Below are 41,818 nucleotides of genomic sequence, written 5' to 3'. Positions count from 1 at the left end.
GCAGTGGGTTGGCCTTATGGGATGGCATCCGGGTTAATCCCGCTGAAACGGAGTGGAAGCGGCCCTTGTGGCGGATTGCGCAGGGTTCTTGTTCAGTCTTTCCAGCGATTTAAAACCTTTCAGTTGGTCTCAAAGCCAATTGCAAGGTTTTTTTATATGGGATTAGGTTACTTTCTTAATAAAATCGATTTGTAACAAGAAATGATTAAATTGCACTGCAAAATCCAATTACCATGAAATCGAAAATACAAATTATCCTTTTTTTGTTTGCTCTGATTGCACCTGTTACTGCACAGACCCTTGATGAGATTGTTGCCCGCCACGTCGAAGCCCTTGGTGGAAAAGATGCCATGTCGAAGGTAACCTCCATGACGGTGGAACAAACAATTGAAGTTATGGGAACCGAAGCCCCATCGGTAACCACTGTACTTTTTGGCAAGGGAGCCAGAACCGAAATGGAAGTGATGGGGAATAAAATCATTCAGGTTATTACTGATAAAGAGGGCTGGACTGTTAATCCTATGATGGGAGGTTCAGACCCTCAGCCCATGCCGGAAGACCAGTACAAAATGAACCGCGATCAGATCTTTCCCGGTGATGCTCTTGTTGACTACCAGCAGAAGGGAAACAAGCTGGAACTTGTTGGCAGGGAGCAGGTCGGATCAGTGAATGCTTACAAACTTAAGCTCACAGATCCTTCCAACCGCGAAATGTTCCTTTTCATCGACCCCAGCTCCTGGCAGATAATTCAAACCGTGATGAAGGGAGATATGATGGGTCAGAGCGTCGACATCACCATCACAATGAGTGATTTCAGAAAAACGGATGCCGGTCTCACAATGCCGTTCAACACCTTTATGGATTTTGGCGGACAGTTCAGCATGGCGCAGAAAGTTGCAAAAGTGGCCTTTAATCAACCTGTTGATACTACAATTTTTAAGGTTAAATAGGTTATCATTTTATCTGAATTCTTATAAAGCGTTCTGTTTGCAGGACGCTTTTTTGTTCAGGAAACGTCCGCGAAAACATTAATGAATAGAGATCTGTATCAATTAATTGATTTAGTTATTTCCAGAGATTTCAAAAATCGAATTTCTGTGACATTCATTCTATATGATTATATTACAAAGATGATCAGAAGGTTTTTCTGATGCTTATTGACGCTTATGACATTATGGCGTAAACGCTGAAATTTTTTCCGGTTTTTTTTGATGGTTTTGTTTTTGAATGGGTTGCCTTGTTTGTCAGTGTTTGATACCCAAAAAATGGCTTATCATGGAAGAGAAAAGGGAAAGCAACATAGTGCTTGTATCGGAGATCTATCCCGACAATATTGTGGTTCTTCCCATCCAGAACCGTCCTTTGTTTCCAGGGATAGCTGTCCCTCTGAATTATGCAGGCCGGGAATTGGTTCAGGCAATTAAATCGGTACTTGACAGGAACGACCGCTTTCTGGGGGTTTCTTTCGTCAGGCAGATAAACGAGGAAGAGTTCTATCGTTCCGAAGTATATCGAACAGGAACCCTGGTAAGAGTCCTTAAGGTGCTGGAGCAGGATGATGAGCACATCAATTTTGTGGCCCAGGGTGTAATACGCTTTACAATGATCCGGCGTATCGGGAAAGAGGAAGAACTGCGCTGGAATGTGCACTATCATTATGAGGAAAAAGCGATACTTACTGACGAACTGAAGGCTTATTCCATGGCCATTATCAATAGTGTCAAAGATTTGATGAAGCTGAACCCGATGTTTGTCGAGCAGTTGAAAATGTCGCTTAATCAGATTGGCATGGAAAAGCCCGGCCTTATGATGGATGTAATTGCCTCCATGCTGAGTACTGATCCACACCGGTTGCAGGAATTGCTGGAAACCACGGATCTGTATGCACGGGCCGAAAAGCTTCTTCTGATACTCAAGGAGGAGATCCAATTGCATCAGCTTCAGGAAAAAATACAAAAACAGATCAATGAGCGGATATCGAAACAGCAGAAGGAATTTTTCCTGCGCGAAGAGCTCAAGGTGATCAAGAAGGAACTGGGACTCGAAAAAGATGAAAAAACCACGGAAATTGAACGGATTGAGAAGCGGATCAGGAAGCTGAAGTTAAGCGACGAGGCCAGGGAAGTTGTGGAGGAAGAGCTGGGCAAGCTGAAGATGCTCGACCCCAATTCTCCTGAATACCACGTTTCGCGTACTTATCTGACATGGATTACCGATTTGCCCTGGGGCATCTTCAGCAAAGGCAATCTGGATATCAAAAAAGCCCGGCATATACTCGACAGGGACCATTACGGACTTACGGATGTAAAGCAGCGCATTCTGGAGTTTATCAGCACGATTATAAAGAGAGGCAAGGTTTCAGGGTCCATCATTTGCCTGGTAGGGCCTCCGGGTGTCGGAAAAACTTCTGTGGGGAAGTCTATTGCTGATGCGCTTGGCCGCAAGTTTTACCGTTTTTCGGTGGGAGGCATGAGGGATGAAGCGGAAATCAAAGGCCACCGCCGTACCTACATCGGTGCTATGCCGGGAAAGTTTATTCAGAGCCTGAAGCGCACCGGTGTGGCCAATCCGGTTATCATGCTCGATGAAATTGACAAAATCGGGGCAAGCTTTCAGGGGGATCCGGCGGCGGCACTTCTGGAAGTGCTCGATCCGGAACAAAACAAGGACTTTCTGGACCATTACCTTGATGTGCGGTTTGACCTTTCCAATATCCTGTTCATTACCACGGCCAATCAGCTGGATACCATTCCCCAGCCCTTGCTCGACCGCATGGAAGTAATCAAACTTCCAGGCTACATTCTGGAAGAGAAACTGGAAATTGCCAAACGGTATCTGATTCCCAGGGAAAGGAAGGAACACGGATTGAAAGCTTCCGAAATCCAGATTACCGGTAAGGCTTTGCGAAAAATAATAGACGGGTATGCACGCGAAGCAGGGGTGCGCAGTCTGGAACAGCAAATCCGCAAAATTATGCGCAAAGCCACTCTGATGCTGGCCGAGAATAAAGCGACGCGGATAAAGGTAACGGAGGAAAACCTGAAGGACTTTCTTGGAAATCCTGTTTTTACTACCGAGGAGCTTTACAAGCGCCGTATTCCCGGTGTGGTGCTGGGCCTTGCCTGGACAGCATACGGTGGAGATACCCTGTACATCGAAGCCAATGCGGTGGCCGGCAAAGGAGGAGGTTTTAAGCAAACCGGCCAACTGGGCAAGGTGATGCAGGAATCATCGGAAATAGCCTATTCGTATGTGAAGTCCATCCTTTCCCGCCACAATAAGCACAAGAACTTTTTTTCGACCCACTTTATTCATCTGCACGTTCCGGCAGGGGCTACTCCGAAAGATGGTCCATCAGCCGGCATTACCATGGCCCTGGCTCTGCATTCGCTGGCAACCGATACCCCCGTAAAAGAAGGCATTGCCATGACGGGCGAACTGACCCTGACAGGAAAAGTGCTTCCGATCGGAGGAATACGGGAAAAAACCATCGCGGCCAGAAGGGTCGGTATCAGGGAACTGATAATTCCTTCCGCCAACCGGAAAGATTTTGAAGAACTTCCCGAATACCTTCGGGAGGGAATGACCATCCATTATGCTGACTATTTCGAGGACGTGCTGAAAGTGGCTTATCCGGATTCACGGAAAAACAGCAAAAGCAGGAAATAAATCTCCCATGAAGCATCCTTTGGAGTCCTCCCGGCAAAATAATTCAGGGTTCATAATTATCGGGCAATCCGAGCGATTTTTTCAGATTCCGGTTGTACGTATCGGTTAGTTGGATAGCTTCCTCAAGTGTTAAGTAATGGGAAGGATAAGGAACAGGGTTTGATAGCTGAAGATCAGCCATTCCGATAACTCCCACCAAAAGTCCCCCGGCCAATAGCGACGCTGCCACTGTATCGTTCAGGAAATTATCCAGAAGCACATCAGCCAGGCCGACAAGAACACTGACTGTACCCGTCAGTAACATGATTCCACCCGTATTCATGCGCTTCATGATCCGGGCGTTCTTTTTGTCAATCTGGTCATTTACCTGTTCAATCCGTTTAACGGCATCCTGGTTATCTGCCAGCCGGGCAAGCTCCATCTCGGTAATTTTTACTTTTCCTCCCCGGGCTATAAACCAGTCTGTTTCCTGTTCGGTGGTCGATGAAGAATTGCTGAAGGTGGTGCCGGTAACAACATAGTAGCCGGGGAAATACATACTGTTGGAAACACCCGAAGTACTGGTAACATATTTGGAACTCAGCATCACCTCGAGCCTGTTGTTCTTGAATTTCTGAATTTCTTCGTACTTACTTTCGAGCATTTTTTCCTGAACATCCTTTGTGTTTTTAATCAGGACCGTGGCGACGGCATTCTGATTCACCGTAATCAGATCACTAAATATGATCACATTATCTTTTACGGCTTTCAGGTAATGGGTTCCCACAGTTACCGAATCGAGCAGGGTAACATCGGTTCCCTGCAAAACCTCGTCAAGAAAAAGCTGAACGCCTTTGATTTCGCTGAATACTTTAACCGTTCCTTTCTGTGCCTGCGCGGCAGAAGAAATTAACACCAGCAAAATGAACATACAGGAGAAAAGTCTTTTCATACAGAGAAGTTTTAAATTGAAAAACAGCGCTCTAATAGGCATCCGAAAATGCAATTTAAAGATGCCGTAAAATAGGAAAAAAGATGATAGGTTGTAAATGCTATCTGGTGATTATACCTGAAAAGATCGGATGTATATAACTTTCAGATTCTGTGTTTTTTATTTCTGGCTCAGAACAATTTTTTCGAAGTACATGGCGAAGGAACGATACAAAAAATGGGTCCATTTGCCAAAAGGAACTATAATCAAAGCCCACTGAGCCAGAATGATCAGGTGGCAAATATAGATCCAGAAATTCTTCTCCAGAAGATTCAGGTCGATGAACAAACGTACCACGAAAGCGCTCAGCCCCATCAAAAAGAGCCAGATTACAAAAAACCAGTCAGAAGGTTTTGAAAACCGGCTTACTTCTTTTGATTTTTTTATACGTGCCAGCACGAAATCAAACGTAATAACAAATAAAGCGGCACTCACCAGATAGCCCATTAAAACAATACCTGTGCTGGAGGTTGAGAACCAGTTAAGAAAGACTGTGGTAAAAAGAAGGGTCAGGTAACCGATAACCAGAAGAAAATGTTCCAGCCACCGGAATGTATTGTTTTCACAGGAAAGGGCACGCTTCTGGGTAAACATGTGCACCACGAGATCCTGTAACGATTGGATATAGATTTTTACCGGGACTTTGATACCTGGCTTCAGAATGGTGAAGTACCACATGCGGATAATGTTGGGCAGCAAAATCAGAGTAAATACTCCTGCAATAGCAATCATTTCAAATAAATGGCCCGCATGCATGATTTTTTCGGTGTTGAAATGGTTCAGAATCCCAAACAGAATTACGGCCGCTCCAACAAAAACGAAGAGGAATACATTCAGGAATACGGATTTATATAGTAATCCTGATAGTCCAGTCCAGTCATATTGAGCAGTTAACCATCTGCGGAGAGTCATCATGAGTTCTCCCGGGTAAGCTTTCTGGGGGCAGTGTGTTGAACATTCTCCGCAATAATAACAGAGCCAGGGTTTTAATGATGAGGTAATTTCCTGTTCCGCACCCAGTACGCTGTAACGGACCATATTACGGGGAAAGGATTCCTGCTCATTGGTCAGAGAACAGATGGCAGTGCAGGTGCCGCAATTGTAACAGGCGGAGAAGTCAAATGTTCCGTATTTTTTTAATTCCTTTGTTAAACCGGGATTAATTGTTGCCATTATTCCTTAATCTTATAAGTATAATACTCATCCATATCATCAATACTGCCCAACTGAATAAGTCCGTATTTCATAAGGGTCATCAGATAGTAAACAACTTCTTCACGGGGCATGGAAAGTTTTTCCGAAAGCTCGGCAATGGTCATTTCCTTCTCTCTGAGATTTTCAAGGATGGATTTTTTGATGCGGGTAAATTGTTTGAGTTGCTCCTTTGCTTTGTCGGATACCGGATGTTTTTCGCGTAAATATTTATATGTCTGTCCTTTAATTGGCTCCATAGCTTTTTTTGTTAGTTAATCTGCAGCAAGCATGTCGATCATATCTTCAATTTCCTTGTTGGAGTACGTGACGAGTTCGATAGCATCAGTGGGGCATACCGGGAGGCACATTCCGCAACCTTTGCAAACCGAATTATTGATAACTGCAATTGATTTGCCCTCAGCGTCCACCTTTCTGATGGCATCAAACGGACAGGCCTCAGCACATTTATTGCACCAGGTGCATTGGTCCTTGTTGATTTCGGCAATAACGGGTTCAATTTCAATTTCTCCCTTCCTGACATAGGAAAAAGCTTTGGTTGCCGCTGAAAGAGCAGAATTGACTGACTCGGTAATATTCATAGGTCCCTGGCAGGTGCCGGCAATGGTAATTCCGTCAATTACTGTTTCAACAGGACGAAGCTTGGGATGAATTTCCTTCAGAAAGTTGTCTCTGCCCCTGGGTATTTTGAAGAGGGTCTCGGTGTGCAAATGATCCCGCATTACCATTGACGTGACAAGCACTATCAGATCGGGTTCAAGTTCTATGGTTTTTTGTTCGGTGAGGATATCATTTATTCTGACAATGGTTTTTCCGTTGCTTGTATCCACCTGCGGAAGTTCATCATCAGCTGACTGAAGAAAAACATCGCCATTGCGGAGAGCTTCTGCGTATATAATTTCCTGTTTGCCGTATGTTCTGACACCCCGTGTAAAGTGAAAATTCAGAATTCCGGGGAACTTCTCACGGGCCGTGCTGGCGGCATGAATAGCGGCCGTGCAGCAATACCGCGAGCAGTATTTATTTTCTCCTTCGGGCTGGCGGCTTCCGACACAATAAATATAGGCTATTTTCTGTACGGGCTTTCCGTTATAAATAAGTTCCTTTTCCGACAGGCTGACAAGTCTTTTAAACGCTGGCAGGGTAATGACATTGCCTGCAATTCCGATTCCATATTCACCGGCTTTAGGGGTATAGGGATCAAAGCCATTGGCGAAGACGACAGCCCCTGCCTGGAGTTTTATCATCTGAGGTTCCTTCTTCAGATGAATTGCTGAACAAACTTCGGCGCATTTGCCGCAGCAATTGCACGCCTGTTTATCGATGGCAACTTTTTCAGGAAATTGCCCCGGGTGGTTGAAATAGATGGCTTTTCTGCTCGTCAGGCCGAAATTGAAGGGATCGGGAACCGAAACAGGGCATACTTCTATTGCTTTTTTAATCTCATTGTTATCAGCATTTTCATCAATGAATGCCGGAGCAAGTTCAATGGTTAATGTGAAGTTTCCGATGCTGCCGGATGATTCCCACAGCCTGGCCCCTGTATATAATGTAATACTGGGATGCTCTCTTATCTGATCATACAGTGCTTTAACCAATTCGGGGCCTTTTTCGCCGGAAGTGAAAAGCTCGTCCCATTGAGCCGTTCTCCCTCCAACAAAATGATCCTGTTCAATGAGGAAAACCTTAGTTCCCATCCTGGCCAGAGAAAGGGCAGCTTTCATGCCGGCCACCCCTGCTCCAATGACGGCAACGCTTTTGCTGGAGTCAACCTTGATAGGTTCAAGGGCTTTGGCATTGCGTACTTTGGCTATTGCCGCCTTTACAAGATGAATAGCTTTTTCTGTAGCTCCCTGCTTATTATCAGAATGTGCCCATGAATCCTGTTCCCGTATATTGGCATGAACATATTCAAATTTGTTCAGGCCTGCCCGTTGGGTAACGGAGCGGAATGTAACCAGATGAAGTTTCGGAGAGCAGGAGGCTACAATAACTCCATCCAGTCCTTGTTCATGAATATCCTGTTCCATTTGTTTCTGATTGGCATCAGAACAGGCAAACATGGTGGTTTTCGCCAGAGCTACGCCTTCATCGTGTTCAACAGCCTGTCGGACTTTTTCCACGTCCACATAATCGGATATATTGCCTCCGCAATGGCAGATATAAACACCTATTTTGTTTTTCATTTTTTCTCGCTTATGTAACTGATTGCTTCAGCAGAAGCTGAGCCTGCAGAGAGGATGGAATCAGGTATGTCCATTGGCCCCGATGCAGTTCCTGCTACAAATACCCCGGGGATGGAGGTGACAGAGGGCGATGCCAGGGGATCCATCTGCCTGACAAAATGAAAGTTGTCCGACTGAAGGCTTGCATCGGGAAAATATTTCAGAGGTTCCTGGTTCGGTAAAACTCCGACAGAGAGAACAACCAGATCATGCTCTGCTTCACGCACAGTTCCGCTGAGAATGTCTTCGTACCGCAGTAAAAGATTTCCATTGTCTTTTTCAACGATTTTGGCCACCTTTCCTTTGACAAAATTTACGCCCATTCCCTGTGCCTGTTGATAGAATTCGTTGAATCCTTTACCGAAGGCTCTGATGTCGATGTAATAAATGGTGACATCGGCCATAGGTAAAGCACCCATCAGGAGCTGAGCCTGTTTAACAGAATACATGCAGCAGATCTGAGAACAGACCGGATTGCCGATGGTCGCATCGCGGCTCCCCGTGCACAGAACGTACGCCACTTTATCGGGTACTTTGCCGTCTCCCGGCCTGAGAATAGTGTGAAATGGTCTTGTGGGAGCAAGTTGCCGTTCCATCTGCATGGAGGTGATGACATTTTTATAAAGGCCAAAGCCATAACGGGGTATGCGAAGAGGATCGAAGAGAGTAAAACCGGTGGCAATAATTACCGTTTTTACCTCCACGTTCAGGTACTCTTCGGTTTGTGTAAAATCGATGCATTTTGTTGGGCAGACTTTCTCGCATGCTCCGCACAGGGTACAGTTTTCCATATCGATGGCTGCAACCCGCGGGCTGGCAATGCTGAAAGGAATGAATGCGGCTTTTCGGCCAACCAGGTTCATCTGATATTCATCGGTAGTAATAACGGGGCAGGCCTGTTCGCACAGCTGGCAACCCGTACAGTCTTCGGCAATGACATACCGCGGTTTTTTCCGTATGCTGGCTGTAAAAACCTTGTCTCCTGATTTTTCCACCGATTGAACTTCAGCCGAAGTGAAAATGGTTATTCCGGGATGCCTCGAAACTTCCGAGACTTTGGGCGTGGTAATGCAGGCCGCACAGTCGAGTGTGGGGAATACTTTACTGAGCAGGATCATTTTTCCGCCGATGGAAAGATCCTTTTCGACCAGTAATACTTTAAATCCGTTGTTGGCAATATTCAGGGCTGTTTCGATTCCTGCAATTCCCCCGCCGACAACCAGTGCATCATAGGATGCCTCTCTCCGGTTGTTCTCCATAATTATTGTCTAGTTTTACTCAGATATTCGCTAAATGATTTTATTTGTCTGACAAAAGCTTCACTGCAAACGGAGCAGATAGCTGCCATCCGCAATCGCGCCGGATCAATCTGCTGCTCTTTCATCAATTCCTGCGTTGCAGCAACTATGTTCCCAGTCTTTTCAGTACAGGATTCATCATAGGGACAGTCACTTCCGTCGGCGGCAATAAATACACCGTCAAATCCTTTTGCATAAGCGTGCAGAATCCAGCGGGGTTTAATGCTGCTGGAACACGGTACCGAGATGGTATAAACCGTTGACGGATAGTGCAACTTAAGCAATCCGGCCATATCGATGGCCGGATCGGATATTTTTTCTGTTGAAAAAACCAGTATTTTGGCTTTTCCACTGGCTACTGGCATATTCTTTATTTTTTTCTCAGAAAAATACGGTAATACCCGCTCTCATCAATGGTGCCAAGGTATTCGTGTCCCTGTTTAGTGCACCATTTTGGTATGTCTACTTTAGTTCCTTCATCGGCCGAGAGGACTTCCATGATGTCGCCCGGTTTAATGGTGCCAATAGCTTTTTTTGCTTCAAGGAGTGGGCCGGGACATGCGGTGCCACGGGCATCAACGGTTCTTGCCGGTTGGAGGTTTTTTAATTCATCAGTTGTCATACTAATTGTTTTTTAATGGTGGATATTCAAATAAATAATTGCATGGTGCTTTCGTTTGCTTCGCTGACAAATGTTGCCGCTCCGGCAAAGCGGAGATGTTTGTAATCAATAAGTTCTTCTTTTTTAAAACCCATCAGGTTCATTGACATTTCGCACACGGTAATTTCAATCCCAAGCTCTTCAGCCTGCCGAAACATTTCATCCAGCGACAGAACATTCTGTTTCTTCATCAGGTATTTGATCATTGCAGGCCCCATGCCTGCCATATTCATTCGCGAAAGAGGAAGCTTATTTTTGCCCTTTGGAAGCATTACACCAAACATTTTGGAAATAAAATCTTTATTTTTTGCTTTTTTTTGTGGATCGCGCAATGCCGCCAGCGACCAGAAGGAAAAGAACAGCTTCACCTTTGTGTCCATCGCAGCAGCTGCGAGGGCGATGATCATTGTGGCCAGAATGCGGTCAAGGTCTCCGGAAATAACAGCGATAGAAAGGCAATCTTTCCTTGAATTTTCGAGAAAGGCAATTCTTGCTTTCAACTCCTCAATCTGGGCCTGAATGTTCGTAATACCTGTTTCCATGAAGTTAATGGAGTTAAATAAATAAGTTTACATCTGCTTCTTCAGCCGCCTGTATGTATGCCCCAATACCAACAATATCATCGGCCAGTTCAATAAAATCGTCCAGTTTTTCAGCGCCCCATATTTTCCCTGCCGTCCCGCAAATGTGAATTTTAACGTTGGCAAGGGCTTTAGCTTCTTTAAAAAATTCAACCCAGGTCTTTACGTTGAGCTTCTTTAATGAAGCCAGAAATTCTTCCTTAAGTTCAGCATTTTCAGCCATGTTCAGTTTGTCGGCATTGTCGCCGATGTCTTTTCTGAAAGCCCTGGCTGCCTGAAGAAGGACATAGATGTCAACTTCCATATCGTTGGCAACTGCGCCACTAAGTATAATTCCCGCAGCGGTCAGTTTATCAACGCTGCCTGTGTAAAGTCCAATGCATAACTTTTTGTTTTTCATAGTATTAGGTTTTTTTGTGATTAAAATAACAGTATTGTTATTTGGCTAACAAAAGAAGGCAAATCCGGCCTGAGTTTTACAGTTTCTGTTGTAAAGTAGTTTAAAAAGAAATGTGATGTATATCACAAAAAGGTTACTTTTGGGCTCTGAAAAGTTTATTAATTAAATGCGTTAATGATGTATTAAGTATCTGATAATCAGTTATATACATTCAATACTCTGGTACAAAAAACTCACTTTTCCATGGAACTTTCCTGCAAAAATTGTTCGATCAAATCCCGTGCTGCTGCCCGGCTTCGGGATTCGGAGATTGAACAGCTTTCCTTCAATTGCATTACGGCATCATTTAACAGGGGGGACTCGATTATCAGGCAGGGAGTGTTTTCGACAAATGTTGCCTATTTGCGCAGCGGGCTTGTCAAAGTGCATATTAACGGGCCGCATCACGATCAGATTGTCCGTATCGTTAAGGCTCCCGGTTACCTTGGCTTACCGACGACTTTCGGCGATAAAATAAACCAGTATTCTGTAACAGCCATTGAACGTTCGGAAGTATGTTTTATTGATATGGGCACTTTTAAACAACTTCTGAAAAGTAATTCAGATTTTGCATACGAAATTATGATTGAACTATGCCGTAACGAGCTGGAGGTGTTTTACCGGTGTGCCAATCGTACGCAGAAACAGATACGAGGTAAAATTGCCGATGTTCTGCTTGAATTTTCAGAACGGATTTTTAACGCAGATTCGTTCAGCATTCCTCTTACACAGGAAGAACTCGGGAATCTTGTCGATGCTACCCGTGAGAGTGTAAGCAGGGTAATAGCTGAGTTTGAGAATGATGGCATAATACAACTGGAAGGGAAAAAAGTACAGTTAAAAAACAAGGAGATTCTGAAGGAGATAAGTTCCAAAGGATGAACCGTAAGATAAGGATGAGCCGGTTGGTATTGTTTTTACCAGCCGGCTCATCACTTTTCCCGGGAATATGTCATTTTTTATTTTGCCGGGATATTTTTCAGGGTCTCAACGAGAAATTTCCAAAACTTCTCCACGCTGGGTATGTGTACCTTTTCATCCGGTGAATGCGGATGGCGGATGGTTGGGCCGCAGGAGATCATATCCATATTGGGATAAATGCCTCCGATGAGTCCGCACTCAAGGCCCGCATGGACTGCCTTAACCTCGGGTTCTTTTCCAAACATGTTTTTGTACACGTTTTTCATGGTTTTAAGTATAGCCGAGTCGGGATTTGGTTTCCATCCCGGGTAGCCTCCTTCGAGTTTTACTTCAGCCCCGGCCAGTTCAAAGACGCTTCTGATCATCTGCCCCACGTCTTCCTTAGCTGAATCGACAGAACTTCTCAGGAGGCACTGGACTATGGCTCCTCCTTTTTCAGTTCTTACAACAGCAAGGTTGGTGGATGTTTCCACCAGTCCGGGCACGCTGTCGCTCATGCGTATTACTCCGTTCGGGCATCCGTAGACCGATTTGATCAGCCTGGTTTGCCCTGAGGGGTTTAGTATGCGTTCAGGTTTTTCCGTTTTTTCTGCAGAGAACTTAAGATCCGGTTCCGTCTGGTTATATTCTGCCTGGAAGATTTTTTCATATTTTTTAACTGCTTCAAGAAATGCCTGCTGACGGTCTTCCGGTACCATAACCACGGCAAAGGCTTCCCTGGGGATGGCATTGCGCAGGGTTCCGCCGTTAACGGAAGCAATGTGGATGTCGAGTTCATCATTCCCGAAGTTCAGGAAGCGGAACAGCAGCTTATTTGCATTGGCACGGCCCAGGTTTATATCGAGGCCTGAATGCCCGCCTTTTAGCCCGGTGAGTGAGAGTTTGTAGGGTATATGTTCTTCGGGAACAGGAATTTCAAGGTAAGGAATCTGAATAACAGCATCCATACCGCCGGCACAGCCAATGTACAGTTCGCCCTCGTCTTCCGAATCGAGGTTGATGAGGATATCGCCTTTCAGGAGTCCGGGTTTAAGGGCAAACGCTCCGGTCATGCCCGTTTCTTCGTCCACTGTAAACAGGGCTTCGATGGGGCCATGCGGAATGTCTTTCGATTCGAGGATAGCAAGGGCCGCAGCAACACCCATCCCGTTATCGGAGCCGAGGGTTGTGCCCTTTGCCTTTACCCATTCGCCGTCAACATACGGGGTGATAGGATCCTTTTCGAAGTCATGCTGTGTTCCCTCATTTTTCTGGGGAACCATGTCGAGATGGCACTGCAGGGTAACCATTTTCCTGTTTTCCATACCGGGGGTGGCCGGTTTCCTGATCACCACATTACCCACCTCATCTACATGTGTTTCCAGGCCAAGCTGCCGGCCAAAGTCCTTTACAAACTGAACAGCTTTTCCTTCCTTTTTTGAAGGACGCGGAATCTGGGTAAGGCTGTAGAAGTGCTTCCACACATTCCGCGGTTCGAGATTCAGTATTTCATTGCTCATAATGTTAGGCATTTAAGGTTAATATTTTAATCCTGAAGTTGTCGGAACGTTATGTATCCGTTGGCATAAAGCCGTGAGCAATAATCCCCGGTACGGGTCAGGGCATTTTCTCCCAGCACATCCTTCAGTTCTTCAGCAATCTGTTCAAGGGTCTTGTTTCCGTCGATCCGTTGCCATACAGCTGATCCTCGTACATCGAGGTGCAGGGTAATATAAGGCGATTTTCCCGCAGGAAGAAACCAGCGGGCAAATTTTTCATTCCGGAAGCGGGGAATTTTCAGGTCAATTTTTATTCCCCCGGGCGTGGATATTTCTTCCCAGCGGGTAACAATGCGCACCGGTACCAGGTCGTGCAAACTGGTACTTTTCAAAATCCGCCTCCGTTTGAAGAAGTTCATGGGTTAAATTTCAACTTTTACATCATGGCTGACGGAGGAGCTGGTTCATCAGGTCTTCCGGCGTTACGCAGGGGAACGCGCACGAGCAGGTAACCGATCAGGAGTATAATGACAAGCCCGATCAGCACATGGGGTTCATACCATTTCTGGCTCAGGTCAATGCCGGCAATCCGGAAGGGGGCGAAAGCAAGGCCTGTAAGTGCTTCTCCGGCAATAAGCCCCGAAGCCAGCAGGATGCCTACGTTTTCTACACGGGCTTTCTGAGCAGGGTTCAGCTGTCGTTTTTCCACCATAAGGTCAACAATCCCTCTCACAAGGCCTCCGATGAAAATGGCGAAGGTGGTTTCCAGAGGGAGGTACATACCCACAGCAACCAGCATGGGGCTTTTTACCTGCATCAGGATGAGGCCGAAGCCGAAGAACATGCCGAAAATAACGAGGGGCCAGGTCATATCTCCTCCCACGATTCCACGGGAGAGCATAGCCATCAGACCTGCCTGGGGGGCTGAAAGGTTGCGGCTTCCGAAGCCTCCTACATAGTTCTGCTGCATGCCCTGGGCAATATCAGCCCTGTTCAGAAAGTCGAGCACGATAAACATAACAGCGCCTGCCAGCACTACGCCAATGATGTCGCCCACCTGCATTTTCCAGGGGGTCCCTCCGAGGATATGTCCGGCTTTAAGGTCCTGCAGCATTTCGCCGGCAACGGCTGCCGAAACGCAAACAATGGCTGCCACACCAAGCACAGCTGCCACCCCACCTGTCTGGGCATTCACGCCAATGGCCACAAGGATCAATGCTGTAACCAGCAGTGCCGTCAGGGTAAGCCCGCTGATGGGGTTGTTGCTCGAACCCATAATACCAACAAGGTATCCGGATATGGCGGCAAAGAAAAATGCCAGGATGATCAAAACCGTGGCAGCCACAATGGCAGGAAATAATGCAGTTTTGAAAACAAAATAGGTGATCAGGAAGGTGGTAATTGCTACCAGGGCTATACCAGCCATGATCCATGAGAACTTAATATCCTGTTCCGTGCGGAGGGAAGTTGTAGTTCCGGTAGCTGCTTTCTTAACGTCGGAGATGGAACGGGAAATTCCGGCAAACAGACTTTTTCGCATGCGGTAAAGGGTGTACATGGCCGCCATCAGCATGCCTCCGATGGCCACAGGACGTACGATCAGAAGCCAGATACGAGAAATCTGGTAGGTGGGAGAGGAAACCATCTTTATGGCTTCGTCCATGGAGTATTTCGGATAGGCAGCAATAAAATTGGACGCCCATTCGCTGAGGTATTCAGGAGTGATGTACGGGGAAATAAAGAAATAGACCAGAGGGGCAAGCAACCCCCATGCTACGAGGCCGCCGCTGAAGTTGAGTGCACCGAGCCGGGGTCCGATAATATACCCAACCCCCATATAGGCCGGGCTGACACCCGGGGTGCTGATCAGGGCGCCTCCCTTTACTTTGATGGCGGTACTATTAATAACCTGGCTTTTAAAGGTGATAAACTTGTCATAGGTGATTTTGAAAAAGTTGGTTTGTCCCAGAGCCTGAATTAGTGCTCCGATACCCATGGCACTGAAAAGGAATTTTGAACCACCTCCGCTTGAACGGCCGCTCTTGTGGATTTCAGCGGCTGCAACACTCTCGGGAAAGGGAAGTTCGGCATCCTCAACCATTACCCGGCGCAGAAGGGCCACAAACATGATTCCCAGCAAGCCTCCTGCGATCAGAATAACCGTGGAAGTCAGATAATGTCCTGGTGTGAAGAAGGGATCCCAGATTCCGGCGATGAAAAAGGCCGGAAGAGTGAAAATGGCTCCCGCAGCAACCGATTCGCCAATGGAACCCACCGTACGGGCAAAGTTTTCTTCCAGCACCGATCCCCGGACAGCCTTCAGAATGGCCATCCCTATCACCGCAGCCGGGTAGGTGGCTGCAATCGTCATCCCTGCTTTCAGTCCAAGGTATGCATTGGCGGCACCCAGCACCACAGCCAGCACCAGTCCGATCAGCAATGCCCTCAGGGTAAATTCGGCCATCCTTGTTTCGGCCGACACAAACGGAATAAACTTTTTCTGTTCTGACATACAAAATAGATTAGTTGTTTTCAGTTTCGCAAGATTCAAAAATAATACGAATTTCGGATTATAAAAGAACCTGTTGTGCAGCAAGAATTAAAGGACGGAAAACGAAATCAAAACTGTGAACTTCCCGGACTGAAAATTGTTGAAAACATATTATCTTCGCTTACATTATTACGGATACGGAATGCATAAATATCTTATAATCAGCCTTATAGTATTTTCTTTCTTTTTTCCCGGCCTTCTGAGGGCACAGACTACCGAAGGGAAAATCAACTGGCTTACTTTTGAGCAGGCGGTTGAACTGGCAAAAAAGAATCCCAGGAAAATCCTTATTGATGTTTACACCGACTGGTGCGGATGGTGCAAGAAAATGGATGCGGAAACTTTCAGTCATCCCGTGATTGTGCGGTATGTCAATGAGAACTTTTATGCCGTAAAGTTCAATGCTGAACAACGCGAGGATGTGGTCTTTCAGAATCATACGTTCAAATTTATCAGCAATGGCGGAAGAGGGTACCATGAACTGGCGGCAGCTCTGCTGAACAACCAGCTGTCCTATCCTTCCATGGCCTATCTGGATGAAAACCTTCAGCTGCTAGGTGCTATTCCCGGATTTCGTCAGGCAAAAGACCTGGAACCAATTCTGAAATATATCAGGGAAGACCTGTACAAAAAAATGGCCTACGATAAATTTCTTCAGACTTTCCAGGGGCAGGTCAGATAAGACAGGATGGCAGATATCAGTTATTTCGTGTTACCGGCAGAAAATATTCTGATGAACCTTAGCGCCGGTTAGGGTTCCCATCTGATAAACGGATGTGCCCGTCTGGAAAATCAGATCAGGCCCGAGGAACAAGCGGATTTCTGAAGGAAGCGGCAAACGGTAATAGATGGTATTTTCTCCGTCTTTCTTTTTCTTTTCCTTTTCGGACACTGTTCCAGGAAGATTTCTTTCTGAGGGCACCATGACTATTCTCAGCGGAAGCGCATCGTCAGCTTTTTCTTCAGCCCAGCCCGAAGCGGATGAAAATCTTGCCAGGACGGTTTCCAGAGGCTGGTCTTTGGAAGGCGTGTACAGGAAAGTTTTTACATACTTCCGTGAGATCGTTTTACCGGTAAACAACGAAAGGTACATTTCTTCGGTGCGGTTGAGTTCGTCAAAGGCTGCCTTCATTGCTTCTCCCTGGGGAAGGACATTATAATCGGCCGCGGCGATTTTGAACCGGCGTTTTCGCAATTTATGAATCAGATGGGCTGCTTCCGAAGCCTTCTCTTCCAGGTTTTTTTGCTGAACATGCTTGCGGAATACCGGCATTTTGACAAATACCGAGTCCTGAAAGATGGTTTTGTACAGGGTATCTGTTTTTTCGACAAAATAGTCGGTGTATGACACATCAGAAAATACCGGTTGCAGAAGGGCGATGTCTCCGGATGCCTTGGGGAGAAAAGCCGTAATGTTGTTTTTCCCCGGCGAATCAAGAATCATCCCCTGCTCTGCAAGCTGTCTGTAAAGAGCCGGCAGGGGGCACCTTGTGTTCCATTTCAGAAAGTACCACTGAGAAGGATCGGAAGTAACGGCAGTTTCAAATTGCACGTTGGTGATTTTCCAGTTTTCCAGGAAATCTGTCCGGGCATCTTTTATGCCAAGGTATTTTTCGGCATAAGCGGCATAAGGCCCGGGAATGAAAAGGGTTTGTTCCGTTTCAACCCGAATAACAAATGTTGTAAAGGGCAGGGAATAGTAAATTCCGGATGCAGCGGGTATTGCTTCCTGCGCCGGCACGGAAGAAATCCTGGTTGTCTGGTAACAGGATGTTGCTGTTGCCAGGATGATAATTACTGCAAAGGGAAAAATGGTACGTATTGTCATAGTTAATTAGCAGGAAGGCAAAGGTAGAATTTTTTTCTTGTTGTCTACTTTTCTTTTTCCAGCAGGAGAAATGCTTCTCCCAGGTGGTTCACAATGTCTCCGGCAAGTAAGGCATGCTGTCCTGTTTTGCGGGCGGCAAGGTCTCCGGCAAGTCCGTGAACGAATACACCCAGCCGGGCTGCATCCGGTGGCGGATATTCTTGTGCCAGGAGCCCGGCAATGATACCGGTAAGTACGTCTCCGCTTCCTCCGGTGGCCATGCCCGGATTTCCGGTACTGTTGAACCAGACGGTTTGGTCGGGACAGACAATGGCAGTATAGGCGCCTTTCATTACCAGAATAATACGGTACCGGGAAGCAATTTCCCGGGCTTTTTGCAGACGTTCCCATGGATTTTCCCACAGGCCGAACAACCTGACAAATTCCTTGGGGTGGGGCGTCAGAATGCTGTTTTCGGGTACAAGCTCCAGGAGGGAAGCGTCGGCTGCCAGCATATTCAGTGCATCTGCATCAAGTACCATCGGCCTGCGCCATGCAGAGAGCAGGGAAACGAAGGCTTCTTTTGTTTCTTTGCGGGTGCCCAGGCCCGGGCCTATAGCTACTGCAGTATATTTGCCAATTTCGGGCACGCGGGAAAACACTTCTTTCGACGGGTCAATGCTGATAATAACTTCGGGGGCTGAAACCTGCATGATCATTTCAGATGATGCGGGCAGGTGGGAGGTAACCAGCCCCGCTCCGGCCCGTGCCGCCGACCGTGCCGCCAGCACAGCCGCTCCCATCATTCCATGGCTTCCGGCAATTATCAGGGCATGACCATAAGTGCCTTTGTGCGAAAAAGTACCCCGCGGCCTGACCCATGCCCTAACATCTGCTTGGGCTAGAAAGAAATAGGGGGTATCCGTATTCCGGATGGCGTCCTCATGAAGGCCTATGGGAATGATGTGCCATTTTCCCGTGAATTCATAGTTCTCGGCAAAAAAGAATGCCAGCTTCGGAAACTGGAAACTCAGGGTATGACAGGCTCTTATAATTGCTTCTCCGGGGTTGTTCCCATTGTCTTCCCCAAAAAGGCCCGAAGGAATATCAATAGCAACGGTGCAGGTGCTGTGACGGTTGATATGGTCTACCACCAGTGCAGCGAAACCGGAGAGGGGACGGGATAGCCCAGAACCAAACAGGGCATCAATAACTACCGTGCCGTTGCCGGGAACTGGAAGATCCTCTGCACGGGAAGGTTGAAGAATCTCAATGCGGGGAATTTTTTTCAGCCTCTCAAAATTCGCTTCAAAATCATCAGAATGCCTCAGACCCATTTCCGGAATGCAAACCGTAACCCTGCAACCTCTGTAGAACAACTGACGGGCTATTGCCAGACCGTCTCCACCGTTGTTTCCTGCACCGGAGAAAATAAGAAAAGAAGTTTCCGGGGGGAAATGGCTGGTGAGCCAGAGGGTACAGCCTGCTGCTGCTCTTTCCATGAGCTCAACGGATGCAATCGATTCATGGGCAATGGTAAAAGCATCCAGTTCCCGTATTTGTTGTACTGTAAAAACTTTCATTTCTCCGTAGCTTTGAAACAAAGGTAATGATAATCCCTGATTGCACATCAGGAGAGCAAGCGAACTGATGCGCAATGTGGGACAATAGCAATGCATGCGGCAGGATGAAACCTGAACCGCATGCATCTTACGTGGTATCATTTAAAATTCAAACCGGACACCTGCCAGAAAATGCCGCTCTGCCTGAGGGAAATAATAGGCCCATGTCTGCTCACGGCCATCAACATACCAGTTGCCTCCGTAGGCGTTGCTTTCGTAAAGTTCATTAAAGAGATTGACAATCTGAAACTGAAGAGCTATATTTTTCAGGGAACGCGGATGCAGGTTGTACGCAAGCCGCAGGTCGCTGACAAAATACGCGTCAATCATCCGTTCCCTGCTGGAAGTATTGTCGAAATACTGCGAACCAACATACCGGTTTGTCAAAGTGACGGAAGCGTTTTTCAGAAACTGAAATTCCAGGTTCGAAGCTCCTGTTATGGAAGGAGAATAGGAAATGTCGGTTTCGCCAAGGTCTTTGGGTTTGTTGCCCAGGTAGTTGTAATCGGCATCATAGTAATCGGCGTATTCGGTAAAGTTTCTGATTTTGTTCCTGCTTAGTGCCAGATTTCCCTGCCAGGTAACCCAGCCCGCCGGCCGTGCTGTAACTGCCATCTCAACTCCGGTGCGATAACTGCTGGGAACATTGGTCATGATGGGATACGCCACATCATTAAGTTTTCCGGTATAGACCAGTTGGTTACGGTAGTCCATGTAAAAGAGGTTGATATTTGCCTTCCATCTGGCACCGCTGATGTTGGCCCCGGTTTCGTAGTCGAACAGGAGTTCCGGTCTGGGTTTGACGGAGGATGGGGTGGCATCGAGGTAATTTTGCCGTGTGGGTTCCCTTTGGCCGGTGGAAAAGGTAAAATAGAAATCCTGACCCGGTGAAATTGTCCAGAAGATTCCGGCCTTCGGATTGATAAACCGGTAGTCATGGGTTTGTTGAATATCGACAGGCTGGCCATTGTTGTCCCGGTAGTCGTCGATTCCTTTCAGACGATAGGCAATGCCTCTGAACTGAAGATCGGCAAACAACGACAGGGAGGAATTGATCTGGTAATTTACTTTTACATAGGTATTGTAATCGAGTTTGTCTCCTTTGTTCCGGTACCATTCGTGGCGGATGGGGTTTTCACCGGCATACTGCGCCCAGATAACCTTTCCGAAGTGGTTGCCCAGATAATTGTTTATTCCTCCGCCGGCAATGGCTTCTATTTTGCCTGTGCGATAATGAAACGAGAGAACCGCTCCATAGAAATCGTTATCCATCCATTTTTGCTGGATGAGGTCGGAAATATCGAAAACCGTATCAGACGTCACGATTGGGGTCATCCCGTAATCGGGAAGGTAACGGTCTTTTTTGTACTGTTCGTAGTAACCTTTCCCGGCAGTGTAATGCAGGGCGGCATTCAGATAAAAATGCCGTGAAAATTCCCTTGACCAGATAAGCTGGTAATGTGTTTGCCGGTAATTGTCGGTTTCGTTGTCGTAGGTATAGGGATTATACCGGCGGTTGGTATCGAGGATGGATTTTTCCACTCCATACCATGCCTGATAAGTGCGTTCGTTCCCCGAAAAAACATTCAGTCTGATAATCTGGCCCTGGCCATACCATGCCCCGGATACAAACCAGGAGTCGAGGTTGCTGAAAGCCCGGTCGATGTAGCCGTCTGAATGAATTCTGGAAAGGCGGGCATCGAAGGTAAAATGTCTGTTGATAAGGCCACTGCCAAGTGACAATGAGGTGCGGCGTGTATTGTAGGAACCTCTTCCCAGATCGACGGTAGCATAAGCATCGGGCCGCAGGGTATTTGTCTGAAGGCTGATGGTCGCACCAAATGCTCCTGCTCCGTTGGTAGAAGGCCCTACACCCCGCTGAATATAAATGTTTTCGGTCGAGGCGGCAATGTCGGGAAGATCGATCCACCATACACCCTGTGACTCGGCATCATTGAGGGGAATGCCATTCACCGTCACGTTCATCCGGTATGCATCGGAACCCCGGATTCGGAAATTGGTGTATCCTATTCCGTTTCCGGCATCAGATGTCGGAACCAGCGAAGGAGTGAGCGAAAGCAGGAAGGGCATATCCTGGCCGATATTGTTTTGCTGAATTTCTTCCCTGCTGATGAGGGTTACTGCCGAAGGAGTTTTTCCTGCCATCCGTGTTGCCTTTACTACCACCTCATCGGCCAGAACCGGCGAAGGTTCCAGTACGAAGGACAGTTCTCCTTCATACGGAACCGTTACTTCCCTGATAGCTGTTGCGTAGCCAAGAAAGGACACCCGGAGGGAAACCGTTCCGGGCTTCAGTTTTTGAATTGTAAAAGAACCATCAGGACCTGCTGAGGTTCCGTGAAACGTCTGTTCAACAACGATGCTTGCCCCCGCCAGAGGATCTCCGTCAGTGCTTTTGACGGTTCCATGCAGAGCGAATTGTCCCCACGCCGAAATAACCATGGCATGGAAAAAGCCAAATAACCATGCTTTTTTCATGATGCACAAATTTTTGGTTAATACTGCGGGGCAATGTGTTCTTCATTGCCTCCAAATCCCTACGCCGGCATTACCCGGATCAGGTACTAAGGGTATGATCTCAGCCCGTACTATTAAGGCACCCCCTTAGAGAACATGGCAAATATAAACAAAAACGGGCAGAAAAACCATTCTGCCCGCAATGCGTTAATAATCAGCAAGAAATTATTCAACCTTCAGAACGTCTTTGATAGCCTTTTTAAAGGTTTCCTTGGGAAGGGCACCCATAGCCATCTGCGGCTGACCATCCTTAGGAACGAAAAGAAGGGACGGAATGCTCTGAATACCGAATACCATGGCCAGTTCCTGCTCCTTGTCGGTATCAACTTTGTATATGTTCAGTTTTCCGTCGTATTCCTTCGCCAGTTCCTCGAGTATGGGCGCTACCATACGGCACGGTCCGCACCAGTCGGCATAAAAATCAATCAGACAGGGTTTATCCCCTTCAAATTTCCATTCTTTGTTGACGTCGTAGTTGAATACTTTTTCCTTAAAAGTTTCTGTTGTTAAATGTTCCAGCATGTTGTTATTGTTTTATTTGTTTGTTTTTTTCAGTTCAAATATCGTTCCAGGGTGTATCTTTGTGCCAATATTTTTGAATGCCAATGCATTTTCTGTAATTTTGGCGCAAAGATACGACAAAATTTACATATGTACATATTTTAATATGAAAAATTTTCTTGATCATACGATTTTTCAGATAATAACGGAGGTTTGTGCGGAGGAGGACACGGAGGCCTATGTGGTGGGCGGTTTTGTGCGCGACCGTTTTCTGGGAAGGGATTCGAAGGATATTGATATTGTGGTGGTAGGTGACGGGATTGAGTTGGCGCAGAAAGTAGCAAAAAAAATACGTCCCGGATTAAAGGTGGTCAGTTACAGGAATTTTGGAACAGCCATGTTCCGGTTTCATGGGATGGAGATTGAGTTTGCGGCCTCACGTAAGGAATCGTACAAGGCAGATTCACGCAAGCCGAAGGTATTTAAGGCCACGCTGGAAGAAGACATGCAACGGCGTGATTTTACCATCAATGCCATGGCCATAGGGCTTCATCCGAAGAATCACGGACAGCTGATAGATCCGTTCAATGGTCAGGAAGATCTGAAGAAAAAGATCATACGTACTCCGCTGGATCCGGTACATACCTTTTCCGACGATCCTTTGCGCATGATACGGGCGATCCGGTTTGCCACCCGGCTGAATTTCCGCATTGAGGAGAGAACCCTTGAAGGAATCAGAGAAAATGCGGAGAGGCTCAAGATTATTTCGGCGGAACGTATTGCGGAAGAACTAACCAAAATATTGCAGTCTGAGAAGCCGTCGGTTGGATTCCGGTTACTCGACAGTACGGGTTTACTGCCTGTTTTTCTGCCCGAGCTCTCCAATCTGAAGGGAGTGGAAGCCATTGACGGGCGCATGCATAAGGATAATTTTCAGCACACTCTGATGGTACTGGACAATGTTGCCGGTGTTTCAGAAAATATCTGGCTTCGCTGGGCTGCCTTGCTTCATGATATTGCCAAGCCGCTTACAAAAAAATATATTCCGGAGCAGGGCTGGACATTTCATGGCCATGAATACCTCGGTGCCAAAATGGTTCCGGGAATATTCAGGAGGCTTCGTCTTCCGATGGGAGCCGAAATGCGTTTTGTACAGAAGATGGTCGCTCTTCATTTGCGCCCCATTGTGCTGGCTTCCGAAGATGTTACCGATTCGGCCGTGCGGCGCCTGCTTTTCGAAGCCGGAGACGATATTGATCAGCTGATGACCTTGTGCGAGGCCGATATTACTTCAAAAAACGACCGTTTGCGTGCCGTTTACAAGGCCAATTTTGCCCTGGTACGGAAAAAACTGAAAGAGATTGAGGAAAAAGATGCTGTCCGCAATTTTCAGCCCCCCGTAACCGGAGAAGACATTATGAAATTTTTTGGCATTCCTCCCTGCAAGGAAGTGGGAATTATCAAAAATGCCATCAAGGAAGCCATCCTCGACGGGGTCATAAGAAACAACAGGGAGGAAGCATGGAAGTTTATGCTGGAAAAAGGGAAAGAACTTGGACTTACGCCCGGAACTCCAGAAGCCGGGTAAAGGATTTCCGATTAATGTGTTCCGTTTTTCATAGCGTGATCTCCTTCAGGAAATTTTCAGTAATTTTTGATTTGTGCATTGTGATTTAACCGTATTGCGTTTAAAATCAAGAATTTAGAATCACAAATCACAACTCTTCTATGCGTGAATAAAGTTGACAGGATTTTATTTTCACAGCATATTCCCGAATGGGAAATAGGAAATGGGAAATAGGAAATTTTCAGTGATTTGTAAATTGTGATTTGACCTGATTGCGTTCAAATGTTTCAGTGATTGATAATAGATTATTTCCTGACCAGTTTTATGATTACAGGAAGATGGTCGGAGTACCCTCCCTGATATTGCATTCCGTTATAAGTCCTGAACGGTTTGTATCCCATCCAGCGATCGTCTTTTTCGAGAAGAAAATCGGGTGCAAAAACTGACAGCTTTGATGCGTCGGTACAGATGTGTTTTCCTTTTTGCAGAAGGCTGCCCGAAACGATCACCTGATCGAGTATGGCCCATTTTCCCTCATATTTATGTGTGCCTCTGATTTTTCCGTTGAGGGAAAGCAGGGCGGAAAGATTGTATAAACCGTTGCTTTGGGCTCCGGCGGTATCTGTTTTAGCCCCGAGGCAGCGGATAAGGCTTTCATCAGTGGGCTCATCGTTAAAATCGCCGGTAATCAGGACAAAGGCTTTTGGATTACGGCGCAGAAGCGAGTCGGTTTTGCTTTTCAATGTCAGGGCCACGTGGCATCGTTTCAATTCACTGTCGTTTTTTCTGCCTGCACGGGAAGGCCAGTGATTAACAAAAATATGCAGGGTATCGTGCCCTGTAATACCGGCAACATAAAGGATTTCCCTGGTGCGTTCAATTTTCCCGCCGGCATTATAAACGGGAAAATACCGTTTATCAATCACGCGGAAACGGTCTTCGCGGTAAAGGAGAGCTACGTCGATGCCCCGCGGATCGGGCGAGTTCTTATGAACAATACGGTAATTGTATTTTGCCAGGGGGGTATTGGTTACCAGATCGTTCAGTACAAAACGGTTTTCCACTTCAGCAAGGCCTATTACATCAGGAGGGTCCCAGCCGCCAATAGCTGCAATTACCTGATAAATATGGTTGCGCTTGGTTTCGTATTTTTTAAAATTCCATGCTCGCAGGGCGCCGGGAAGAAATTCTTCATCGTTAACCGTGCTGTCGTTAAAGGGGTCAAAGAAATTTTCCGTGTTCCAGAACATCACCTGCAGAAGGGGTTTTTCCGCTGAAGAGGGCTGCTGACAATATGCCTCGTGGACGGCGAGAAAAAGAACAAGAAAAACCGTTGTCCAGGTTTTCATCTGCGGGAACTTTTACGCCGGGCGGTGTCACCGGGTATCCATTCAAAAGCACCCAGATCAGGCTTCCCGTCGGCCAGTCGGTTCTTCCCTCTTATATCCTGGGGTACCTGGCTGGCAATGAAAAGGGAGCCTTTGTTGTTGGAAAAGGAACTACTGTCAGGGATGAAATTCCACTGGTCGGCATCCCGGAATAAAGGAGCAGTGCTGTACCATACCGAATCAAAGTGCATGGTGTCTGTGACGGGCAGTTTGGAAGGGTCGAGCCGGAGGAGGCAGTTTTTGAAATGGTAGTTGGCTGCACCGGAAGACGGCTTGAATGCAAACGCCAGCTCATTTTCATAATTACCCCAGATGATGCAGTTGCCAAAAGAGGCCTGCGTCATGTCTCCTGCATATTCTTTTTTGTTCTGATCGGTAAAATAGTTGGAAAGAATAACCGAAGGAGCCGAGCGATTGTAAAACATAACGCCCTTATTAACAAGGGTACAGTGGTAAAAGCGATGTGTTCCGCCCCGGAAAAGTCCCAGAAGAAGGGTTCCGGCATCGGCAACTACCAGGTTTTCTGCCGTAATGGAAGCGCCGAAAGCATAAATGCCCGCAAAACTCATGTTGAAGATCTGACAGTTTCTGAGCGTAACGGGTACGCTCCGCGGGTCTTCCAGACGGCCGATCTGAAGAACCACTCCGTTCCGGATGTCGGTATATTCAAGTAAATTGCCGGTGCTGGAGGGACTGAACGCGAGGGCCAGCCACTGGCCGGGTATATTTTTATAATCTTCTTCAAGCCGGTCTCCCTGGATACGCACAGGCTGGTCGAGTGTTCCCTGAGCGCGGAGGGTGCCTCTGACTTCGATTACGGCATCCCGGTGCATGTAGATACGTGTTCCCGGTTCTATGGTTAACGTCTGTGCACTGTCAACAATCAGATAGTAGCGGACAAGATAAGGTTTGTCGGCTGGCCATTCGGTAGACGCATGAATTGTATCGGCCAGAATAAGATGCATATCCTGCCCCCAGGCAACAAGATCAACATCCTGAACAGAGCCGTTGGTGGTGAAGAGAATGGAATCGTGAACCAGCACCGGAGCGTTACTGTTTTTCGGATCAATGGTTACCTGAACAAATATATACAGGCTGTCTTTCGGGAGAATTTCAACATTGTTTTGCCTGAAACTGCTAATCCCGTCAATATTGATCCGGAAGGGGCTTGATTCTCCTCCTGCAAGCCTGATTTCCGAAATCCGGAGGGTTTTGTTATACCGGTTGTACACTTTAAGTTGCCGGGTTGTTGAGCCTATTGAAGTGAATATAGTGTCAAAACTGACGGTGTCTTTTGAAAAACTAAGGCGTGCTTCAGGGTCTTTCAATATTTCTTCCTGTTCGCATCCTCCGGCCACCAGCGCAATGAGGAATCCAGATGTTGCTAACCAATGTAACCAGCGTGTGCTCATAGCCGTAAAAATACATAAAGCAGGTCAATCCAAGAAACGGAAAAATCGGATGAAAATTACCGGAATCAGAAAAACATTTTACAGGATTGCCTTTAATTACTATAATGAATTTTGGAAAATATAAGAGAATGCCGCATAAATTTTTTTTCTGCAGGAAGGAGGATTTTTTTGTTATCTTTCACCAATTTTCGTTAGGTTAGTTGTGGGAGCATAAAATTTATGCACTTGTCTGATTGGCATATTTAATTGTATAGGTTTCTGGACAATATTTTCATAGTCAGGTATATGGATACAGAAACACTCCCGGCAATATCTGGAAGGATATCAATGAAATTTCCGGCAGTTATTCTCATTCTGTTTGCTGTTTTCCCTGCCGGAGCAAAGCTTTTTTCCCAGGATCTGTCAGGATTGAATTTCAAGCACATTGCTTACCGGGACGGACTCGGAGGTAACCGGGTGTTCTCCATTATCAGGGATGACAAGGGGTTTATGTGGTTTGGCACGGAAAACAGTCTGGCCCGGTTTGACGGGCAGACCCTCCGCACGTACCATTATGACATCAATGATTCTGCGAGTATCAAAGGCAATAATATAAATACTATGCTGATTGACCGCCATAATCAGCTTCTTATTGGTACTGACCTTGGTCTGGTGAGGTACAACAGAAATTGCGATCGTTTTACCACTATTCCGGAATCGGGTGTTAGGTTAAAGCGCAGGAATGTTATTGACCTGGATATGACTAAGGATGGAACCGTGTTAATTACTTATCCGTATCAGATTTTACAGCTTGCTGTTAGTCAGGCAATTATGGTTCCCTTCCTCGACCTTCCATCCGAAAAGGACCTTTTTACCGGGGACGATTATTTGTGCCAGACAGTTGTGACCGAATCAGACCAACAGATTCTGATATTTTCTTCACGGAAAATTGTACAGATGAATCTGTTTAAACATGTTGCGGCTCAGAGGGAACATAATTGCGGGTTAATTCATAGTGTTACTGTTGTTTCAGGAGGCAGATATCTGGTATCGGGCAGTAACGGTTTGTTTTTGCTCAGCCTGAAGGATTTTTCCATAGAACCTTTTTCCATTTTTTCCGGTTTTAGCGATTTTGCTAAGTATGAGTTCTGGGATGCCTTTGAAGATCCCTGGGGGAACATCTGGGCGGCAACTGATCATAACGGTATTCTGGTGTATACACCCGGCAGAAAAAAACTGATCTCCATCACGGCTGATCCTTATAATCCCAAATCAGTCAATGATGATTTTGTAAGGAAATTTTATCTTGACCGCGAAAACACATTGTGGATAGGATGTTACAGGAACGGAGTCAATTATGCCAGTTTAACCCCTGCAAAAAAGTTTGTGATTTATGATCATGTTCCGGGACAGAGCCGGTCCCTCAGTTCCAATTCGATTTTGTCCATCCTGGAAGATAAAAGGGGGAATATCTGGGTTGGTACCGACGGGGGAGGATTGAACTGCATCAGTGCGTCAGGAGGGGAAATCCGACATTTCTGGCATACAGAAAAACCCGGAATTCCCTCAGATGCTGTGCTGGCATTGATGGAAGACCGGTCGGGCAAAATCTGGGTGGGCGGATATATGGGAATAATTGCCTTGTATGATCCCGATAAGGATACGTGGAAAATGATCACACCGGAATGTTCATTTCCCGGTTGTACAGGGAAACACGATATCCGGCAGATTTTTGAAGATTCACGCGGGAAGGTGTGGATTGTAACCAACGGACATGGTCTCCTGAGGTTTGATACCGATAAGCAGACATGGGATTCATACACTACCCTGAACTCAGCATTGGTGGATAATTATGCACTGACTATACTGGAAGACGAAAATTACCATTTCTGGGTAGGTACTTATAACGGGGCATGTTTATTGGATCCGGAAACCCGGCAGGGGCGTTCATTTATTTACTCGGAGAAAAAGGCCGACGGACTCAGTCATAACTGGGTCTATTCTCTTTACCGCGACCGGAAAAAGCGTCTTTGGATCGGCACTGCCAATGGTCTGAATCGTTTTAAACCCGCCGATACGTCTTTTATACGTTATACCACTTCACAGGGACTACCGGGTAATGTTATCAATGCTATTACCGAAGACCGCAGGGGGAATTTATGGATCAGCACCAATAACGGGCTCTGCAGATTCAATCCCGATTCTTCATCTTTCTGGAATTTATACCAGGACGATGGTCTGCCCGGGAATTATTTCACCAGGGGAGCATGCTTCCAGTCAAAGTCCGGAGCTCTGATGTTCGGTACGGATCAGGGCATGGTGCGCTTCGACCCGGACGATATCAAACCGGATACCACCATATATCCGGTTTACATAAAAGATGTTCTTGTCAATTACAGAAGCTATTTGCATGAGGCAATGTGCTCAGAATCCCAGCATGCCGGTTATCCGGTCATTGTTCTTCCCTTTGGAAAGAGGTCAATTACCATTCAATTCGGAGCATTGAACTATCTGAATCAGAAAAACAACCGGTTTGAGTATTTGCTGTCAGGATATGAGGAAAATTGGATTTCAACCGGCACCAGAAGGGAGGTGACATTTACCAACCTTGAACCCGGCCGTTATACCTTCTGGGTGCGTGGATGCAATAACGACGGGTTCTGGGACAGGAAGGGAGACAAGCTGACCATTGTTATTCTTACCCCCTGGTACAGAACCTGGTTTTTCAGGGTTGTTCTTACTCTGATTGTTATAGGTATCATTCTGGCGTTTGTGTATCTGAGAAATCAGAGTATCCTGAAAAGAAATCGACTGCTTGAACAATTGGTCCATGAGCGGACGCATGAACTGGAAGTGGCCAATGAAGAATTGCTGGCTAATGCGGAAGCGCTTGATCGCAGCGTTAAAGAGCTTGAGTCGCAGAAAGCCTTGCTCCAGCAGCAGACGGAAGAACTTCGTACCACCAACGAACGGCTGCATGAACTCAACCGGATGAACGACAGGATATTCTCCATCATGGCCCATGATATAAAAAATCCGCTGGGAACCATTCAGGGATTTGTTGAACTGCTTACTTTGCATCATAGAAAATTAGACGAAAACAAACGGGAGGAATATCTTGAATACATCCGGCAGTCGGTGCAAAAACTCCTGTCCCTGATAGAAAATCTTCTTTTGTGGAGTTCAAGCCAGCTGAAGGGCAGGGGAGTCAGTCCGGTATCGTTTAACATGGCGGAGCCGGTTATGGAAAATATTGATTTATTGAGAGAACAGGCCGCAAGGAAGAACATCCGCATCAGCTTTTCTCCACAGGAAGAGTTCTTTGTGTTGGCCGACCGCCATATGATCAGCGCGGTGGTGAGAAATATTCTTTCCAATGCCGTTAAATTCTGCAAGCAGGGAGGAGAGGTCAGCATAGCCCTTCGAAAGGAGGATGGTTTTGTTGTGTGTTCTGTCTCTGACCAGGGTGCAGGAATGGATGAGGAAACCAAAGCGCTCCTGTTTGATTCGGACAGGAAAAAGATCAGAACCGGTACCGGGGGAGAAACGGGGTCAGGACTTGGTCTACTCATCTGCAAGGAATTTATTGAACAGAACCATGGCAGCATCTGGGCTGAAAGCACGCCCGGCGCCGGAACAACTTTCTTTTTCCGATTGCCGGCCGAAAAGCCTGAATAAGGAATGCAGAGGTTTTGGCAAATCAGAGTTTATCCTCATTGAATCATCAAAATTTATTGTATGAGAACATATTCAAAATGGATAAGGTTGATTTTTGTTTTTCTTGTATTCAGTTTTGTTTCCTCTCTTTCGCGTGGTCAGAATGTTAGTTATTCTGAAGATAAAGCCGGGATGATTCCGGTGCCGGATGTTCTGGTACTTATAAACGGCCAGAGAGTTCAGACAGAGGAGGAGTGGCTGCAGTTCAGGAAACCGGAAATCAGGGCACTTTTTGAACATCTGGTGTATGGTGTTTCACCCGGCTTGCCCGACACTCTTATTTTTGAAGTAAAGGAAAAGAACGGGAAAGCATTCGGGGGTCTGGGGATCCGCAGACAGGTGAACCTGTATTTCAGGAAAGATCGTTCAGGGCCTGTTCTTTCCCTCCTGATGTATCTTCCGGCCGGAAAATTGCCTGCTCCGGTATTTCTTGGTTTGAATTTCAACGGCAACCATACGGTAACGTTTGATCGTTCTGTTCCTCTTCCTTCTTCCTGGGTGGCGAATGATGATAAAATGGGAATTACCCGGAACAGGGCCACGGAATCTTCGCGGGGGGTGGATACTTCGCGCTGGTGTGTCGAAACACTTTTGCGCCGAGGATACGGCCTTGCCACCGTTTATTATGGTGATATTGATCCTGACTTTGATGATGGTTTTAACAACGGTGTTCATGCCCTTTTCAGAAGGCCGAACGACAGGGTATCCCCTGAGGCATGGGGTTCCATAGCTGCATGGGCATGGGGATTGAGCCGCTGTATGGATTATCTTGTAACCGACAGGGATGTGGATAAAGATCATGTGGCGGTGATAGGGCATTCACGGCTCGGAAAGACTGCTCTCTGGGCTGGTGCAATGGATGAACGGTTTTTTCTGGTGGTTTCCAATAATTCGGGTTGCGGCGGAGCTGCTCTTTCCAAAAGGGTTTTTGGTGAAACAGTGGAGGCGATTAATTCACGGTTTCCTCATTGGTTCTGCGGAAACTTTAAAAATTACAACAACCGTGAAGAAAAACTTCCCGTTGACCAGCACATGCTGATAGCTCTTATTGCTCCGCGTCCGGTGTATATTGCCAGTGCAACAGAAGACCTGTGGGCTGACCCTCATGGTGAATTCCTGGCCGGTGTTCTGGCTACCCCGGTTTACAGGCTTTTCAATCTGCCCGGGCTACCCGTGACCGAGATGCCGCCCCCTGATACCCCGGTTATGGGAACCATCGGTTACCATATTCGTACCGGCAAACATAATATCACGCCATTTGACTGGGAACAGTATCTGAAATTTGCTGACATATTTATCGGAAAATCAAATAAATAATGCATCTCAGGATACCGTTTGTTCTGATTCTCTGCTCTATGTTGGTTTCAGAAAGTTCAGGAAGTTCCCTGCAGAAAAAGGATACCATTCTTTTTCTCAATGCGCAGATTTATACTGTTGATGATGTTTTCTCCACTGCCGATGCAATGGTTGTTGCCGAAGGCCGTATTGTGGAAACCGGCACCGCCGGTAATCTCCGGGCGAAATACCGTGCTGATGCCATCATCGATCTGGGAGGGAAGTACGTATATCCGGGATTTATTGATAGCCATTGCCATTTTTTGTATTATGGCCTCGGACTGCAGGAAGCCGATCTCACTGGAACCGCTTCTGTTGAGGAAATCATGACCCGGCTGAGGGGATCTGGAAGCAAACGGAATGGGCAGTGGATAACCGGCAGAGGATGGGACCAGAACGACTGGGAAAGCAAAATGTATCCAAACCGCCAGATGCTCGATTCAATTTTCCCTGACCTTCCTGTCTATCTGACCCGTATTGATGGTCATGCTGCCTGGGTAAATACTGCGGCACTGAAAATGGCAGGGATCACAAGCCAGACCAGGGTAAAAGGAGGCAGGGTAGTGCTGGAAAACGGGGCTCCTTCAGGTATTCTTATTGACAATGCCATGAATCTGGTTTCGCGACTGATTCCACCTCCGGATTTGCCTGCAAAAAGAGAGGCTCTTCTGGAAGCACAGACAAACTGTTTTGCTGTGGGTCTGACGATGGTTTGCGATGCGGGGCTTGGATATCAGGAAGTGTCTCTGATAGACAGCCTCCAGAAATATGGCAGATTATCGATGCGTATTTATGCTATGCTGGAACCGACCAAAGAGAATTTTAACCATTTTATTTCCAGGGGAATCTACCGTACCGATCGGCTTTCTGTCCGTTCCATCAAACTTTTTGCCGATGGTGCCCTGGGTTCGAGGGGTGCTCTCCTGCTGGAGCCATATACAGATGATCCACAGTCAAGGGGTCTTCAGATTGAGCCTGCCGGCTATTACAGAAAAATCTGCCAGAAAGCAAGGAAGTATGGTTATCAGGTAAACACCCATTGTATCGGGGATGCTGCCAACCGCATGATCCTTAATGTGTATGGAGAGGTACTGAAGGGGAAAAACGACCTGCGGTGGAGGATTGAGCATGCACAGGTAATTCATCCGTCTGACTTTCAAAAGTTTGCGAAGTTTTCCATTATTCCCAGTGTTCAGACTACTCATGCCGTGTCTGATATGTCATGGGCTGTGAATCGCCTTGGAGCAGAGCGAATGAAATATGCCTATGCTTACAAAATGCTGCTTCAGCAGAACGGATGGCTGGCCAATGGCAGTGATTTCCCCGTTGAAGATATTAATCCGCTGCAGGGATTTTATGCGGCGGTTGCAAGAAAGAATCCTGCCGGACAGCCTGCCGGCGGGTTTCAGATGGAAAATGCCCTTACTCGGGAAGAGGCTTTGCGTGCCATGACCATCTGGGCAGCCCGGGCAGCTTTCGAGGAATCAAGCCGTGGTTCGCTTGAGTCGGGTAAATGGGCCGATTTTGTTGTTCTGGATACAGACCTGATGAGGGCTCCGCTGGAAAAAATTCCGGAGGCAAAGGTTTTTTCCACGTGGATCGGGGGCGTTGCCGTTTATCAGCGGAAATAAATGGCCAGTCCTCCTGAAATGATGTGAGGTGCAGGACTGGTAAGACCAATTTCACTTTCCAGCAGGAAGGTGATATTGTCGCGGAATCCTATTTCCACGCCCAGCGGTATCCACAGAGGTACCCTTACTTCATCGGCAAATTCAAGCACCATATTGCTCCCCAGCCAGAGATGGGTACCTTTCACCAGGGGAATGCTATAGGTGAGGCCTCCGTTGAGTCCGAAGTAATCGAAGTACCTGGCTCCGGTGATCAGCTGAACCCGATTCGCCAGAGCCCACTGCAAGCTGGTTCCGAAATAGGTGGATGGTCCCACACCGGCTGTCAGCGCCAGGTCAATCTGATTGGTAATCCCGGCCCCGCCATGAAAAAACATATAGACGTCGGTTCCTGACTTTGCATAAACGGCCGGCTCAAGGCCGAGATAAAACCTTCCTCTTCCAATCGCCCGGGAGGAGTTGAATATCTGTCCTTCAGCTGCTACCATGACGCAACTGAGCAATAAAAGGAAGATGATTCTTTTCATGTGCCTATTGATTTAATGCATGGGGATCAAATGTAATTCAAGTAAATGATTATGGCAAGCATGAAACATGAAATATATGACAGGTGAAAAAGGGGTTCATGCTTTAAACCAGGGACTATGGATTTAACCCAAGTACCATGAATTAACAAATTCAACCAGGCTATAGAAAATTATATTTGGGATTATAAAGTGCACCGTTGGCCGACAAAAGAAAAGGATGGCATGGGAGTTCTGCCATCCTTCAGAAAGAGAAACCTCCTTACCTGATTGCCAGTGGTCTATTTAAGCTCGATTTTATTTCCCATGTAAAAAGCGAGAATTTTTGTCTTAAAGATGAATTCATATTTAGCCTGCAGTAAGTCGGCACGGGCTTTTGTCAGGTTTTTCTTTCCTTCATTGTATTCAACGGCGCTCACAAGGCCTACCCCGAATTTCTGCTCTGTATATTTAAAGGCTTCCTCGTTAGCCTTTACTGCTTCTGCTGCCGACCGGTATTTTTCAAGTGCGGCAACTGCATCAGCATGTGCCTGCTGAATGGTTTTGTATAGGTCAAGCCGGGCTTCCCTGAGTTGCAGTTCGGCATCATTGCGGGCGATTTTTGCATTGCTGATATCGCGTTGAGTGGCATAGCGGCTGAACAGAGGGATATTGATTCCGAACTGGATGGTTTTTGACATGTTGTTGCGCAGTTGCTGTTCGTATGAGTAATATTGCGTCTGAAGTTCCGAATAGTAGGTGTACACCTGTGACTGCAGTGTTACATCAGGGAATCTGGCTCCGCGGGCAATGGCAAGGTCTTTTTGCGCAGCTTTTACCATGTACTCTGCCATTCTGATCTGGGGCATTTCTTTTTCGGCAACGGTATAAATTTCTTCCACTTCGGGAGCAACCAGTGCTTCGTCAATCTGGGCCGTGACCGGTTTTGCAATTTCAAATCCTTCGGCCGAATCGAGGTCGAGCAGTTGGGTGAGTGTGAGATAGGCAATTTTTAAGTTGTTTGAAGCATTGATCACTTCCAGCCGGTCAGAAGCTTCCTGTGCCTGAATCTGCAAAAGGTCTCCCATGGCCTTGTTTCCCACCTCCACCAGTTTCCGCATTTTTTCAACCTGCAGGCGTGTTACTTCAAGCTGTGCTTTGGCTACTTCGAGAATTTCCTGGCTGAAGAGGATCTGAAGATAAGCGGTGGCAATGTTAAGTGTAACATCGTTTTTGGCCTTTTCAACCTGCGCCAGTTTGGCCATGAGATTGAACTGCTGCCGTTTCATGTTGTTGATATTCTGCAGGCCATGGAATAACGTCATGTTGCCTCCCACACCCATTGACTGCGACTGGTAATTTTGTTCCACAAAGTCGTAAGTAGTTGGATCAACGGTTCGTCCGAAATTGAATGAATGATTGAACCCTGCTCCGATTCCGGGCAACAGATTCATCTTTGCCTGAAATGCATTGTTGGAGGAAACATCGGCCGCCAGTTCCTGCCGTTTAATGGTAATATTGTGATCGAGGGCATACTGTATGCATTCTTCCAGTGTCCACACCTTCTGGGCACGGGAAGTACCTGTTCCTGCTAGGAAAATTACCGTTACGACGGCCAAATACATTGCACGCATTTTCATCATAATAAAATTAATTTTCAATGGTATGATGGAACCCACATGTTCGGCATTTTATTACCGCTGTGTTTGTGTTTGTAAAACATGTGGGTTTCATATTAAATCAGTTTCAGTTTTTTTCTGTAAAGTACCTGTATAAATTTCGAATTTTCTGATGGATTGAAAATCTGTATCAGTTCCCATTCCGGATCGTATTCCTGAATAGCGTTTTTAAGTCTTGTTATCCTCTTCAGCGAACGGGTAATTTCGTCATCATCGGGGTGGGTAAATGCATCCTCCACATCCCACGGAAATGATTCTATCCTGAAGCTGTAGTGAAGTTTTGACCGGCCGATGGATAATTCCACCTCAGCGATCTGGTCATCACGAATATAGGGTAAAGGAATGGCAAGTTCTTTCATTTTTGTTTGTATTAGTTAAATTCCTGCTGAGTTTTTTCTTTTCTAATTGTCAGAAAATAATCTGTGGTTTCGTTTTCCATACAGGGCTTTTGTCTTTACGCTATTCAACTCTGATACGCATGTTTTACATTTTCCGTAACTACATATCCGTCAAAAAGCTGAATGATCCGGTGGGCTTTTTCTGCATCGGAGGGGGAGTGGGTTACCATCACGATGGTTGTTCCGTCGTTATTGAGTTCGATCAGAAGATTCATAACCTCTTCCCCGTTGGCTGAGTCGAGGTTTCCGGTTGGTTCGTCGGCGAGGATGAGCCTTGGTTTGGAAACCACAGCACGTGCAATGGCAACACGCTGCTGCTGACCGCCGGAAAGTTGCTGGGGGAAGTGTTTTCTGCGGTGTGATATCCGCATTCTTTCCATGGCTTCTTCCACCCTTTTGCGGCGCTCAGTGGCAGAAACCTTCATATACAAAAGGGGAAGTTCGATATTTTCAAAGACTGTTAGTTCATCGATCAGGTTGAAGCTCTGGAATACAAATCCGATGTTTCCTTTTCTCATACTGGTGCGGGCCCGTTCACTGTAACGGGAAACCTCATGTCCGTCGAGGTAAAATTCTCCACTGGTCGGATTGTCCAGAAGGCCCAGAATATTGAGCAGGGTGGATTTTCCGCAGCCCGAAGGACCCATTACTGCGACAAATTCTCCTTCCTTAACTTCAAGATTGACATTGTTGAGGGCAGTTGTTTCCACTTCATCGGTGCGGAAAACTTTGCTCAGATGGATGGTGCGAATCATAATGAACAGAATTAAAGGTACTATTTAAGAATCAGCTTATCTGCGTTGCCAAAATTGTCGTATCCCGAAACAATTACTTTTTCTCCCGGCTCCAGGCCTTCGATGATTTCGTAAAATCTCGGGTTCTGGCGTCCGATCCGGATAGCCCGTTTTACAGCTACATGCTGTTCGGGAAGAATGACATATACCCACTGACCACCGGTACTCTGGTAAAAACCTCCCCTGGGTAAAAGTACAGCCGGCTGGGATTCCCCCAGTTCAAGCTTGATCCGTGATGTCTGACCGATACGGATCTGGGAAGGTACCGAATCATCAAAAATCATGTCAACAAAAAACCTTCCGTTTTTCACTTCGGGGAAAATCTTTTCAATATGCGCTGTATAGTCTTTCCCGCTGAAATCGCAGGCACCTTTCAGTCCTTTTTTCACCCGGTCAATATAGTGCTCGTCAATTTCGGCTTTCAGCTTGTAGGAGTCGAGTATATTGATTGTTCCGATACGTGTGCCGTAATTGATCACTTCCCCTACTTCAGGATTGAGAGTGGCCAGTTCGCCGTCAACAGGCGCCTTGATGTCGAGGTTATCGAGCCGGGCACGGATGAGTACAAGGTTTTTCTCCATGCGCGAAACCGATGATTCGAGAGAGGCCACCTGGATGGCCCTGAACATGCTGTCCTGTTTCTGGTTTTCGAGCAGAAGGTTCATTTTTTCTAATGAAGCCTGGTATTCTTCTTTTGATTTTTCGAGCTCTTCGCGCGAGATAGAATTGGTTTCGAACAGCTTTTCATTGTTCCGGAATGTTCTTTCCTGCTGTTTGAGAACTTTTCTCGTATCAATAATGCTGCTCTGGTTGATGAGTTGCTGCTGCACCATCAACAGCCGTGCCTGGCGAAGTTCATTGACTGCCCGCGCAACTTCCGCTTCATGGTTCGAAATTTCCAGCAGCAGATTGTGGTTGCTCAGCCGGATGATCACATCTCCCTTGCGCAGTTTGCTTCCTTCATCGCGGAGAATCTCTTCTACCCTGCCTCCTTCAATGGCATCAAGGTAAATGGTCTGAATGGGTTCAACGGTGCCGATAACAGCTATATAATCCTGAAATATGTCGCGTTCAACGGTAGCTATGGTAATCTTGTCGGTTTCGATGTTCAGCCTGGAGCTTTTATCTCCAAAAAACATCGAGTAAATAACCAGGAGTACAAGAACAGCAATGGCTGAAATCCAGATAATGCGTTTCAGTCGGGGATGTCTTTTTTCAATCTTTTTGTCCATGCCATTCATAAGCCGAAAGTATTTCCGTGAGTTTGAGCATTAATTATGCCAAAAAACCTAAAGTACTGATATTTAAGAAAGTTGTCAAACAGGGTTCTTTCCATTCTCCCGGAAACTGTATCAAAATGAAACAAACGGTGTACGAAAACGAACAGAATGTCAAGTCCGGCAGAGAGTGTGCAAAAGTATGGTATCATTTGATAATGAAAGAGTGGGTCTTTTTGGTCTGTTTATTGATGATGAAGCAAATAATGTTTACTTTTACAGAATAACGCATAATAATCTTCCGGGAAACGAATGAGCAAAGATGTAAAAACAGGACGCATACTGGCTGTTGACGATAACGAGGATATTCTTTTTGCCCTTAAACTGCTGTTGAAGCAGCATGTTGAGGTGATCGACACGCTGACTGATCCCGAGCAGATTCCGGCTGTTATGCAGAAAACGCAGTATGATGTAATTCTGCTGGACATGAATTTTACCAAAGATGCCATCAGCGGACAGGAGGGATTTGACTGGCTGTCGAAAATTCTGGAACTGGATCCGCAGGCGGTGGTTGTCTTTATTACCGCATATGGTGATGCCGAGAAAGCAGTGAGGGCCATTAAGTCGGGCGCAACGGATTTTGTACTCAAGCCATGGCAGAACGAAAAACTTCTGGCCACCATTTCGGCTTCCATCAAATTGAGAAGGTCGCGGCAGGAAGCAGATTCCCTCCGTACCCGGCAGAGGGGAATCAGCGCTGTTTATGATATGCCATACCAGGACTTCATTGGTGCCAGCGAACCCATGCAAAAGGTATTTGCCACCATACAGAAAGTGGCAAAAACGGATGCCAGTGTTTTGATCCTGGGTGAAAACGGCACCGGAAAGGAGCTTGTTGCCAGAGCGCTTCACCGAGATTCTCCGCGCAAAGATGAGGTGTTTATTGCTGTTGATCTCGGATCCATTGCGGAAACCCTTTTTGAAAGCGAACTTTTTGGGCATGAAAAAGGAGCATTTACCGATGCGAAATCGGAGAAGCAGGGAAGGTTTGAAATTGCCAGCGGAGGAACGCTTTTTCTTGATGAGATCGGAAATTTGTCGCCCACACTTCAGAGTAAGTTGCTTACCGTAATTGAGAGGAGGGAAGTAACACGGGTTGGTTCGAACAAGCCCATACCGGTTGATGTGCGGCTAATTTGCGCCACCAATAACGACATTTATGACATGGTGTCGAGGAATGCCTTCCGGCAGGATTTGCTGTACCGCATCAACACGGTGGAAATTCACCTGCCTCCTCTGAGGGACCGGCTCGATGATCTTCCCCTGCTCACAAACCATTTCCTGAAGATCTATACCAAAAAGTACAAGAAACCGGTACGAGGCATTTCGGCGGCGGCCATGAAGAAGCTGCAGCAGTATCCCTGGCCGGGAAATGTAAGGGAATTGCAGCATGCCGTTGAAAGGGCCGTGATTATGAGTGAGGGGGATATCCTTGAACCCGATGATTTTCTTCTCTCTACCGTTTCCCGAAAAGCCGGTGAACTGGAACTGGAAACCTACAACCTGGAAGAAATTGAGAAAGCCGTGATACTGAAAGTATTGAAACAGTACCAGGGAAATGTAAGTCAGGCGGCTGCAGAACTGGGTCTTACACGTACATCACTTTACCGACGCATGGAAAAATATGGTTTATAAAAAATTCCGCACCAACGTTTTAATAAGGGTTATTGTCCTCAGCGCCACAATTTTCCTGTTTTTCTATTCTCTGGAAACAAGGTTTTATCTCACCCCGGTGTTGATCGGGATCGTCATTGTCATGCAGATTGTCTGGCTATTCCGCTACACGGACCGGACCAACAGGGAACTGGCGGGGTTTCTCGAATCCATCCGTTATGCTGAGTTTAACCGTTCATTCCGCATCGAGGGAATGGGCGAATCATTCAATGAACTGGCGAAGGCTTTCAATGATGTCATAAAGGATTTTCAGGCAGTACGGTCAGAAAAAGAGGAGCATTTTCATTATCTGCAGAGCATTGTGCAGAATATTGACGTCAGCATAATAGCTTTTCAGCGCGATGGCAGTGTTGAACTGGTCAACAAGGCCGCCAAGAAACTCTTTCAGGTTGCTACCCTCAAAAACATCCATCTTCTGGAACCCCTGAGCAAGGAACTTGTCCAGACTCTTCTGTCCATTCAGCCGGGAGAAAACCGCCTGGTGAAAGTACAGGATTATGAAGACCTTCTTCAGCTCAGCATCAACGCAACGGAGCTCAGAATAAAAGACAAGGAGATTGTGCTGGTAGCCATTAAAAACATCCAGAGTGTTCTGGAAGAGCAGGAAACAGAAGCCTGGCAAAAACTGATCAGGGTGCTGACCCATGAAATTATGAATTCCATCACTCCCATTGCATCCCTTTCGTCCACTCTCGACATCATGCTCAAGGATATTATAGGGGAAAACAAGAGCGGCAATCTGGTGGTGGATATGGATACCGTTAATGAGATTCAGCAGGCATTGCAGACAATTAACAAGCGGAGTACGGGGCTTTTGCACTTTGTCAATACCTACAGAAACCTTACCCGGATTCCTCAGCCCAATTTCAGGATTTTAAAGGTGCACGATCTGTTCAGCCATATCAGCCTGTTGCTTGAAGAAGAAATGAAGAAAAACGGGATCCGTTTTATCATGTCTGTTGAGCCGCATGATCTTGAAATTTCCGTGGATGAGCAACTCATCGAGCAGGTGCTTCTCAACCTGATCAAGAATTCTATGCATGCCCTGGAAGGCAGGAAAGATCCTGTGATTGAGCTGAAGGCATTCCTGAACAAGCGGGGGCGAGCAACCTTACAGGTTTATGACAACGGGCAGGGCATTCTTCCTGATGTAATTGACAAAATTTTTATTCCGTTTTTCACTACAAAGCCAAGCGGATCGGGTATCGGCCTAAGTCTTTCCCGCCAGATCATCCGTTTGCATAATGGAACCATAACGGCCTCAAGTACTCCCGGAAAGGAGACAGTATTTACCATGACGTTTTAACGGAATCCGTTTCTTTTCCGGATTGTTAGTCTGCCCGAAGAACAGCTCTCTAAGAAACCGGAATTGATTTACATTTTTCAGTTCTAAACATCCTGTGCTTATGCTCTCAACTCAAAGAAAGGTGAAGGAAAAATTGCGAGGGGCATGTAGCGAATAGCAATAATACTTCATTTAACAGTCAGGGTATGAAGGACAAAAGAAACGATGATCACATACCAATTCAATTTTTCGTAATGGGATTAAGGACAATGGCATCGTGTTCCAGTGTTCCAATGTTCCAAAGTTCCAGCGTTCCAGGGTTCCAGAGTTCCAAGGATTTCCGATTTCCGATTTCCCATTAATGAGGATTTCCGATTTCCCATTTCCTATTAATTAGAATTTCCGATTTATAGAGTGCTCACTTACAGGAAATTGGAAATTGGAAATAGGAAATTTTCAGTGATTTTCGATTTCCCAATAATGAGGTTCCAGCGTTCCAGGGTTTCAATGTTCCATTATTCCAGCGTTTCGGGTGTTTTAGGTCAATTTGTGATTTGTGAGTTGTGAATTGTGATTTCTGATTAGTCAATGCCTAAATAACGTTGACCGTTTTATTAATAATTTTTATTCTTTTTTTATTAAGATGATTTACCGTTGATAACGGGAGATAACTCTTTAAAGAGTTATCCTCGTTATCAATGGTATCTTT

General features: G+C 46.5%; 33 protein-coding genes and 1 riboswitch. Of the genes, 10 read left to right on the top strand and 23 right to left on the bottom strand.

Going from position 1 to position 41,818, the window contains the following annotated elements; translation table 11 throughout:
* Nucleotides 1–233 precede the first annotated feature (233 nt).
* A complete protein-coding gene (locus GX419_02205) occupies nt 234–950 on the top strand; it encodes an outer membrane lipoprotein-sorting protein (GenBank protein ID NLI23505.1) in 717 nt (238 codons plus the stop codon).
* Nucleotides 951–1,275: 325 nt separating this feature from the next.
* Complete coding sequence (gene lon, locus GX419_02200; GenBank protein NLI23504.1) at nt 1,276–3,669, top strand: endopeptidase La; 2,394 nt, start codon at nt 1,276–1,278, stop codon at nt 3,667–3,669.
* Nucleotides 3,670–3,712: 43 nt separating this feature from the next.
* On the opposite strand, the gene GX419_02195 is transcribed toward lon, so the two are convergent.
* The 9 genes from GX419_02195 to GX419_02155 form a co-directional block, all read right to left on the bottom strand.
* Nucleotides 3,713–4,600: a hypothetical protein gene (locus GX419_02195; protein ID NLI23503.1), complete on the bottom strand. Its 888-nt coding sequence runs from the start codon at nt 4,598–4,600 to the stop codon at nt 3,713–3,715.
* A gap of 159 nt (nt 4,601–4,759) precedes the next feature.
* A complete protein-coding gene (locus GX419_02190; GenBank protein NLI23502.1) occupies nt 4,760–5,812 on the bottom strand; it encodes a hypothetical protein in 1,053 nt (350 codons plus the stop codon).
* Nucleotides 5,812–6,090: an ArsR family transcriptional regulator gene (locus tag GX419_02185; GenBank protein ID NLI23501.1), complete on the bottom strand. Its 279-nt coding sequence runs from the start codon at nt 6,088–6,090 to the stop codon at nt 5,812–5,814. The genes GX419_02190 and GX419_02185 overlap by 1 nt, the downstream gene beginning before the upstream one ends.
* Before the next feature lie 15 nt (nt 6,091–6,105).
* A complete protein-coding gene (locus tag GX419_02180; protein ID NLI23500.1) occupies nt 6,106–8,037 on the bottom strand; it encodes a CoB--CoM heterodisulfide reductase iron-sulfur subunit A family protein in 1,932 nt (643 codons plus the stop codon).
* On the bottom strand, nt 8,034–9,335 hold the full coding sequence (locus tag GX419_02175; GenBank protein NLI23499.1) for a CoB--CoM heterodisulfide reductase iron-sulfur subunit A family protein: 1,302 nt from the start codon (nt 9,333–9,335) through the stop codon (nt 8,034–8,036). The genes GX419_02180 and GX419_02175 overlap by 4 nt, the downstream gene beginning before the upstream one ends.
* 2 nt (nt 9,336–9,337) lie before the next feature.
* Nucleotides 9,338–9,739, bottom strand: a complete 402-nt coding sequence (locus tag GX419_02170; protein NLI23498.1) for a hydrogenase iron-sulfur subunit — start codon at nt 9,737–9,739, stop codon at nt 9,338–9,340.
* Nucleotides 9,740–9,744: 5 nt separating this feature from the next.
* The gene (locus GX419_02165) at nt 9,745–9,996 is read right to left on the bottom strand and encodes a sulfurtransferase TusA family protein (protein NLI23497.1); all 252 of its coding nucleotides are present in this window, start codon (nt 9,994–9,996) and stop codon (nt 9,745–9,747) included.
* 26 nt (nt 9,997–10,022) lie between these two features.
* A complete protein-coding gene (locus tag GX419_02160; GenBank protein NLI23496.1) occupies nt 10,023–10,577 on the bottom strand; it encodes an NADH dehydrogenase FAD-containing subunit in 555 nt (184 codons plus the stop codon).
* Between the two features lie 13 nt (nt 10,578–10,590).
* On the bottom strand, nt 10,591–11,016 hold the full coding sequence (locus GX419_02155) for a hypothetical protein (GenBank protein NLI23495.1): 426 nt from the start codon (nt 11,014–11,016) through the stop codon (nt 10,591–10,593).
* A gap of 243 nt (nt 11,017–11,259) precedes the next feature.
* Between GX419_02155 and GX419_02150 the strand changes: the two genes are divergently transcribed.
* Entirely contained in the window at nt 11,260–11,937 is a 678-nt protein-coding gene (locus GX419_02150; protein NLI23494.1) for a Crp/Fnr family transcriptional regulator, read from the top strand.
* Nucleotides 11,938–12,014: 77 nt separating this feature from the next.
* On the opposite strand, the gene GX419_02145 is transcribed toward GX419_02150, so the two are convergent.
* From GX419_02145 to GX419_02135, 3 genes are read right to left on the bottom strand one after another with little or no spacing between them, the layout of a single operon-like run.
* Nucleotides 12,015–13,475 carry an aminoacyl-histidine dipeptidase gene (locus GX419_02145; GenBank protein NLI23493.1) on the bottom strand — a complete coding sequence of 487 codons (1,461 nt, stop codon included), beginning with the start codon at nt 13,473–13,475 and terminating at the stop codon, nt 12,015–12,017.
* A gap of 26 nt (nt 13,476–13,501) precedes the next feature.
* Nucleotides 13,502–13,846 carry a PqqD family protein gene (locus tag GX419_02140; protein NLI23492.1) on the bottom strand — a complete coding sequence of 115 codons (345 nt, stop codon included), beginning with the start codon at nt 13,844–13,846 and terminating at the stop codon, nt 13,502–13,504.
* A 44-nt stretch (nt 13,847–13,890) separates the two neighbouring features.
* Nucleotides 13,891–15,966, bottom strand: coding sequence for an oligopeptide transporter, OPT family (locus tag GX419_02135; protein ID NLI23491.1), 2,076 nt, complete (start codon nt 15,964–15,966; stop codon nt 13,891–13,893).
* A 181-nt stretch (nt 15,967–16,147) separates the two neighbouring features.
* Here GX419_02135 and GX419_02130 point away from each other — a divergent pair, with 181 nt between their 5' ends.
* Nucleotides 16,148–16,687: a DUF255 domain-containing protein gene (locus GX419_02130; protein ID NLI23490.1), complete on the top strand. Its 540-nt coding sequence runs from the start codon at nt 16,148–16,150 to the stop codon at nt 16,685–16,687.
* A 30-nt stretch (nt 16,688–16,717) separates the two neighbouring features.
* Here the strand turns inward: GX419_02130 and GX419_02125 are convergent, their stop codons facing one another.
* The 4 genes from GX419_02125 to trxA all read right to left on the bottom strand — a co-directional run bounded on the left by GX419_02125 (nt 16,718) and on the right by trxA (nt 22,494).
* The gene (locus GX419_02125; GenBank protein NLI23489.1) at nt 16,718–17,833 is read right to left on the bottom strand and encodes a DUF4831 family protein; all 1,116 of its coding nucleotides are present in this window, start codon (nt 17,831–17,833) and stop codon (nt 16,718–16,720) included.
* A gap of 44 nt (nt 17,834–17,877) precedes the next feature.
* Nucleotides 17,878–19,395 (bottom strand): NAD(P)H-hydrate dehydratase, encoded by a 1,518-nt coding sequence (locus GX419_02120; GenBank protein NLI23488.1) that lies wholly within the window; start codon nt 19,393–19,395, stop codon nt 17,878–17,880.
* 141 nt (nt 19,396–19,536) lie between these two features.
* A complete protein-coding gene (locus GX419_02115) occupies nt 19,537–21,933 on the bottom strand; it encodes a TonB-dependent receptor (GenBank protein NLI23487.1) in 2,397 nt (798 codons plus the stop codon).
* A gap of 38 nt (nt 21,934–21,971) precedes the next feature.
* Nucleotides 21,972–22,069, bottom strand: a riboswitch (TPP riboswitch).
* Between the two features lie 68 nt (nt 22,070–22,137).
* Nucleotides 22,138–22,494 (bottom strand): thioredoxin, encoded by a 357-nt coding sequence (gene trxA, locus GX419_02110; GenBank protein NLI23486.1) that lies wholly within the window; start codon nt 22,492–22,494, stop codon nt 22,138–22,140.
* Nucleotides 22,495–22,639: 145 nt separating this feature from the next.
* Here trxA and GX419_02105 point away from each other — a divergent pair, with 145 nt between their 5' ends.
* Nucleotides 22,640–24,061, top strand: coding sequence for an HD domain-containing protein (locus tag GX419_02105; GenBank protein ID NLI23485.1), 1,422 nt, complete (start codon nt 22,640–22,642; stop codon nt 24,059–24,061).
* A gap of 284 nt (nt 24,062–24,345) precedes the next feature.
* Here the strand turns inward: GX419_02105 and GX419_02100 are convergent, their stop codons facing one another.
* Nucleotides 24,346–25,389: an endonuclease gene (locus tag GX419_02100; GenBank protein NLI23484.1), complete on the bottom strand. Its 1,044-nt coding sequence runs from the start codon at nt 25,387–25,389 to the stop codon at nt 24,346–24,348.
* Nucleotides 25,386–26,840, bottom strand: a complete 1,455-nt coding sequence (locus tag GX419_02095; protein NLI23483.1) for a hypothetical protein — start codon at nt 26,838–26,840, stop codon at nt 25,386–25,388. The genes GX419_02100 and GX419_02095 overlap by 4 nt, the downstream gene beginning before the upstream one ends.
* Nucleotides 26,841–27,167: 327 nt before the next feature.
* On the opposite strand from GX419_02095, the gene GX419_02090 reads away from it, so the two are divergent.
* Genes GX419_02090 through GX419_02080 form a run of 3 tightly spaced genes read left to right on the top strand, consistent with a single transcriptional unit; the run spans nt 27,168 to nt 33,502 of the window.
* Nucleotides 27,168–30,497, top strand: a complete 3,330-nt coding sequence (locus GX419_02090) for a hypothetical protein (GenBank protein NLI23482.1) — start codon at nt 27,168–27,170, stop codon at nt 30,495–30,497.
* Nucleotides 30,498–30,557: 60 nt separating this feature from the next.
* A complete protein-coding gene (locus GX419_02085) occupies nt 30,558–31,853 on the top strand; it encodes an acetylxylan esterase (protein ID NLI23481.1) in 1,296 nt (431 codons plus the stop codon).
* Entirely contained in the window at nt 31,853–33,502 is a 1,650-nt protein-coding gene (locus GX419_02080) for an amidohydrolase (GenBank protein NLI23480.1), read from the top strand. Before GX419_02085 ends, GX419_02080 begins: the two co-directional genes overlap by 1 nt.
* Here GX419_02080 and GX419_02075 read toward each other — a convergent pair.
* The 5 genes from GX419_02075 to GX419_02055 all read right to left on the bottom strand — a co-directional run bounded on the left by GX419_02075 (nt 33,490) and on the right by GX419_02055 (nt 38,114).
* Nucleotides 33,490–34,026 carry a hypothetical protein gene (locus GX419_02075; GenBank protein NLI23479.1) on the bottom strand — a complete coding sequence of 179 codons (537 nt, stop codon included), beginning with the start codon at nt 34,024–34,026 and terminating at the stop codon, nt 33,490–33,492. The two genes, GX419_02080 and GX419_02075, sit on opposite strands and share 13 nt — an antisense overlap.
* Nucleotides 34,027–34,304: 278 nt before the next feature.
* A complete protein-coding gene (locus tag GX419_02070) occupies nt 34,305–35,645 on the bottom strand; it encodes a TolC family protein (GenBank protein ID NLI23478.1) in 1,341 nt (446 codons plus the stop codon).
* A gap of 92 nt (nt 35,646–35,737) precedes the next feature.
* Nucleotides 35,738–36,040 (bottom strand): hypothetical protein, encoded by a 303-nt coding sequence (locus GX419_02065; GenBank protein NLI23477.1) that lies wholly within the window; start codon nt 36,038–36,040, stop codon nt 35,738–35,740.
* A 104-nt stretch (nt 36,041–36,144) separates the two neighbouring features.
* Entirely contained in the window at nt 36,145–36,843 is a 699-nt protein-coding gene (locus GX419_02060; GenBank protein ID NLI23476.1) for an ABC transporter ATP-binding protein, read from the bottom strand.
* Between the two features lie 11 nt (nt 36,844–36,854).
* Nucleotides 36,855–38,114, bottom strand: coding sequence for an efflux RND transporter periplasmic adaptor subunit (locus GX419_02055; GenBank protein NLI23475.1), 1,260 nt, complete (start codon nt 38,112–38,114; stop codon nt 36,855–36,857).
* A 288-nt stretch (nt 38,115–38,402) separates the two neighbouring features.
* On the opposite strand from GX419_02055, the gene GX419_02050 reads away from it, so the two are divergent.
* Together GX419_02050 and GX419_02045 are read left to right on the top strand one after the other, a co-directional pair.
* Entirely contained in the window at nt 38,403–39,785 is a 1,383-nt protein-coding gene (locus GX419_02050) for a sigma-54-dependent Fis family transcriptional regulator (GenBank protein NLI23474.1), read from the top strand.
* Nucleotides 39,775–41,130, top strand: a complete 1,356-nt coding sequence (locus GX419_02045; protein NLI23473.1) for an ATP-binding protein — start codon at nt 39,775–39,777, stop codon at nt 41,128–41,130. The genes GX419_02050 and GX419_02045 overlap by 11 nt, the downstream gene beginning before the upstream one ends.
* The last annotated feature ends 688 nt before the right edge of the window (nt 41,131–41,818 follow it).

The sequence above is a fragment of the Bacteroidales bacterium genome (assembly GCA_012517825.1).
Taxonomy (GTDB): domain Bacteria; phylum Bacteroidota; class Bacteroidia; order Bacteroidales; family JAAYUG01; genus JAAYUG01.
This window is presented reverse-complemented; position numbering and strand designations above follow the sequence as displayed.

Coding starts and splice junctions, on each gene's coding strand:
- GX419_02100 (NLI23484.1), bottom strand. CDS start 25,389: ATGAAAACCTGGACAACGGTTTTTCTTGTTCTTTTTCTCGCCGTCCAC.
- GX419_02055 (NLI23475.1), bottom strand. CDS start 38,114: ATGAATGGCATGGACAAAAAGATTGAAAAAAGACATCCCCGACTGAAA.
- GX419_02045 (NLI23473.1), top strand. CDS start 39,775: ATGGTTTATAAAAAATTCCGCACCAACGTTTTAATAAGGGTTATTGTC.
- GX419_02120 (NLI23488.1), bottom strand. CDS start 19,395: ATGAAAGTTTTTACAGTACAACAAATACGGGAACTGGATGCTTTTACC.
- GX419_02135 (NLI23491.1), bottom strand. CDS start 15,966: ATGTCAGAACAGAAAAAGTTTATTCCGTTTGTGTCGGCCGAAACAAGG.
- GX419_02075 (NLI23479.1), bottom strand. CDS start 34,026: ATGAAAAGAATCATCTTCCTTTTATTGCTCAGTTGCGTCATGGTAGCA.
- GX419_02065 (NLI23477.1), bottom strand. CDS start 36,040: ATGAAAGAACTTGCCATTCCTTTACCCTATATTCGTGATGACCAGATC.
- GX419_02125 (NLI23489.1), bottom strand. CDS start 17,833: ATGACAATACGTACCATTTTTCCCTTTGCAGTAATTATCATCCTGGCA.
- GX419_02195 (NLI23503.1), bottom strand. CDS start 4,600: ATGAAAAGACTTTTCTCCTGTATGTTCATTTTGCTGGTGTTAATTTCT.
- GX419_02180 (NLI23500.1), bottom strand. CDS start 8,037: ATGAAAAACAAAATAGGTGTTTATATCTGCCATTGCGGAGGCAATATA.
- GX419_02145 (NLI23493.1), bottom strand. CDS start 13,475: ATGAGCAATGAAATACTGAATCTCGAACCGCGGAATGTGTGGAAGCAC.
- GX419_02165 (NLI23497.1), bottom strand. CDS start 9,996: ATGACAACTGATGAATTAAAAAACCTCCAACCGGCAAGAACCGTTGAT.
- GX419_02160 (NLI23496.1), bottom strand. CDS start 10,577: ATGGAAACAGGTATTACGAACATTCAGGCCCAGATTGAGGAGTTGAAA.
- GX419_02080 (NLI23480.1), top strand. CDS start 31,853: ATGCATCTCAGGATACCGTTTGTTCTGATTCTCTGCTCTATGTTGGTT.
- trxA (NLI23486.1), bottom strand. CDS start 22,494: ATGCTGGAACATTTAACAACAGAAACTTTTAAGGAAAAAGTATTCAAC.
- lon (NLI23504.1), top strand. CDS start 1,276: ATGGAAGAGAAAAGGGAAAGCAACATAGTGCTTGTATCGGAGATCTAT.
- GX419_02205 (NLI23505.1), top strand. CDS start 234: ATGAAATCGAAAATACAAATTATCCTTTTTTTGTTTGCTCTGATTGCA.
- GX419_02085 (NLI23481.1), top strand. CDS start 30,558: ATGAGAACATATTCAAAATGGATAAGGTTGATTTTTGTTTTTCTTGTA.
- GX419_02150 (NLI23494.1), top strand. CDS start 11,260: ATGGAACTTTCCTGCAAAAATTGTTCGATCAAATCCCGTGCTGCTGCC.
- GX419_02175 (NLI23499.1), bottom strand. CDS start 9,335: ATGGAGAACAACCGGAGAGAGGCATCCTATGATGCACTGGTTGTCGGC.
- GX419_02130 (NLI23490.1), top strand. CDS start 16,148: ATGCATAAATATCTTATAATCAGCCTTATAGTATTTTCTTTCTTTTTT.
- GX419_02090 (NLI23482.1), top strand. CDS start 27,168: ATGAAATTTCCGGCAGTTATTCTCATTCTGTTTGCTGTTTTCCCTGCC.
- GX419_02070 (NLI23478.1), bottom strand. CDS start 35,645: ATGATGAAAATGCGTGCAATGTATTTGGCCGTCGTAACGGTAATTTTC.
- GX419_02115 (NLI23487.1), bottom strand. CDS start 21,933: ATGAAAAAAGCATGGTTATTTGGCTTTTTCCATGCCATGGTTATTTCG.
- GX419_02155 (NLI23495.1), bottom strand. CDS start 11,016: ATGAAAAACAAAAAGTTATGCATTGGACTTTACACAGGCAGCGTTGAT.
- GX419_02050 (NLI23474.1), top strand. CDS start 38,403: ATGAGCAAAGATGTAAAAACAGGACGCATACTGGCTGTTGACGATAAC.
- GX419_02185 (NLI23501.1), bottom strand. CDS start 6,090: ATGGAGCCAATTAAAGGACAGACATATAAATATTTACGCGAAAAACAT.
- GX419_02105 (NLI23485.1), top strand. CDS start 22,640: ATGAAAAATTTTCTTGATCATACGATTTTTCAGATAATAACGGAGGTT.
- GX419_02190 (NLI23502.1), bottom strand. CDS start 5,812: ATGGCAACAATTAATCCCGGTTTAACAAAGGAATTAAAAAAATACGGA.
- GX419_02095 (NLI23483.1), bottom strand. CDS start 26,840: ATGAGCACACGCTGGTTACATTGGTTAGCAACATCTGGATTCCTCATT.
- GX419_02170 (NLI23498.1), bottom strand. CDS start 9,739: ATGCCAGTAGCCAGTGGAAAAGCCAAAATACTGGTTTTTTCAACAGAA.